The organism is Pseudoduganella sp. LjRoot289, from assembly GCF_964252925.1.
Lineage (GTDB): Bacteria > Pseudomonadota > Gammaproteobacteria > Burkholderiales > Burkholderiaceae_D > Rugamonas.
Window position 1 is genome coordinate 1 of sequence record NZ_CAXUPN020000003.1, and the last position, 55777, is coordinate 55777.

At 65.0% G+C, this 55777-nt stretch carries 54 protein-coding genes (1 of these 54 cut by a window edge); 36 read left to right on the forward strand and 18 right to left on the reverse strand.

The window, feature by feature from the left end; translation table 11 throughout:
• Window positions 1-13: 13 nt before the first annotated feature.
• The 3 genes from ACSQ8Y_RS29365 to ACSQ8Y_RS29375 form a co-directional block, all read right to left on the reverse strand.
• Window positions 14-358: a DUF1840 family protein gene (locus ACSQ8Y_RS29365; protein ID WP_436270121.1), complete on the reverse strand. Its 345-nt coding sequence runs from the start codon at window positions 356-358 to the stop codon at window positions 14-16.
• Between the two features lie 61 nt (window positions 359-419).
• Window positions 420-962, reverse strand: coding sequence for a hypothetical protein (locus ACSQ8Y_RS29370; RefSeq protein ID WP_436270122.1), 543 nt, complete (start codon window positions 960-962; stop codon window positions 420-422).
• A gap of 41 nt (window positions 963-1003) precedes the next feature.
• On the reverse strand, window positions 1004-2521 hold the full coding sequence (locus tag ACSQ8Y_RS29375; protein ID WP_436270123.1) for a YifB family Mg chelatase-like AAA ATPase: 1518 nt from the start codon (window positions 2519-2521) through the stop codon (window positions 1004-1006).
• A gap of 211 nt (window positions 2522-2732) precedes the next feature.
• Between ACSQ8Y_RS29375 and ACSQ8Y_RS29380 the strand changes: the two genes are divergently transcribed.
• Together ACSQ8Y_RS29380 and ACSQ8Y_RS29385 are read left to right on the forward strand one after the other, a co-directional pair.
• On the forward strand, window positions 2733-3599 hold the full coding sequence (locus ACSQ8Y_RS29380) for a hypothetical protein (protein WP_436270124.1): 867 nt from the start codon (window positions 2733-2735) through the stop codon (window positions 3597-3599).
• Window positions 3600-3606: 7 nt separating this feature from the next.
• Window positions 3607-5424, forward strand: a complete 1818-nt coding sequence (locus tag ACSQ8Y_RS29385) for a CHASE2 domain-containing protein (RefSeq protein ID WP_436270125.1) — start codon at window positions 3607-3609, stop codon at window positions 5422-5424.
• 3 nt (window positions 5425-5427) lie between these two features.
• On the opposite strand, the gene ACSQ8Y_RS29390 is transcribed toward ACSQ8Y_RS29385, so the two are convergent.
• Window positions 5428-5670 carry an accessory factor UbiK family protein gene (locus ACSQ8Y_RS29390; RefSeq protein ID WP_436270126.1) on the reverse strand — a complete coding sequence of 81 codons (243 nt, stop codon included), beginning with the start codon at window positions 5668-5670 and terminating at the stop codon, window positions 5428-5430.
• Between the two features lie 254 nt (window positions 5671-5924).
• Between ACSQ8Y_RS29390 and ACSQ8Y_RS29395 the strand changes: the two genes are divergently transcribed.
• From ACSQ8Y_RS29395 to ACSQ8Y_RS29455, 13 genes are all read left to right on the forward strand, one after another.
• Window positions 5925-6677: a TorF family putative porin gene (locus ACSQ8Y_RS29395; protein WP_436270127.1), complete on the forward strand. Its 753-nt coding sequence runs from the start codon at window positions 5925-5927 to the stop codon at window positions 6675-6677.
• 12 nt (window positions 6678-6689) lie between these two features.
• Entirely contained in the window at window positions 6690-7028 is a 339-nt protein-coding gene (locus ACSQ8Y_RS29400) for a P-II family nitrogen regulator (protein WP_056398174.1), read from the forward strand.
• A gap of 12 nt (window positions 7029-7040) precedes the next feature.
• The gene (locus tag ACSQ8Y_RS29405) at window positions 7041-8588 is read left to right on the forward strand and encodes an ammonium transporter (RefSeq protein ID WP_436270128.1); all 1548 of its coding nucleotides are present in this window, start codon (window positions 7041-7043) and stop codon (window positions 8586-8588) included.
• Window positions 8589-8738: 150 nt separating this feature from the next.
• Window positions 8739-10040: a glutamate--cysteine ligase gene (gene gshA, locus ACSQ8Y_RS29410; RefSeq protein ID WP_436270129.1), complete on the forward strand. Its 1302-nt coding sequence runs from the start codon at window positions 8739-8741 to the stop codon at window positions 10038-10040.
• Between the two features lie 76 nt (window positions 10041-10116).
• Window positions 10117-11070: a glutathione synthase gene (gene gshB / locus ACSQ8Y_RS29415; RefSeq protein ID WP_436270130.1), complete on the forward strand. Its 954-nt coding sequence runs from the start codon at window positions 10117-10119 to the stop codon at window positions 11068-11070.
• A 10-nt stretch (window positions 11071-11080) separates the two neighbouring features.
• Window positions 11081-11482: a PTS sugar transporter subunit IIA gene (locus ACSQ8Y_RS29420; protein WP_436270131.1), complete on the forward strand. Its 402-nt coding sequence runs from the start codon at window positions 11081-11083 to the stop codon at window positions 11480-11482.
• A gap of 47 nt (window positions 11483-11529) precedes the next feature.
• Window positions 11530-11799 carry an HPr family phosphocarrier protein gene (locus tag ACSQ8Y_RS29425; RefSeq protein ID WP_436270132.1) on the forward strand — a complete coding sequence of 90 codons (270 nt, stop codon included), beginning with the start codon at window positions 11530-11532 and terminating at the stop codon, window positions 11797-11799.
• A gap of 45 nt (window positions 11800-11844) precedes the next feature.
• Entirely contained in the window at window positions 11845-13590 is a 1746-nt protein-coding gene (gene ptsP / locus ACSQ8Y_RS29430; RefSeq protein ID WP_436270133.1) for a phosphoenolpyruvate--protein phosphotransferase, read from the forward strand.
• 110 nt (window positions 13591-13700) lie between these two features.
• Complete coding sequence (gene metX / locus ACSQ8Y_RS29435) at window positions 13701-14846, forward strand: homoserine O-succinyltransferase MetX (RefSeq protein WP_436270134.1); 1146 nt, start codon at window positions 13701-13703, stop codon at window positions 14844-14846.
• Window positions 14843-15454: a methionine biosynthesis protein MetW gene (gene metW, locus ACSQ8Y_RS29440; RefSeq protein ID WP_436270135.1), complete on the forward strand. Its 612-nt coding sequence runs from the start codon at window positions 14843-14845 to the stop codon at window positions 15452-15454. The genes metX and metW overlap by 4 nt, the downstream gene beginning before the upstream one ends.
• A 109-nt stretch (window positions 15455-15563) precedes the next feature.
• Window positions 15564-16805, forward strand: coding sequence for an AmpG family muropeptide MFS transporter (locus ACSQ8Y_RS29445; RefSeq protein ID WP_436270136.1), 1242 nt, complete (start codon window positions 15564-15566; stop codon window positions 16803-16805).
• On the forward strand, window positions 16802-17686 hold the full coding sequence (locus tag ACSQ8Y_RS29450; protein WP_436270137.1) for a M48 family metallopeptidase: 885 nt from the start codon (window positions 16802-16804) through the stop codon (window positions 17684-17686). The genes ACSQ8Y_RS29445 and ACSQ8Y_RS29450 overlap by 4 nt, the downstream gene beginning before the upstream one ends.
• A gap of 1 nt (window position 17687) precedes the next feature.
• The gene (locus tag ACSQ8Y_RS29455; RefSeq protein ID WP_436270138.1) at window positions 17688-18584 is read left to right on the forward strand and encodes a pseudouridine synthase; all 897 of its coding nucleotides are present in this window, start codon (window positions 17688-17690) and stop codon (window positions 18582-18584) included.
• 54 nt (window positions 18585-18638) lie between these two features.
• Here the strand turns inward: ACSQ8Y_RS29455 and ACSQ8Y_RS29460 are convergent, their stop codons facing one another.
• Both ACSQ8Y_RS29460 and ACSQ8Y_RS29465 read right to left on the reverse strand, forming a co-directional pair.
• Window positions 18639-21446: an Ig-like domain-containing protein gene (locus tag ACSQ8Y_RS29460; RefSeq protein WP_436270139.1), complete on the reverse strand. Its 2808-nt coding sequence runs from the start codon at window positions 21444-21446 to the stop codon at window positions 18639-18641.
• A gap of 90 nt (window positions 21447-21536) precedes the next feature.
• Window positions 21537-22307, reverse strand: coding sequence for an exodeoxyribonuclease III (locus tag ACSQ8Y_RS29465; protein ID WP_436270140.1), 771 nt, complete (start codon window positions 22305-22307; stop codon window positions 21537-21539).
• A 47-nt stretch (window positions 22308-22354) separates the two neighbouring features.
• On the opposite strand from ACSQ8Y_RS29465, the gene pyrE reads away from it, so the two are divergent.
• The 3 genes from pyrE (at window position 22355) to ACSQ8Y_RS29480 (ending at window position 24347) form a co-directional block, all read left to right on the forward strand.
• Window positions 22355-23020: an orotate phosphoribosyltransferase gene (gene pyrE, locus ACSQ8Y_RS29470; RefSeq protein WP_436270141.1), complete on the forward strand. Its 666-nt coding sequence runs from the start codon at window positions 22355-22357 to the stop codon at window positions 23018-23020.
• A gap of 98 nt (window positions 23021-23118) precedes the next feature.
• Window positions 23119-23490, forward strand: a complete 372-nt coding sequence (locus ACSQ8Y_RS29475; protein WP_436270142.1) for a hypothetical protein — start codon at window positions 23119-23121, stop codon at window positions 23488-23490.
• Window positions 23490-24347, forward strand: a complete 858-nt coding sequence (locus ACSQ8Y_RS29480) for an alpha/beta fold hydrolase (protein WP_436270143.1) — start codon at window positions 23490-23492, stop codon at window positions 24345-24347. The genes ACSQ8Y_RS29475 and ACSQ8Y_RS29480 overlap by 1 nt, the downstream gene beginning before the upstream one ends.
• Before the next feature lie 218 nt (window positions 24348-24565).
• On the opposite strand, the gene gatB is transcribed toward ACSQ8Y_RS29480, so the two are convergent.
• From gatB to gatC, 3 genes are read right to left on the reverse strand one after another with little or no spacing between them, the layout of a single operon-like run.
• Window positions 24566-26026: an Asp-tRNA(Asn)/Glu-tRNA(Gln) amidotransferase subunit GatB gene (gene gatB, locus ACSQ8Y_RS29485; RefSeq protein ID WP_436270144.1), complete on the reverse strand. Its 1461-nt coding sequence runs from the start codon at window positions 26024-26026 to the stop codon at window positions 24566-24568.
• 26 nt (window positions 26027-26052) lie between these two features.
• Window positions 26053-27534 carry an Asp-tRNA(Asn)/Glu-tRNA(Gln) amidotransferase subunit GatA gene (gene gatA, locus ACSQ8Y_RS29490; RefSeq protein ID WP_436270145.1) on the reverse strand — a complete coding sequence of 494 codons (1482 nt, stop codon included), beginning with the start codon at window positions 27532-27534 and terminating at the stop codon, window positions 26053-26055.
• 13 nt (window positions 27535-27547) lie between these two features.
• Window positions 27548-27850, reverse strand: a complete 303-nt coding sequence (gene gatC, locus ACSQ8Y_RS29495; protein ID WP_436270146.1) for an Asp-tRNA(Asn)/Glu-tRNA(Gln) amidotransferase subunit GatC — start codon at window positions 27848-27850, stop codon at window positions 27548-27550.
• 262 nt (window positions 27851-28112) lie between these two features.
• Between gatC and ACSQ8Y_RS29500 the strand changes: the two genes are divergently transcribed.
• The 6 genes from ACSQ8Y_RS29500 to ACSQ8Y_RS29525 all read left to right on the forward strand — a co-directional run bounded on the left by ACSQ8Y_RS29500 (window position 28113) and on the right by ACSQ8Y_RS29525 (window position 35503).
• Complete coding sequence (locus ACSQ8Y_RS29500; protein ID WP_436270147.1) at window positions 28113-29156, forward strand: rod shape-determining protein; 1044 nt, start codon at window positions 28113-28115, stop codon at window positions 29154-29156.
• 96 nt (window positions 29157-29252) lie between these two features.
• Window positions 29253-30296 carry a rod shape-determining protein MreC gene (gene mreC / locus ACSQ8Y_RS29505; RefSeq protein WP_436270148.1) on the forward strand — a complete coding sequence of 348 codons (1044 nt, stop codon included), beginning with the start codon at window positions 29253-29255 and terminating at the stop codon, window positions 30294-30296.
• A complete protein-coding gene (gene mreD / locus ACSQ8Y_RS29510; RefSeq protein ID WP_436270149.1) occupies window positions 30293-30805 on the forward strand; it encodes a rod shape-determining protein MreD in 513 nt (170 codons plus the stop codon). The genes mreC and mreD overlap by 4 nt, the downstream gene beginning before the upstream one ends.
• A 21-nt stretch (window positions 30806-30826) precedes the next feature.
• Window positions 30827-33037: a penicillin-binding protein 2 gene (mrdA, locus tag ACSQ8Y_RS29515; RefSeq protein ID WP_436270150.1), complete on the forward strand. Its 2211-nt coding sequence runs from the start codon at window positions 30827-30829 to the stop codon at window positions 33035-33037.
• Window positions 33038-33047: 10 nt separating this feature from the next.
• The gene (rodA, locus tag ACSQ8Y_RS29520) at window positions 33048-34163 is read left to right on the forward strand and encodes a rod shape-determining protein RodA (protein WP_436270151.1); all 1116 of its coding nucleotides are present in this window, start codon (window positions 33048-33050) and stop codon (window positions 34161-34163) included.
• Complete coding sequence (locus ACSQ8Y_RS29525; RefSeq protein ID WP_436270152.1) at window positions 34160-35503, forward strand: septal ring lytic transglycosylase RlpA family protein; 1344 nt, start codon at window positions 34160-34162, stop codon at window positions 35501-35503. The genes rodA and ACSQ8Y_RS29525 overlap by 4 nt, the downstream gene beginning before the upstream one ends.
• 80 nt (window positions 35504-35583) lie before the next feature.
• Here ACSQ8Y_RS29525 and ACSQ8Y_RS29530 read toward each other — a convergent pair whose 3' ends face one another.
• From ACSQ8Y_RS29530 to argS, 7 genes are read right to left on the reverse strand one after another with little or no spacing between them, the layout of a single operon-like run.
• Complete coding sequence (locus ACSQ8Y_RS29530) at window positions 35584-36285, reverse strand: SPOR domain-containing protein (RefSeq protein WP_436270153.1); 702 nt, start codon at window positions 36283-36285, stop codon at window positions 35584-35586.
• Window positions 36286-36297: 12 nt separating this feature from the next.
• The gene (locus tag ACSQ8Y_RS29535) at window positions 36298-37125 is read right to left on the reverse strand and encodes a type III pantothenate kinase (protein WP_436270154.1); all 828 of its coding nucleotides are present in this window, start codon (window positions 37123-37125) and stop codon (window positions 36298-36300) included.
• Window positions 37122-37937, reverse strand: coding sequence for a biotin--[acetyl-CoA-carboxylase] ligase (locus tag ACSQ8Y_RS29540; RefSeq protein ID WP_436270155.1), 816 nt, complete (start codon window positions 37935-37937; stop codon window positions 37122-37124). The genes ACSQ8Y_RS29535 and ACSQ8Y_RS29540 overlap by 4 nt, the downstream gene beginning before the upstream one ends.
• Window positions 37934-38719, reverse strand: coding sequence for an SDR family oxidoreductase (locus tag ACSQ8Y_RS29545; protein WP_436270156.1), 786 nt, complete (start codon window positions 38717-38719; stop codon window positions 37934-37936). Before ACSQ8Y_RS29545 ends, ACSQ8Y_RS29540 begins: the two co-directional genes overlap by 4 nt.
• Before the next feature lie 13 nt (window positions 38720-38732).
• The gene (locus ACSQ8Y_RS29550) at window positions 38733-39404 is read right to left on the reverse strand and encodes a thiol:disulfide interchange protein DsbA/DsbL (RefSeq protein ID WP_436270157.1); all 672 of its coding nucleotides are present in this window, start codon (window positions 39402-39404) and stop codon (window positions 38733-38735) included.
• Between the two features lie 10 nt (window positions 39405-39414).
• Window positions 39415-40128, reverse strand: a complete 714-nt coding sequence (locus tag ACSQ8Y_RS29555) for an SPOR domain-containing protein (RefSeq protein WP_436270158.1) — start codon at window positions 40126-40128, stop codon at window positions 39415-39417.
• A gap of 21 nt (window positions 40129-40149) precedes the next feature.
• Entirely contained in the window at window positions 40150-41859 is a 1710-nt protein-coding gene (gene argS, locus ACSQ8Y_RS29560; RefSeq protein ID WP_436270159.1) for an arginine--tRNA ligase, read from the reverse strand.
• 246 nt (window positions 41860-42105) lie between these two features.
• On the opposite strand from argS, the gene ACSQ8Y_RS29565 reads away from it, so the two are divergent.
• The 12 genes from ACSQ8Y_RS29565 to ACSQ8Y_RS29620 all read left to right on the forward strand — a co-directional run bounded on the left by ACSQ8Y_RS29565 (window position 42106) and on the right by ACSQ8Y_RS29620 (window position 53639).
• Window positions 42106-42333: a DUF4258 domain-containing protein gene (locus ACSQ8Y_RS29565; protein ID WP_436270160.1), complete on the forward strand. Its 228-nt coding sequence runs from the start codon at window positions 42106-42108 to the stop codon at window positions 42331-42333.
• On the forward strand, window positions 42263-42583 hold the full coding sequence (locus tag ACSQ8Y_RS29570) for a YgiT-type zinc finger protein (RefSeq protein WP_436270277.1): 321 nt from the start codon (window positions 42263-42265) through the stop codon (window positions 42581-42583). Before ACSQ8Y_RS29565 ends, ACSQ8Y_RS29570 begins: the two co-directional genes overlap by 71 nt.
• Before the next feature lie 637 nt (window positions 42584-43220).
• Complete coding sequence (gene rsmB / locus ACSQ8Y_RS29575; RefSeq protein WP_436270278.1) at window positions 43221-44546, forward strand: 16S rRNA (cytosine(967)-C(5))-methyltransferase RsmB; 1326 nt, start codon at window positions 43221-43223, stop codon at window positions 44544-44546.
• A 60-nt stretch (window positions 44547-44606) separates the two neighbouring features.
• The gene (locus ACSQ8Y_RS29580) at window positions 44607-45179 is read left to right on the forward strand and encodes a DUF4390 domain-containing protein (RefSeq protein ID WP_436270161.1); all 573 of its coding nucleotides are present in this window, start codon (window positions 44607-44609) and stop codon (window positions 45177-45179) included.
• Window positions 45180-47483, forward strand: coding sequence for a sensor histidine kinase (locus tag ACSQ8Y_RS29585; protein WP_436270162.1), 2304 nt, complete (start codon window positions 45180-45182; stop codon window positions 47481-47483).
• Window positions 47484-47566: 83 nt separating this feature from the next.
• Entirely contained in the window at window positions 47567-48286 is a 720-nt protein-coding gene (locus ACSQ8Y_RS29590; protein WP_436270163.1) for a response regulator, read from the forward strand.
• Entirely contained in the window at window positions 48283-48750 is a 468-nt protein-coding gene (locus ACSQ8Y_RS29595) for a GTPase (RefSeq protein WP_436270164.1), read from the forward strand. The genes ACSQ8Y_RS29590 and ACSQ8Y_RS29595 overlap by 4 nt, the downstream gene beginning before the upstream one ends.
• Before the next feature lie 77 nt (window positions 48751-48827).
• Entirely contained in the window at window positions 48828-49085 is a 258-nt protein-coding gene (locus tag ACSQ8Y_RS29600) for a BTH_I0359 family protein (RefSeq protein WP_436270165.1), read from the forward strand.
• 75 nt (window positions 49086-49160) lie between these two features.
• Entirely contained in the window at window positions 49161-49994 is an 834-nt protein-coding gene (locus ACSQ8Y_RS29605; RefSeq protein WP_436270166.1) for a class II glutamine amidotransferase, read from the forward strand.
• Window positions 49991-51271, forward strand: coding sequence for an EAL and HDOD domain-containing protein (locus ACSQ8Y_RS29610; protein WP_436270167.1), 1281 nt, complete (start codon window positions 49991-49993; stop codon window positions 51269-51271). Before ACSQ8Y_RS29605 ends, ACSQ8Y_RS29610 begins: the two co-directional genes overlap by 4 nt.
• Before the next feature lie 107 nt (window positions 51272-51378).
• Window positions 51379-52332 carry an ABC transporter ATP-binding protein gene (locus tag ACSQ8Y_RS29615; RefSeq protein WP_436270168.1) on the forward strand — a complete coding sequence of 318 codons (954 nt, stop codon included), beginning with the start codon at window positions 51379-51381 and terminating at the stop codon, window positions 52330-52332.
• Window positions 52333-52340: 8 nt separating this feature from the next.
• Window positions 52341-53639: an ABC transporter permease gene (locus ACSQ8Y_RS29620; protein ID WP_436270169.1), complete on the forward strand. Its 1299-nt coding sequence runs from the start codon at window positions 52341-52343 to the stop codon at window positions 53637-53639.
• 114 nt (window positions 53640-53753) lie between these two features.
• Here the strand turns inward: ACSQ8Y_RS29620 and ACSQ8Y_RS29625 are convergent, their stop codons facing one another.
• Window positions 53754-54212 carry a cache domain-containing protein gene (locus ACSQ8Y_RS29625; protein WP_436270170.1) on the reverse strand — a complete coding sequence of 153 codons (459 nt, stop codon included), beginning with the start codon at window positions 54210-54212 and terminating at the stop codon, window positions 53754-53756.
• Window positions 54213-54319: 107 nt separating this feature from the next.
• Window positions 54320-55777, reverse strand: partial view of a methionine synthase gene (gene metH, locus ACSQ8Y_RS29630; protein ID WP_436270171.1) — the 3' end only. It continues 2340 nt past the right edge of the window; 1458 of the gene's 3798 nt are visible here — the last part of the coding sequence; its start codon lies beyond the right edge, outside the window — the gene reads right to left on this strand; its stop codon occupies window positions 54320-54322.

Here is a 55777-nt window from a genome sequence, read left to right on the forward strand (position 1 = left end):
ACACCCTCCCCAGTTACACGCCCCAAACGATGTCGTGGCCTTCGTTCATCGAGGCGCGCAGCATTTCGAGCAGGGGGTAAACACGCGCCGCGAAGCCGACATGCTGTTTTTCGAGCAGGGCTGCGTGGTCTTCCAGCGCCTGCGTGGAGTGGGTCTTGTCCTGGTGGTGCTCGATGTCCTGGTCCGGGTGCAGCTTGCTCAGTTCGACCTCGTGCTCCAGCGCCGCCAGTGCGCCGGCTGCTTCCGCAGCCGTGATCACGCCGCGCGTGGGACTCTTGTTCAGCAATTCAAGGATACGTTCGGCGTGCTCCTTGTACATCATGACCGCTGGAGAGGATTTGGATTTGAAGGTAATCATGGCGCTTTCCCCACTCTTGTTGTACATGTTCAAACGATAACACGACTTCCACCCGCACACATCAGTTGAGCTTGAACGAACTCATGAAGGTATCGATTTCGTCTTTCAGCATATGCTTTTCACGGCCTATCACAACCACCTGGTAGACCCGCTTGTCCTTGGCGATGAAACGCCCCACCATGCGCGTCGGCTCACCGTTGCGCGAACCCTTGGCTTCGATCTCGATGGAATTCTGCTGCTGGCTGACGCCCCCGGACGAGGAGGCCGCGCTGGCTTGTTTTTCCGCCGTCACGGTGCCGCCGATATTGGCCACCATGGTCGTCTTCATGGCCGCGATGGCCGCCTGCGCCTTGGCCGCATCGGCCATTTCGGCCGCGCCCACGGCGAACATGGTGCCGTCGACCTCGGCCGCCGCCATCTGCATTTTCACCGTTTCGCCGCCCAGGCTGACGTTGCGCGTATGCGTAGCCGGCTTGGCCGGGAACAGCACGGCGTAGGGCGCCTCGGCGCTGCGGAAGTCGCGCCAGTCGAACTTGGGACTGCAGGCGCTGAACACGGTGGCGGCCAGCGCGGCGCCCAGGATGGTGGTGATTTTGGTATGCATGATGCGATGGTATCAGGCAGCAAGCTTGCGCGCTATCGCCGCTACAAATCGGGCAGGTCGCGGCGATACTGGATGGCCTCCGCCATGTGCTTGCGGACGATGGACCTGGCGTGGTCGAGGTCGGCCACGGTGCGCGCCACCCGCAGCACGCGGTGGTAGGCGCGGGCCGACCAGTTGAACTTGATCATGCTGTCGCGCAACAGGGCTTTGCTTTCCTTGTCCAGCTTGCAGTAGTGTTCGATTTCGCGCGTGCCCATCAATTGGTTGCTTTTGCCTTGGCGCTGTTGCTGGATGGCGGCGGCTTGCTGCACCCGCAGCGCGATGGCAGGGGAGGTTTCACCGTCGGGCGCGGCTTCCAGTTCGTCGGCCGTTAACGATGCGACCGAGATCAGCAGATCCAGCCGGTCCAGCAGCGGACCCGAAATCCGGCTCTGGTAGCGGGCGATGGTGTCTTGCGGGCAGCGGCATTTTCCGCTGGGATGGCCGTTGTAGCCGCAGGGGCAGCCGTTCATTGCGGCGATCAGCTGGAAACGCGCAGGGAAGTCCGCCCGCTGCGCCGCGCGCGAGATCGTGACCCGGCCCGATTCCATCGGCTCGCGCAGTACTTCCAGCACGCGGCGGTCGAATTCGGGCAGTTCGTCGAGGAAGAGCACGCCCCGGTGCGCCATCGAGATTTCACCGGGGTGCGGCACGCTGCCGCCGCCAACCAAGGCCACGCCTGACGAGGTGTGATGCGGCGCGCGGAACGGCCTGAGCTTCCAGTGACTCGCATTGAAGGGGCCGCTCAGCGATTGCACCGCTGCCGCCTCCAGCGCTTCTTCGTCCGTCATGGCCGGCAGCAGGCCGGGAAAGCGCAACGCCAGCATGCTTTTGCCGGTACCGGGCGGACCGACCAGCAGGACGCTGTGGCTGCCCGCCGCTGCCACCTCCAGCGCGCGTTTGACCACGGCCTGTCCCTTCACGTCCGAGAAATCGGGATAGTCCGGCGCGAGGCCCGGCGGCGCCGCGTGGTGGCGCTGCAGTTTGCTGGCATCGTCCCTGGCGGCGAAGTGTGCGCACACTTGCGTCAGCGACGTTGCGGGGTAGATGATGGCGTCCCGCACCAGCGCCGCCTCGTCGGCATTGGCCAGCGGCAGGATGAAGGCGCGCCGCGCGCTGCGGGCCGCGCGGTGCATGGCGTAGGTCATCGCCAGCGCGCCCCGTATCGGGCGCAGCTCGCCGGACAGCGACAGCTCGCCGGCGAATTCGTAGTCGCGCAGCGGCAAGGTGGGGATCTGGCCGGACGCGGCCAGGATGCCTAGCGCGATCGGCAAGTCGAAGCGGCCCGATTCCTTGGGCAGGTCGGCCGGCGCCAGGTTGACGGTGATGCGCTGCGCCGGCATTTCGTAGCCGCCGTTCTGAATCGCCGCGCGCACCCGGTCGCGCGCCTCCTTCACTTCGGTTTCAGGCAGGCCGACGATGGTGAAGGCGGGCAGGCCGTTGGCCAGGTGGACTTCCACGCTGACCTCCGGCGCATCCATCCCGGCCAGGGCGCGGCTTCTCAGTACGGCGAGGCTCATGCGAAATCCTCCTGCGAACTGTGCTCTTGGAATGCGAATTCTCCATCTTAACGCGCGGCCAAGCCGGCGTTTTGAGGCTGCGCAAGGCAATCGATGTTGTAAATGCGTCAAGGCCGGAAAGTTGATTGCACCCGGCTGCCGACCAGCATAGACTTGCTCTCAGGATGTAAGCGAATTCCTACGTTGGGCTTCTTCTCTGAGGGGTGGAATCATGTGGAACTTGTTGCGCTCGGGCCGCGCCGTGCTGGCCGCCTGCCTGATGTTGCTGGGTGGTGCCGGTCCGGCACTGGCCGCCGGACCGGACGACGTGGTCGGCATGGTGCTGGATGTGCAGGGGGCGGGCGAACTGCTGCGGGCGGGCCGGGCCAGCAAACTGCAGCTGCTCAGCTACGTGAAACCCGGCGCCCAGCTCAAGCTGGAAGCTGGCAGCAAGGCCTCCGTTTCGCACTACGGCGCCAAGCTGATCTATCAACTGGTGGGGCCGTCGCTGGCTGAAGTCGGCGGCGACTCGGTCAAGGTGCTCAGCGGCGCGCCCGCCACCACCAAGTCGCTGGCGGAAAAGGTGGTTGCGGCGGCCGTGCACCCCAATATGGGCGCGGCGGCCTTCAAAATGCGCGCGCTGGGGCAGGAAATCGCCATGCAGTCGCCCACCAACCGCAGCGTGCAACTGGGCGTACGTCCGCGCTTCCAGTGGAATGCGCCCGAGCCCGCCAGTTTCCAGCTGACACTGATTGAAGCGCCGGAGCGCGTGGTGGCCCGCGCCACTGTCGAGGGCTCGATCTGGGAACTGCCGGCCGCTACCCGGCTGGAGGCTGGCAAGGAATACCGCTGGACGGTGAGCTACACGCCGTCCGACGGCCAGTTGCGCAGCGCCGCCGCCGAATTCACCGTGGCCAGCCAGGCCGATGCGGAGGCCATCCAGGCGCTGAAGCCTGGCGCCAACGCGGCGGTGGACGAATGGGTATTGTACGCGGCCATCCTGCGCGACCGCCAGATGCTGGACGAGGCGCGCCAGGTGTGGCGCGAGATCGCCAGCCAGCGCCCGGATTTGACCACGGCCCATACGATGGCGCGCTAGCCCGGCTGTGGCCCTCCCCAAGTCCGCCAAGCTGGTCGCGGCCAGTGTCGCGGCCGCCGCGCTCGCACTGTGCGGCCTCCTTGCCCTGCTGGCGGCGCCGGCGCTGGACTTGCGCCTGCTGGACGCGCAGTTCGGTTGGAACCGCGCCTGGTTCCCGCAGCCGGTGCAAAACGACGTGGTGCTGGTGGGCATAGACGAGGCCTTCCTCGATACCGTCGAGGAGCCGCTGACCTTGAGCCACCGCTACCTGGCGGCCTTCCTGGACGCCAGCAGCGCCGCGGGCGCGCGCGTGATCGCGCTCGACCTGGTGCTGCCCGAAAAGCGCTTCGACACGCTGATCTCCGCGCATGAACCCGATTTCGATTTCCACCGCACGCTGCTGGCCGGCCTGATGCGCACCCTGCCGCGCAGCAAGCTGGTGCTGGCCAAGGTGTGGGACACCGAGCGCAGCCATTACCGCGACATCCAGCTAGACTATGCCGCCGTGCTCAACGGGCAGGAGGGCGGGGTGCAGGCGCTGGCCTCGGCACTCTTTTGCAGCGACGACGACACCCGCATCCGGCGCTACCCGGACAGCCGCTGGGATTGCCTGCCCGACCGCAGCCCCTACACCATGGCCAGCGAAATCGCGGCGGCCATGGGCGTGCGCAAGGAGTGGAGTGGACTCATCAATTATCAGATCGGCCAGCCCTACCGCTATCTGCCGCTGCAGGAGGTGCTGAGGCTGGCGCAGGACGGCAGCCCCGATGGCGGCCAAGCCAGGCTGCGCGCGCTGTTCGAAGGCAAGGCCGTGCTGCTGGGCACGGTGCAGGACGATACCGACCTGGTCAACCTGCCCGTCGCGCTGGCCGAGTGGCGACCGGGGCGCCGCCTGCCCGGCGTGCTGGCCCACGCGCAAGCCGTGCGCAGCATGCTGAACCAGGGTTTCATCCAGCCGCTGGGTGCGGCCTGGTCCTGGCTGATGGCCTTTGCCGGCGCCCTGTTCTGGTTCCATCCCGGCGTGCCGCGCAAGCTGCTGCTGGCGCTGCTGCTGACGGCGGCGCTGCTGGCGGCCAGCAATGTGCTGCTGCGGCAGGGCGTGTGGATCGCCCCCAGCGCCATGCTGGTCAGTGCCTGGCTGTCCGCGCTGTCGCGCTCGGCCTGGCAGGCGTGGCGCCACTTCAGCGAACGGCAGCGCTTGCGCCGTACTTTCTCGGGCTATGTCAGCCCGCAGGTGATGCAGCAAATCGTCGATGGCGGCGTGGACGCGCGCAAGCAGGGCGCGAAGGTGGAAGTGTGCGTCTTGTTCTCGGACATACGCAACTTCACCAGCATGAGCGAGCGCTTGCCGGCCGAGCAGGTGGTGGCGCTGTTGAACCGTTATTTTGGCCGCATCACCGCGATGGTGCATAAGCACGGCGGCACCGTGGATAAGTTCATCGGCGACGGCATGATGGCATTTTTTGGTGCACCCAACGAATTGCCGAGCCCGGAACAGGCCGCGCTGGGGGCGGCGCGCGACATGCTGTCCGAGCTGGCGCAGCTGAACGCGGAATTGCGCGCCGAGGGCAAGGCCGAACTCGCCATGGGTATAGGGCTGCACAGCGGGCCGGCCGTGATCGGTTATATCGGGTCGAGCGACCGCCACGAGTACACGGCCATCGGCGATACGGTGAATGTCGCGTCGCGCCTGGAGGGGCTATGCAAGCAGCTGGGCTATCCCATCATCTGCTCGGGCGCCGTGGCAGGCAAAGTGGACGACGCTTCCATGCTCGCGCCGCTGGGCGAGCATGGCTTGAAAGGGCATAGCGCGGTGCCGGTGTTCGGCTGGAACCCAGCCTTGTAGTGTTTACTTCGCCGAAATCTGCGCTTCCAGTTCCGCCAAGCGCGTTTCCAGCGCTTCCAGCTTGGCGCGCGTCTTGGCCAGCACCTGCGCCTGCACGTCGAACTCCTCGCGCGTGACCAGGTCCAGCTTGGCAAAGCCCTGCGTCATCATCGATTTCACGTTTTTTTCGATGTCCTTGGCGGGAGAATTTTCGATCGCCTGGTTGATCTTGCCCTGCAAGTCGTTGAAGAAGCTGTTCATGTCCATCGCCATTCCTTGGTTACTGTTGGCTTTGCACCGTTACGGTGCGGTTCGCGCGAATTAAGCATTAATATGGTGCACCGCTGTCACGCGGCGCTGCCGGCTAGCCCGCCGTCGTCTAGGGAAAGGCCGTGAACTATCCGGCAAACTTGCAAGTTGGACGCTGGCACGCATTCTGCTAATGATGTATTGAACGCTTAGGCTATGCCTGGATTTTAAACCGCAACCGCTCCAAAAGTTAAAACTAAAAGGAAATCGCCATGAAATACATGACCAAGCGCCTGACTCTTGCAGCAGCAATCACCTTCGCGATGGCTAGCCTGGGAGCCAGCCTGGCCCATGCGGAAGACGCGCCAGCGGCGAAACCGGATAACGAAGTATCGTTCAATGCGGCATTGACCACCGACTACCGCTATCGCGGCTATTCGCAGACCCGTCTGAAGCCGGCCGTGCAGGGCGGCGCCGACTACACGCACAATCCGAGCGGCTTCTATGCTGGCACCTGGCTGTCCACGATCAAATGGGTCAAAGACGCAGGCGGCGATGCCAGCGTCGAATGGGACATCTACGGCGGCAAGCGCGGCGACATCGGCGGCGGCTTCAGCTACGACGTCGGCGGCCTGTACTACTTCTACCCGTCGAACGACCTGCACCCGAGCGCCAACACCTTCGAACTGTACGGCGCGGTCGGCTACGGTCCTTTCAGCCTGAAGTACTCGCACTCGACCACCAATCTGTTCGGCTTCACCGACAGCAAGAACAGCGGCTACGTGGACGCTGCGATGAACCAGGAAATCCAGGACGGCTACATCCTGAACCTGCACCTGGGCCACCAGAAAGTGAACCACAACAGCGTGGCCAGCTACTACGACTGGAAAATCGGCGTCACCAAGGACTTCGGCGTGGCCACCGTGTCGCTGGCCGCCATCAAGGCCAATACCGACGCCTACTATTCGCGCGGCAAAAACCTGGCCAAGACGGGCGCCGTCCTGACCGTTACCAAAACCTTCTAATCGAGGCTACTCATGAAACTCATCACAGCCATTATCAAGCCCTTCAAGCTGGACGAGGTCCGCGAGGCCTTGTCGGCGATTAATGTGCAAGGCATCACCGTGACCGAGGTGAAGGGCTTCGGCCGCCAGAAGGGCCACACCGAGCTGTACCGTGGCGCCGAATACGTGGTCGACTTCCTGCCCAAGACCAAGATCGAAGCAGCGGTGGACGATGCGGTGGTCGAGCAGGCCATCGAGGCGATCGAAGGCGCGGCCCGCACCGGCAAGATCGGCGACGGCAAGATTTTCGTCTACAACCTGGAACAGGTAGTCCGCATCCGTACCGGCGAAACCGGCAACGACGCTCTCTAAGGGGATAATCCAATGAACAAAACTATAACAAAACTGCTGGCTGGGGCTGCCGTCCTGTTTGCCTTCAGCGCCGCCCTGCCGGGCCACGCGCAAGACGCCAAGCCGGCCGAACCGGCCGCCGTTGCCGCGGCCGCTGCTCCGGCACCGGCGGCAGCGGCTCCTGCCGCCGCTTCCGCTCCTGCCGCCGCGCCAGCCGCCGCCGCGCCGGCTGAAGCGCCGGCAGCGCCAGCGCCGGTTGCCAACAAGGGCGACACCGCCTGGATGATGGTCGCCACCTTGCTGGTGATCCTGATGACGATACCCGGCCTGGCTCTGTTCTACGGCGGCCTGGTACGCTCGAAAAACATGCTGTCTGTGCTGCTGCAGGTGTTCATGATCTTCGCGGTCATCATCGTGCTGTGGTGCACCTACGGCTATTCGCTGGCGTTCACCGAAGGCAGCGCCTTCTACGGCAAGTTCGACCGCCTGTTCCTGAACGGTATCTGGGACCCGGCCAAGGGCGCTTTCGCGGTCGCCGCCACTTTCAGCAAGGGCGTGGTGATTCCTGAATTCGTCTTTGTCGCCTTCCAGGGCACCTTCGCCGCCATCACTTGCGGCCTGATCGTCGGCGCTTTCGCCGAGCGCGCCAAGTTCACCGCCGTGCTGGCCTTCATGGTGCTGTGGTTCACCTTCTCCTATCTGCCTATCGCCCACATGGTCTGGTTCTGGACCGGCCCGGACGCGATCAAAGACGCCGCCACCGCCGCCACTGAAGGCGCGAAAGCCGGCTTCATCTTCCAAAAAGGCGCGCTGGACTTCGCCGGCGGCACCGTGGTGCACATCAACGCCGCCGTGGCCGGCCTGGTTGGCGCCATCATGATCGGCAAACGCGTCGGCTACGGCCGCGAATCCATGGCGCCGCACTCGCTGACCATGACCATGGTCGGCGCTTCGCTGCTGTGGGTGGGCTGGTTCGGCTTCAACGCCGGTTCGGCCCTGGAAGCGGGCGACATCGCCGCGCTGGCCTTCATCAACACCCTGTTGGCAACCGCCGCCGCCACCGTGTCGTGGGTCTTCGGCGAATGGATGGCCAAGGGCAAGCCTTCGATGCTGGGCGGCGCGTCCGGCGCGGTGGCCGGCCTGGTGGCCATCACCCCGGCGGCCGGCTTTGTCGGCCCGATGGGCGCACTGCTGATCGGCCTGCTGGCCGGCATCGTCTGCCTGTGGGGCGTGAACGGCCTGAAACGCCTGATCGGCGCCGACGACTCGCTGGACGTGTTCGGCGTGCACGGCGTGGGCGGTATCCTGGGTGCGGTGCTGACCGGCGTGTTCGCCGCTCCTTCGCTGGGTGGCCAGGGCATCTTCGACTACGTCGCCAACAAGGCTTCCGCCGATTACTCGATCAGCGGCCAGGTGATCACCCAGCTGACGGCTGTGGGCATCACCATCGCCTGGTCGGCCATCGTCTCGGTCATCGCCTACAAGCTGGTGGATATCGCCATCGGCCTGCGCGTGCCTGAGGAAGAAGAGCGCGAAGGCCTGGACATCACCAGCCACGGCGAATCGGCTTACCACTCCTGATTTTTTAAGGAAATGCTGCAAAAAGCGCCCTGCGGGGCGCTTTTTTGCGTTTTTGGCTAGTCCCCGGGCTTTAAATTGACGGTTTTGCCCCGATTTGGTGAACTTGCACGGTAAGATTAGACAGTTTCCCCAGTTGTTAAGGATGTAGCCATGGTTCCCCACCTCGTCACGGCCCTGACCGGACCGCTGCTCGACCTCGAAGAAAAAATCCTGGCCGCCACCCCGGCCATTGAGCGCTGGTTCCGCCTCGAATGGCAGGAGCATACGCCGCCGTTCTATTGCTCGGTCGACCTGCGCAACGCCGGCTACAAGCTGGCCCCGGTCGACACCAACCTGTTCCCCGGCGGTTTCAACCACCTGGCCAGCGAAATGCTGCCGCTGTCGGTACAGGCCGCCATGGCCGCGATCGACAAGTATTGCCCGGACGCGCGCAACCTGCTGCTGATCCCGGAAATACACGACCGCCATCCGACTTACCTGGACAACGTGGCGCGCCTGATGCAGATCTTCCGCCAGACCGGCCTGCACGTGCGCCTGGGCTCGCTGTCCCCCGAGATCACCCAGCCGACGCCGCTGGCGCTGCCTGACGGCAATATGCTGGTCATCGAACCGCTGGTGCGCTCGGCCAACGGGCGCCGCCTGGGTCTGAAGGATTTCGATCCCTGCACCATTTTGGTGAACAACGATTTGTCGGCCGGCATCCCGGACATCCTGCAAAACATCCACGAGCAGAGCCTGCTGCCGCCGCTGCACGCGGGCTGGGCGCTGCGCCGCAAGAGCAACCATTTCACCGCCTACGACGAGGTGGTCAAGAAGTTCGGCAAGCTGATCGGCGTCGACCCGTGGATGCTCAATCCCTTCCACGCCAAGTGCGGCGAAGTGGACTTCCACAGCGGCGAGGGGCTGGACTGCCTGGCGTCCAACGTGGACGCGGTGCTGGCCAAGATCCGCAAGAAGTACAAGGAATACGGCATCAAGGACCAGAAACCGTTCGTCATCATCAAGCCGGACGCCGGCACCTATGGCAAGGGCATCATCTCGATCCGCGACGCGGCCGAGCTGAAAGACCTGTCGGCGGCCCAGCGCGACAAGATGTCGGTGATCAAGGACGGGCGCGTGGTGTCGGCCCTGAACATCCAGGAGGGCGTGCCGACCTTCGAGAGCATCAAGGACGCGGTGGCCGAGCCGGTGGTCTACATGATAGACCGCTACGTGGTGGGCGGTTACTACCGCGTGCACGCCGAGCGCGGCGTCGACCAGAATCTGAACGCACCGGGCTCGCAGTATGTGCCGCTGGCGTTTGCGCAGCAGCACGCGGTGCCGGATTTGCGCGCCAAGCCGGGCACGGCGGCGCCGAACCGCTTCTATGTGTACGGCGTGGTGGCCAGGCTGGCGCTGCTGGCCGCATCGCTGGAGATGGAGCGCACCGATCCGAATCCCGAGGTGTATTGACGAGTTGGCCATGACGCTGCCGGTGCGACCAGCCAAACTCGGCTAAAATCAGGCATTACCTCGACTGGACGCGCCCATGAAAATTGCATTCCTCGCCGACCCGCTGGCAGGCTTTAAAACCTACAAGGATTCGACCTACGCCATGATGGTGGAGGCGGCGCGCCGCGGCCACACGGTGTACGCGTTCGAGCAGCATGACATGGCGCTGTCGGACGGCGTGGTCACGGCCCTGGCGGCCAGGATCACCCTGACCGGCGACGAGCACGACTGGTTCCGCGCCGCGCCGCGCGAGGAGGCGCGCCTGGACGCCTTCGACGCCGTGATCCAGCGCAAGGATCCGCCCTTCGACATGGAATACGTGTACGGCACTTATCTGCTGCAACTGGCCGAAAAGCAGGGCGCGCGCGTGTTCAACAAGCCGTCCGCGATCCGCGACCACAACGAAAAGCTGTCCATCGCCCAGTTCTCGCAGTTCACCGCGCCCACCCTGGTCACCTCCAGCGACGCGCGCCTGCGCGCCTTCCACAACGAGCATCAGGACATCATCCTCAAGCCGCTGGACGGCATGGGCGGCGCCGGCGTGTTCCGCATCCGGGCCGACGGCATGAACCTGGGCGCCATTATCGAAACGCTGACCGACAACGGCAAGCGCACCATCATGGCGCAGCGCTACATTCCCGAGATCGTCAAGGGCGACAAGCGCATCCTCGTCATCGACGGCAAGCCGGTGCCGTTTTCGCTGGCGCGCATCCCCCAGGCCGGCGAAGTGCGCGGCAACCTGGCCGCCGGCGGCACCGGGGTGGCCCAGCCTTTGACGGCGCGCGACCTGGAAATCGCCGAAACCCTCGGTCCGGTACTGGCGGCGCGTGGACTGTTGCTGGTAGGATTAGATGTCATTGGCGACAAGTTGACCGAAGTGAACGTCACCAGCCCGACCTGCTTCGCCGAGATCACGCAGCAGACCGGCTTCCAGGTGGCTGCCATGTTCATCGACGCGGTCGAGGCCCATAGCCAAGCGGCACAGGTATAAGAAGACGAATATGGTAGGCATACTGCTCATGACACACGCGCCGCTGGGCCAGGCCTTCATCGCCGCCTGCAACCACGTGTTTCGCGGCGCCACGGAACGGCTGGAGGCGATCGACGTGCTGGCCGACCAGGACCTGGAGGAAGTGCAGAACCTGGCCGCCGCCGCGATCAAGCGCCTGGACGAGGGCGACGGCGTGCTGGTCATTACCGACGTGAAAGGCGGTACGCCAGCCAATTGCTGCAACAAGCTGGCCGACGCGGGACGGGTCCAGGTGATAGCGGGCATCAGCCTGCCGATGCTGCTGCGCGCCATCACCTACCGCCGCGATACGCTGGACGTGGTAGTGGAAATGGCCCTGGCCGGCGCGCAGAGCGGCGCCGTGCGGGTCGACAATCGCATCAGGGTGGTTTAGTCCGCTTTTATTAACCTTGCGCAGTCCTGTTTGAGACGACTATAAAAATGATTCAGCAAGAACTCGAAATTATCAACAAACTCGGTCTGCACGCGCGCGCTTCCGCCAAATTCACCCAACTCGCAGCAAAGTTCAAAAGCGACGTCTGGCTCACCCGCAATGCCCGCCGCATCAACGCCAAATCCATCATGGGCGTGATGATGCTGGCCGCCGGCAAAGGCGCCAAGGTGACGCTGGAGGCCGACGGCGCCGACGAGGGCGATTGCATCGCCGCCCTGTCCGCCCTGGTCAATGACAAGTTCGGCGAAGGCGAGTAGATGCCGGACGACCGTAGCCCTATCCGCTTTCTGACAGGTCCGCCCATGGCATCGTTCACCCTACACGGAATTCCAGTTTCGCGCGGCATCGCCATCGGCCGCGCGCACCTGCTGGCGCCAGCGGCGCTGGACGTCAAGCATTACCTGGTGCCCGAGGAGCACCTGGAGGCGGAAGTGACGCGGCTGCGCGAGGCGCTGGCCGCCGTGCACCGCGAACTGCAAACGCTGTGGAACGAGCTGCCCAAGGACGCCCCGACCGAACTGGGCGCCTTCATCGACGTGCATGCGCTGATCCTGTCGGACCCGCTCATTTCCGAGGCGCCGCTCGACATCATCCGCAGCCGCCACTACAACGCGGAATGGGCGCTGCTGACCCAGATCGACGAGCTGTCGGCGCAGTTCGACGAAATCGAAGACTTGTACCTGCGCGAACGCAAGGCCGACATCCAGCAGGTCGCCGAACGGGTGCTCAAGGTGCTGCTCGGCAGCGAGCCGCTGCAGCCCAGGGCGGAGGCGGGCGCCGACGATTTCCAGGCCCAGATGGTGGTGGTCGCGCACGACATCTCGCCGGCCGACATGCTCAAGTTCCGCGACCGCTCCTTCATCGGTTTCGTCACCGACGTCGGCGGCCAGAACTCGCACACCGCCATCGTCGCGCGCAGCCTGGACATCCCGGCGGCGGTCGGCATGTCGCAGGCGTCCACCCTGATCGAGCAGGACGACTGGGTCATCATCGACGGCGACGCAGGCGTGGTGATCGCCAATCCGAGCGCGCTGGTGCTCGAGCAGTACCGCGAGCGCCAGATGGCGCAGACGCGCGCGCGCAAAAAGCTCAACAAGCTGAAGAAAACGGCGGCCGTCACCAGGGACGGCACCCCGATCACGCTGCTGGCCAACATCGAGTTGCCGGAGGACTGCGCCACCGCCATGGAGGCCGGCGCCAACGGCGTGGGCCTGTTCCGCTCCGAGTTCCTGTTCATGGGGCGCGACGCGCGCATCCCGAGCGAGGACGAGCAGTTCGAGCAGTACAAGAAAGCGGTGGTGGCCATGAAGGGCCGCCCGGTCACCATCCGCACGCTCGACATCGGCGCCGACAAGCCGCTGGACCAGACCGAGCACACCGCGCTCAATCCGGCGCTGGGCCTGCGCGCCATCCGCTACTGCCTGGCCGAGCCGCAGCTCTTCCTGAGCCAGCTGCGCGCCATCCTGCGCGCGTCGGCCTTCGGCAAGGTGCGCATCCTCATTCCCATGCTGGCGCACGCCTTCGAGATCGACCAGTCGCTGGCGATGATAGAGCAGGCCAAGCGCCAGTTGCGCGACGCCGGGCAGAAGTTCGACGCCAATGTCGACGTCGGCGCCATGATAGAAATCCCGGCCGCCGCGCTGGCCCTGCCCATGTTCGTCAAGCGCATGGACTTCCTGTCCATCGGCACCAATGACCTGATCCAATATACATTAGCGATCGACCGGGTTGATTATGAGGTGGCGCACCTTTACAATCCCCTGCATCCCGCAGTGCTGCAATTGATCGCCATGACCATTTCGGCCGGCCACAAGGCCGGCATCGACGTGGCCGTGTGCGGCGAGATGGCGGGCGACGTCAAGCTCACCCGCCTGCTGCTGGGCATGGGCTTGCGCGAGTTCTCCATGCATCCGGCGCAGCTGTTGTCGGTCAAGCAGGAGATCCTCAACAGCGACCTGGGGTTGATCGTGCCGCAAACCCGCAAGGTGATGCGCGCCATGGAACCGGGCGCCATCGCCGACGCCGTCGCGGCGCTCCAGGCCATGTAGGCGGCGCAAGCAACGCAAGCATTCGAGATCGCAAGCCTGCGGAACCCATCCTCGCGGTTCCGCATTGATTATTGGCCCGTGGGGCCACGCAGTATTTATTCTGACCACCCATGCCCTCCATAGGAATCGTATCGCCGAAAACCATGCATTTCGCCGAGCCGCTGCAGCTGCAAAGCGGCGCGCAGCTGCGCGACTATATGCTCATGTATGAAACCTACGGCACCCTGAACGCGGACAAATCGAACGCGGTCCTGGTGTGCCACGCTTTGAACGCCTCCCACCACGTGGCCGGCGTGTACGCCGACCAGCCCAAGAACGTGGGCTGGTGGGACAATATGGTCGGTCCCGGCAAGCCGCTCGACACCGACAAATTCTTCGTCATCGGCGTCAACAACCCGGGTTCGTGCTTCGGCTCGACCGGGCCGATGCACAACAATCCGGCCACCGGCAAGCCCTACGGCGCCGCCTTCCCGGTCGTCACCGTGGAGGACTGGGTGGCCGCGCAGGCGCGCCTGGCCGACCAGCTCGGCATTGCGCAGTTCGCCGCCATCATGGGCGGCTCGCTGGGCGGCATGCAGGCGCTGGCCTGGTCCATCATGTATCCGGACCGCCTGCGCCACTGCGTGGTGATCGCCTCCACGCCCAAGCTGTCGGCGCAGAACATCGCCTTCAACGACGTGGCGCGCACCGCCATCCTGACCGACCCGGACTACCGTGGCGGCGACTTCTACGAGCACGGCGTGGTGCCGAGGAACGGCCTGAAAGTGGCGCGCATGATAGGCCACATCACCTATCTGTCGGACGACGACATGGCCGCCAAATTCGGCCGCAAGCTGCGCGACGTGGCGGACTACAAGTTCGGCTTCGGCATCGACTTCGAGATCGAATCCTACCTGCGCTACCAGGGCGACAAGTTCTCCGAATATTTCGACGCCAACACTTATCTGCTGATCACCAAGGCGCTCGACTATTTCGACCCGGCGCGCCACCATGGCGGCGACCTGGCCAAGACGCTGGCCGGCACCAGGGCCAAGTTCTTCCTGGCTTCCTTCTCCACCGACTGGCGTTTCTCGCCGGAGCGCAGCCGTGAAATCGTGCAGGCCTTGATCAGCAACCGGCGCGAGGTCACCTACGCCGAGATCGACGCGCCGCACGGGCACGACGCCTTCCTGCTGGAAGACGAACGCTACATGAGCCTGGTGCGCGCCTATTACGAGCGCGTCTGGAACGAACTGGGCACGAAGGAACAAGCATGAATTTCACCGAATTGAGCGTCGCCCGGCCGGACCTGGCCTTTATCGCGCACTGGGTGCGGAAGGGCGCGCACGTGCTCGACGTGGGCTGCGGCGACGGCGTGATGATGGACTACCTGCAAAGCGACAAGCGCTGCAGCGGCTACGGCATCGAGATCGCCGACGACAAGGTACTCGAGAGCACCAGGCGCGGCGTGCAGGTGATCCAGCAGGACATGGAGAACGGCCTGGCGCTGTTCGGCGACAACTCCTTCGACACGGTGCTGTGCCTGAACTCGCTGCAGATGATGAAGCACGTCGAAGCGCTGCTGCGCGACATCGTGCGGGTGGGCAAAGAGGCCATCGTGTCCTTCCCCAATTTCGCCTACTGGCCGCACCGCGTCGCGTTGCTGAAAGGGCGCATGCCGGTGTCCGAATCGCTGCCTTACGACTGGTACGACACGCCCAACGTGCGCTGCGCCACCATCACCGATTTCCGCGACCTGGCGGAGGAGGTGGGACTGGACGTGATGGAGTGCGTGGCGCTGGCCGACGGCCGCATCGTCACCGTGCTGCCCAATCTGCGCGGTGAACTGGCCGTGTTCCGCCTGCGCAAGAAGGCGGGCAACTGATGCGTCGCCCTGTCATTCCCGCGAATGCGGGAATCCATGCAGCGCGTGCATGCGCGCAGCCTATGGGTTCCCGCCTGCGCGGGAACGACAGATGCTGCGGAGGCCTGCGATGAGCGCCGGCTGGAAGTCTTACTTTAATTTCCGGGTGCTGACGGTGCTGTTCATGGGCTTCAGCTCCGGCCTGCCGCTGTACACCTTGCTCTACCTGACCCAGGCCTGGCTGGCCAAGTCCGGCCTGGGGCTGAAGGAGCTGGGGCTGTTCTCGATCGTGATGTTCCCCTACACCTTCAAGTTCCTGTGGGCGCCCTTCATGGACCGCTACACCATGCCGCTGGGCCGCCGGCGCGGCTGGATGGCGCTCACGCAGGTGCTGCTGTTCCTGTGCCTGGGCGGCATGGGCATGCTGGACCCGGTGGCGCAGATTTCGCTGGTGGCGGTGTTCGTCGCCGCCGTCGCCTTCCTCTCTGCCAGCCAGGACGTGGTGATCGACGCTTACCGGCGCGAGATCCTGTCCGACCGCGAGCAGGGCCTGGGCGCCGCCGTCATCGTCAACGCCTACAAGGCCGCCGCGCTGGTGCCGAGCGCCATCGGCCTGGTGCTGGCCGACACGCTGCCGTGGCAAACCGTGTTCTGGATCGTGGCCGCCTTCATGCTGCCCGGCCTGCTTTGCACGCTGCTGGCCCAGGAGCCGCGGGTGTATGGCGAACCGCCGAAGAATCTGCAGCAGGCCATCGTGCTGCCCTTCCGCGAATTCATCCTGCGCGACGGCTGGCGCAAGGCGCTGATGATCGTCACCTTCATCCTGCTCTACAAGATCGGCGACAGCATGGCCACCGCGCTGTCGACCAAGTTCTTCCTCGACCTCGGCTTTTCCACCAAGCAGATCGGCCTGGCGGCCAATGCCACCGGCCTGTGGGCCAGCGTGGCCGGCGGCGTGGTCGGCGGCGTCTGGATGGTCAAGCTGGGCATCAACCGCGCGCTGTGGGTGTTCGGCGTGCTGCAGGCGCTCGCCATCCTGGGCTTCGCCTGGCTGGCGCGCACCGGGCCGGACACCGGCCTGCTGGCCGCCGTCTACGGCTTCGAATCGTTCGCCAGCGTGGGGCTGGGAACGGCCGCGCTGGTGGCCTTTATTTCGCGCTCCACCGACCCCAGATATACTGCGACCCAGTACGCCTTGTTCTCCAGCCTGGCCGCCGTGCCGCGCACCTTCATCAATGCGTCCGTTGGGTTTGTTGTCGCACAAACGGGCTGGTTCAATTTCTTTATAGTGTGCTTTGTACTGGCGTTTCCCGCGATGATGATGCTGCCGAAAATAGCCCCATGGAACAGTAAAGAAGATAGCAAAGAATGAAACTCCCGAATATCAACGCGGCCTTGCTGGCGCTGGCCATCAGCGCCGCCGGCCTGCCCGCCACCGCCGCCGCGCCTGCGCAGGACGGCATTCCCGTCACCAGCATGTCGAAGCTGCGCGGCCTGGCCAGCGCCGACGAGTTCGACCAGCAGTCGAAGCAGCAGTATCTCCAGTTGATGAGCGAGGCCCAGAAGAAGGGCGCGCTGCTGCCGGACGACCATCCGCAGGTGCAGCGTCTGCGCGCCATCGCGCGCCGCATCGTGCCCTTCGCCACGCGCTGGAACCCGGATGCGGCCAACTGGAAGTGGCAGGTCAACCTGCTCGACGCGCCTACCGTCAACGCCTTCTGCATGCCGGGCGGCCGGATCGCCTTCTACAGCGGCATCCTGACCAAGCTCAATCTGACCGACGACGAAGTGGCCATGGTGATGGGGCACGAGATCGCGCACGCGCTGCGCGAGCACGCACGCGCACAGGCCGGCAAGACCAGCATCACCTCGATCGGTTCGCGCATCGTCGGCGCCGGCTTGTCGGCCTATTTCGGTGTCGATCCGCGTATCGGCGAGGTGGGCAGCAGCGTGCTTACGCAGGGCCTGGCGCTGAAGTATTCGCGTGACGACGAACGCGAGGCCGACCTGGTCGGCATGGACCTGGCCGCCCGCGCCGGCTTCGATCCGCGCTCCGGCACGGTGCTGTGGCAGAAGATGGGCGCGCAGAGTTCGGGCGCGCCGCCGGTCTTCATGTCCACCCACCCGGCAGGCAAGGAGCGCATCCAGCGCATGCAGGATGCGCTGCCGCTGGTGCTGCCGGTGTACGCCAGGGCGAAAGGCCTGGAGCAGTCCCGGCTGCCGCCCTACCGCAGCACGCCGGCGCCGGGCTGACATGGTGGCGCCTCTGCCGCTGCGCGACGGTGTCGCGCCCAGCTATCTGTGGCTGCCGGAAGGGCAGTGGCCGGACATGCTGTCCTTCCTGGTGGCGCGCTACCCGGCCGTGAGCGAGGCCGCCTGGCGCGAGCGCATGGCGCGCGGCGATGTGGTGGACGGCGACGGCCGCCGCCTGCTGCCTTCCAGCCGCTACCAGCGCGGCTTGCGCATTTTCTACTACCGCGAACTGGAACAGGCTGAAACGCCTATTCCCTTCCAGGAGGAGATCCTGTTCCAGGACGAGCACCTGCTGGTGGTGGACAAGCCGCACTTCCTGCCGATGATACCCACCGGCCGCTTCCTGCACGAGACGCTGCTGGTGCGCCTGAAGAAAACCACCGGCCTGCAGGACCTCACGCCCATCCACCGGCTGGACCGCGAGACGGCCGGCGTGGTGGTGTTCTCGTCCAATATCGCCAGCCGCGGCGCCTTCCAGTCGCTGTTCCAGAAGCGCGAAGTGCAGAAGGAATACGAGGCGCTGGCGCCGCGCCTGGACGGGCGCGAGTTCCCCTTCACGTACCGCAGCCGCATGGTCGATGGCGAGAAGTTTTTCGTGATGAAGGAAGCCGAGGGTGAAGCGAATTCGGAAACGGTGATCGATGTGATCGAGCACGGTTACGCGGGCGGGGACGCCACCTTATACCGCCTGTGGCCGCACACCGGGCGCAAGCACCAGTTGCGCTTGCACCTGGCCTCGCTCGGCATCCCCATCGTCAACGACGCCTTCTATCCGGTGGCGCTGCCGTGCAAGCAGGACGACGTGTCGCAGCCATTGAAACTGCTGGCGCGCGCGATTACCTTCCCCGATCCGGTCTATGGCGGCATCCGCCATTACGAGAGCCGCCGCAGCCTTTAGTCGCTGCCCCTTCAGCCGCTGGCCCTTTAGCCGCTGACCCCTTAGCCGCAGCCGTCAGGCGACGCCCGGCATCTGGACCGTGGAGCTGCCCACCAGCAGGATCAGGTGGGCGGAGGTGTTCACATAGACCTCGTGGCCGGTCAGTAGTTCGGCCACGGCCAACAGGCTCAGCCCTTCCGCGTTCAGCAAGGTCACTTCCTGCCATGCGTTCGAGCCCGACAGGTTGATGCGGCTGCTGCTGCCGCCCTCGACCGTCAAGGTCGTGTAGCCGGAAACGATGGACGACGGCAGGTTCAGGCGTTCCAGATTGCTGAAGTCGCCGATGGTCAGCGTCGTGTCATCGGCCAGGACCAGTTCTTCGACACTTTCGAACAGGCCTGCGCTGGTGGTCAGGTTCAGCGATGCGTTGAGCGTCAGCGTGTCATAGCCGTCGCCGCCGTCGATATAGCCAGTGGCGCCGCCGGACAGCGTGACCTCGTCGTCGCCGGCGCCCGCCAGCAGTACGGTGCCGTCGCCGGCCGTGAACTGGCCGTTGCCGCTGCCGCCGAAGTAGCTCGGGCCGGTGCTGCCGGGGAAGAAGCCGTTGTCGGCGACGTTGCCGGCGCTGTCCGCCACGCGCACCGCCAGCGTGTCGCTGGCCGACGCCAGCGCAAGGCCAGAGGCGGTCCAGATGCCGTCGCCGGTGCTGGCCTGCTGCCAATCGCCGCCGTTCACCGAGTATTCAATATGGTCGTCGCTCAGCAGCGTGCCGGTGTACGTGCCGGCGATGCTGGTGTCGGTGTGGCTGAAGCCGCCGGCCGAGGCGATGGCGGCCTCGGGCGCGGTGGTGTCCAGCGTCAGCGCTGAACCGACTTGTCCGGCTTCGCTTTTCTGCTCGGCCGTGTCGTACTGCACCACCCGGATCTTGCCAGCCTCGTACACGCCGTCGCTCGGCAGGGTGAAGCTGGCGCTGTCGCCGTCGCTGTCCTGTTCCAGCGAATAGCTCTCGCCGCCGTCCACCGAATAGATCCAGTGGCTGGCGCTCAAGCCCGTCACCAGGACGGTGGCGGCATTGGTGATGCCGTCCGCCGCACCGCTGTCGGTGACCGTCACCGTGGGCGCGCCCGGCAGCGTCACGCCGTTGTCGGCAATGCGGAAATTGAGCAGCGTGGCGCTGCCGGCGTAGTCATTGCCGGCCACGTCGAAGATCGCCTGGCCGTTGTTGAGCACCCGGTAGCTGGCGCCTGCGGGCAGCGTGTCCTTCAGGTGTATGGTCAGCACGCGCGTGTCGTCGTCGTACGTCAGATAGCTGTGGCTCGGGTTTTCCGGGTCGCTCGGGATCGAAGTCTCGAAAGTCAGGTTCAACAGCTCCTGCTCCGCGCTGTCGATGATGATGCCGTTGCCGCTCGCCCAAGCGATGTCTTCGTCGAAGGTGATGGTGATGGTTTTCAGGCTGCTTTCAACCGCGCCTTCGCCGCTCGGGCTGGTGCTGGCGACGCCTGGCGCGTCGGTGTCGATGGTGACGGCCAGCGCCGTCGATGACGCCGTGCCCACGCTGCCGGCGGCGTCGGTGGCGCGCGCCACCAGATTGTGCACGCCGTCGTCCAGGCCGCTCACGGTGACGCTGACGCGGCCGCCGTAGGCGCCGAAGTCGCTGTCGGTGAGCGTGTAGCTGCCCAGCAGCGCGTTGCCGGCCTGCTCGTAGATCCCGATCCGGTCGCCCGTCACCAGGCCGGACACGCCGTCGATGTCGAGGTAGACGGTGGGCGTGGTGGTGTTGGTGAGATGGTCGTCCTGGTACTGGCCGGTGTCGTTGTCGCTGTCGCTGTCCAGGCCGACCGTCAGGCCGGCCAGCGAGACGGCGCCGCGCGTGTAAGCCTCGGTCACCGAGCCTGTGCCGTAATTGCCTGCGACGTCTTTCACGGAGGAGGCATTGATGGTCACGTCGCCGCCAGGCAGGCCCTCCGTGCCCATGGTCACGGTGGCGGTCCAGCTGAGGCCGTCGGTCGACGATTCCAGGCCGCTCAGTGTGCTGTTGTGCATGCCGAACGATTCCAGCGTCAGGCCGCTGACCTTTTCCGTGAACACCACCGTCAGCGTGGCCGATTCGCCCACGCCCAGCGCCGCCTTGCTCAGTGTCATGCTGGAGACCGACGGACCCGCGATGTCGTAGGTGTAGGCTTGGCTCTTGACTTCCGAACTGAGGCCGGTGCTGCCGGTCACGCGCGCGCGCAAGGTGCCGCTGGCGGAAATGGTGCTGTCGTAGCCCCAGCCGCTGCCGTCCACGGTGGCGTCATGCCAGGTGGCGCCGTCGATCGACACTTGCACCTTGTCGCCGCTGCCGAGCTGGCCCGTGAAGGTGCCGCTGAAGTGCTGGTTGGCGATATTGGTGATGAAAGGTGTCTCGCTGCTGTAACTGTACATGGACAGGAAATCGACCACGGCAGTGGGCGCCACCGGCGTTGCCGAAGCGCTGCTGACCGAGAAGTTCAGCTTGGTGGCGTCCAGCAGGCCAGCGTAGCTCAGGCCGCTCTCCCCCAGCAGTGCGCCGGAGCCCATCTGCACGCTGTAGCTGAGCCCGGCCTTCAGGTCGGCCGCCAGGTTGATGGTCACCTGGCCGCCGCTGATGCTCACCTGGCTGGTGTCCGACATGCTGATGGTGCGGGTGTCCGTTGCACCCACCATGCGGGTGTGCAGCAAGCCATCGCGTCCCATATAGGTCTGCATGGCGCCGTCGCTGATGGTGATATAGCCGCTCCCCGCGTGCACCGCGGCGCTGAAGTTCAGCACGATGTCCGCGCTGGCGCTGACGGCGCCCGTGTTATCGGCCGGCGTAGCGGAAGTCAGGACCGGCGCGGACGCCACGGGAATGATCTGGGACATGGGGGAGGTGAAAGGCGGAGGCAGGATCGCCACAATATAGTATCAAAAAAGTGACTGCACTGCATCTAAATTTTCACTATGGCAATATCATCAGGGATGGTAGTCGATGATCAGCGGCGCATGGTCGGAGAAGCGTTCATCCTTGTAGATCGCCACCTGGTGCGCCTTGCCGGCGATGCCCTTGGTGGCGACATGGTAATCGATGCGCCAGCCCACGTTCTTCGCGTAAGCCTGGCCCCGGTTGCTCCACCATGTGTACTGTTCTTCGCGCTTGTCCAGGCCGCGATGGACGTCGACAAAGCCCACTTCGTCGAACACGCGGGTCAGCCAGGCGCGCTCCTCGGGCAGGAAGCCGGAATTCTTCTTGTTGCCTTTCCAGTTCTTCAGGTCGATCTCGTGGTGGGCGATGTTCCAGTCGCCGCAGATCACCACCTCGCGGCCTTCCGCGTGCAATTGCTGCAGATGGGCGATGAACAGGTCCATGAAGCGGAATTTCGCTTCCTGGCGCTCCGGGCCGGAGGAGCCGGACGGGCAATATACGGAAATGACCGTCAGCGGACCGAAATCGCAGCGCACATAGCGGCCTTCCGCGTCGAACTCGGGGCTGCCGAAGCCGATCAGCACCGCATCCGGCGCGATTTTGCTGTAGATGCCGGTGCCGGAATAGCCTTTCTTCTCGGCGTAGTGGAAGTGGCCGTGGTAGCCGCCCGGGTTCAGGAATTCGGGCGTCATGTCGGTGGCGACGGCTTTTAGCTCCTGTACGCAGACGAAGTCGGCATCTTGCGCCGCCATCCAGGTGAAGAAGCCTTTGGTGGAGGCGGAGCGGATACCGTTCAGGTTTGCTGAAATGATTTTTGGCATAGGGGCACAGGGATTAAAATACAGGCACTTACTACTTACGAGGCAATATGAAAAATTTACGGCAAGAGTTTATCGCGTTTTCCGTGGCAACGGGAGTTTTGCGCTTTGGCGATTTCACCACGAAAGCGGGGCGCCAGTCGCCGTATTTCTTCAACGCCGGCCTGTTCCACGAAGGCGCGACCTTGGCCCAGCTGGCGCAGTTCTACGCGCAGACCCTGCTGGACTCCGGCGTCGAGTTCGACATGCTGTTCGGCCCGGCCTACAAAGGCATCACCCTGGCGTCCGCCACAGCGGTCGCGCTGGCCGGCAAGGGCCGCAACACCTCCTTCGCCTTCAACCGCAAGGAAGCCAAGGACCATGGCGAAGGCGGCACCATCGTCGGCGCCAAGCTGCAGGGCAAGGTCGTCATCATCGACGACGTCATCTCGGCCGGCACCTCGGTGCGCGAATCGGTGGCCATGATACGGGCCGCCGGCGCCGAACCGGCCGCCGTGCTGATCGCGCTGGACCGCATGGAGCGCGGCGCCAAGGACGGCGTCATGTCCGAACTCTCCGCAGTGCAGGAAGTCAGCCAGCTCTACGGCATTCCGGTGATCTCGATCGGCAACCTGGACGATTTGTTCGCCTATTTGTCCGGCGCGACGGCCGATCCGGCCTTGCAGCAATATAAGGATGCGGTGGCGGCCTACCGCGCCCAGTACGGTGTTGCATAAATGATACCGGTGCGGCGCCAAAGCGCGCCGCGCTTTACTCCCTGCCGCCGTATGCTAGACTGTGTTTTCTTTGCTGTAACGTTGACGCTGGAGCAAGAATGAACATTGCAACACTGAAGGTGTACGGTGACGACGAGGCGCTGGCCGACGTGCGCGACGGCCTGCCCGCCGAGCCGGACAGCGATTGGAAGAAGGGCGATGTGCGGCCGGACGGCCGGGTGCGCATCGACTCCGGCTTTTACGTCAACCTGGCCACGGACGAGAATCCCGCCGTGCTGTTGAAGCAGGTGCATGGCTTCCTGATGGAATGCCAGGCGCGCGGCATCTCGTTCGACGCGCCCAATATCGAAGCCGAACTGCGCATTTCCTACGTCTGCGACCCGGCCCCCGGCGCGCCGACGCTGGATTTCTCTTTGGCGGAATTGACGCTGCTGATAGAAATGGGCATTACCCTCAGTATTACTTCCTGATGCGATTCTCCGAAGACAGGCTGACCCGTTTTAAAGGACGGAATGGGGCAGAGCGCACCGTGCATATATGGGAACCGTCACAGCCGCGCGCTGTGATCATGGCGCTGCACGGCGCCCTGGCTCACGCCGGCGATTACGTCACCCCCGCGCTTTATTTCCGCAATCACGATATCGCGACCGCCAGCTTCGACATGTGCGGCCACGACGGCAAACGCCGCGCCGATATTCCGGACTTTGAAATCTTCCTGGATGAGGCCGAATTATTCCTGCAATGGATAAGAAAGAATTATCCCGGCCTGCCGATATTTATCATGGGCCATTCCATGGGCGGATTGATCGCCACCAAATTCGGCCTGGAGCGTTTACGGCGGAGCGAGGATGTGAAAGGTTTTGTGCTGTCTTCGCCGTATTATGTGAACGCGGTAAAGGTTCCGGTGGTGCTGCAGAAGATGTCGGGATTATTGGCCAGGCTGGTGCCGGGAATGAAAGTGCCGGTGGCGTCGTTTACCGATGTATTGACGCATGACGCGGCGATCACCGCGCGCCACCATGTCGACGAAAATGACGGCGTGCGCGCGACGGAATTAACCGTGCGCTTCGGCCATGCTTTGGGCGAGGCGCAAAAGGGCCTGGCCGAGAAAATGCCGGCCTGGCGTTTTCCGCTTTATGCGGTGGTTGCAGGCGACGACAAGCTGGCGGACGCCAAAGCCGCCGAAGCAATGCTGACGACGATAGACGGCAAACTGCTGCGTTATAGTTTCCAGCTGAAGAATTACCACGAGAATTTCAACGAGTCCAATCGCGAAGAAATCTTCGCCGATATCCTGAGCTGGATGCAGCCCCGCATCGGCGCGTAAGCGCCACAGCTCCTCAATTCCATCACTACTTTGTCATTCCCTCGCAGGCGGGAATCCATACATCGCGTCCATTGAGGCTCGGCATGGATTCCCGCTTACACGGGAATGACATGTCTGGGGCTATTTAAGCCAACAGTTGGCGTGATTGAGCCAATTATTGATGTGACAGGCGCAAAAAAAGGCGCCCGCAGGCGCCTTCCGTTTTAGACCGCCGAGTATCAGCCGGCCAGTTTTTGCTTCAGCAGTTCCGTCAGCTGGGCCGGATTGGCCTTGCCCTTGGATGCTTTCATTGCCTGCCCGATCAGCGCGTTGATTGCCGCCTCTTTACCGGCGCGATATTGCTCCACCGATTTCTCGTTGGCGGCCAATACCTCGTTCACGATCGCTTCCAGCGCGCCGGTGTCCGAAATCTGCTTCAGTCCCTTGGCATCGATAATGACATCGACCAGATTCTCGTCGTCCGAATTGGCTTCCCACATCGCACTGAAGATCTCTTTCGCTATCTTGTTGGAGATGGTGCCGTCGGCAATACGCTTCAGCATGGCAGCCAATTGCGCAGGCTTGACCGGTGCGGTGGCGATATCGGCATTCTCGCGGTTCAGCGTGGAGGAGACGTCGCCCATCAGCCAGTTGGCTGCTGCCTTGGCATTTTCCTTGCCGGCTTTATTCACCACGGACTCGAAATAAACCGCCATCGCCTTGGACGAGGTCAATACCAGCGCGTCATATTCAGACAGCGCGTACTCTTCGATAAAACGCTTGCGCATCACGCCAGGCAATTCAGGCATGGCTGCTTTGACGCGGGAAATCCATTCTTCCGAAATGGCCAGCGGCGGCAGGTCCGGATCCGGGAAGTAGCGGTAATCCTGCGCGTCTTCCTTGCTGCGCATCTGGCGGGTTTCTTTTTTATCCGGATCGTAAAGGCGGGTGGCTTGCACCACGGTGCCGCCATCTTCGATCAATTCAATCTGGCGGCGCACTTCAACGTGAACGGCTTCTTCGATAAAGCGGAAGGAGTTCAGGTTTTTAATCTCGCAGCGGGTGCCGAATTCGGTGGCGCCTTTGCGACGGACCGATACGTTAATATCGCAGCGGAAAGAACCTTCCTGCATATTGCCGTCGCAAACGCCCAGCCACATCACCAGGCCGTGCAGCGCTTTGCAATAAGCCACCGCTTCCGTCGCGCTGCGGATTTCCGGTTCGGACACGATCTCCAGCAGCGGCGTGCCGGCACGGTTCAGGTCGATGCCCGACATGCCGTGGTAGTCCTCGTGCAGTGATTTGCCGGCATCTTCTTCCAGGTGCGCACGCGTCAGGTTGACGGTCTTGGTGACGAACTTGCCGTCCTTTTCGTAGCCGAAGGTCAGCGAGCCGCCCTGGACCACCGGATCTTCGAATTGGCTGATCTGGTAGCCTTTCGGCAAGTCCGGGTAGAAGTAGTTCTTGCGCGCGAAGATGGACTGCGGGGCGATTTTGCCGTCCACGGCCAGGCCGAAGCGGATCGCGCGCTCGACGGCGGCCTTGTTCATGACGGGCAGCACGCCCGGCAGCGCCAGGTCGACCGGGCTGGCTTGCGTGTTGGCTTCGGCGCCGAATTTGATCGGCGAGCCGCTGAAGATTTTCGATTCGGTAGTGAGCTGCACGTGGTTCTCAATACCGATGACGACTTCCCATTCCATATTTCTGTTCTCGCTAGTAGGGAGGATTAAATGCCGCTCGGGGCTTGCTTGTGCCACTCGGTTGCTTGCTGGAACTGGTGTGCCACGTTCAGCAGCTTGGCTTCAGCGAAATAGTTGCCGATGATTTGCAGGCCGACCGGGCGCTTGCCGTTCTTGTCGCCCTGGCCGAAGCCGCAGGGGATGGACATGCCGGGCAGGCCGGCCAGGCTGGTCGACAGGGTGTAGATGTCGGCCAGGTAGTTGGCCACCGGGTCGGACTTGGAGCCGAGGTCCCAGGCCACGGTCGGGGCCACCGGCCCCATGATGACGTCGCACACGGCGTTCGGACCGTTCAGCACGGCTTCGAAGTCTTGCGCGATCAGGCGGCGGATGCGCTGCGCCTTCAGGTAGTAGGCGTCGTAATAGCCGTGGCACAGCACGTAGGTGCCGACCATGATGCGGCGCTGCACTTCGGGGCCGAAGCCTTCGGCGCGGGTCTTCTTGTACATGTCCTGCAGGTCTTTGTAGCCGTCGGCGCGGTGGCCGAAGCGCACGCCGTCGAAACGCGACAGGTTGGACGAGGCTTCGGCCGGGGCGATCATGTAGTAGGCCGGGATGGACAGCGCCGTGTTCGGCAGCGAGACGTCCACCAGCGTGGCCCCCAGTTCGACGTACTTCGCCAGGGCGGCGCGCACGGCGCCCTCCACGTCGGCCGCCAGGCCGGCGCCGAAGTACTCCTTCGGCACACCGATGCGCAGGCCGGCCAGCGGCTGCGCCAGGTCGCGGCTGAAGTCTTCCTGCACGCCGCCTTGCTCGGGCGTCAGGCTGGTCGAATCGCGCTCGTCGAAGCCGGCCATGGCGTTCAGCAGCAGGGCGCAGTCCTCGGCGGTCTGGGCCATCGGGCCGCCCTGGTCCAGCGAAGAGGCGAAGGCGATCATGCCGAAGCGCGACACGCGGCCGTAGGTGGGCTTGATGCCGGTGATGCCGCAGAACGCGGCCGGCTGGCGGATCGAACCGCCGGTGTCGGTGCCGGTCGCGCCCGGCGCCAGGCGCGCGGCCACGGCGGCGGCCGAACCGCCCGAGGAGCCGCCAGGCACGGCGCCGTGGTCCCAAGGGTTTTTCACCGGGCCGAAGGCCGAGTTTTCATTGGCCGAGCCCATCGCGAATTCGTCGCAGTTCAGCTTGCCCAAGGTGACCATGCCGGCCGCGTTGAACTTTTGCACCACGGTGGCGTCGAAGGGGCTGACGTAGTTGGCCAGCATTTTCGAGCCGGCGGTCGAGCGCCAGCCCTGGGTGACGAAGATGTCCTTGTGCGCGATCGGTACGCCGGTCAGGGGCGTGGCGGTGCCGGCGGCGATGCGGGCGTCCGCTTCGGCCGCCTGCGCCAGGGTCAGGGCGCGGTCCACGTGCAGGAAGGCGTTCAGCTCGCTTTTCTCTATGCGGTCCAGGAAATGCGTCGCCAGCGCGGTGGCGGAAATTTCTTTGTTCTGCAGGAGCGCGGACAGCTCTTTAATGGTTTTGGTATGCATGGGCTTTAAGAACTTAATCGATTACTTTAGGTACCAGGTACAGGCCGTCTTCGGTCTTCGGCGCCACTTTTTGGTAGTCTTCGCGGCGGTTGGGCTCGGTGGCCACGTCGTCGCGCAGGCGCAGCGCGATGTTGTTCATGTGGGCCGCCAGCGGGTGGCTCAGAGGCGCAACGCCGGTGGTCTCGACTGCCTGCATCTGCTCGGCCAGCGCGAATATGCCGTTCAGCTGTTCCAGGGCGGTACCGGCCTGGGTTTCGCTCATTTCCAGTTGCGCCAGGTTGGCGATGCGTTTTACGTCGGATAGTGTCAGGGACATGGCGAGAAGCGCGGTGGAGCGCGCGGTTGTGATATTGATAAAGAACTTGTAATTCCTGCTATTTAGCCGTGAACATCCCGCGATTGCCGCGCAATTAACGCGTTGCAGAGTCGCACTTTAGAGCGGATTAATGGTAAATAACATTCAAATTATAAGGTAGAATGGCGGGTTGATGCGTAGCTGGCGCCGAATAGGCAGCCGCCGCCTCCCGGATACTCCCTATAACTGCCCGCGCGTGCGGGCAAAGCGCCACAGGATACTCATGTTTGGTTTTTTACGCAGGTATATTTCCACCGATCTGGCCATTGACTTGGGCACGGCCAACACCCTGATTTATGTACGCGGACTCGGCATCGTGCTGGACGAGCCTTCTGTCGTCGCGATCCGCCAGGAAGGCGGCCCGAACGGCAAGAAGACGATACAGGCGGTCGGCAAGGAAGCGAAGCAGATGCTGGGCAAAGTGCCCGGCAACATCGAGGCGATCCGCCCGATGAAAGACGGCGTGATCGCCGACTTCACCGTCACCGAACAGATGCTCAAGCAGTTCATCCGCATGGTGCACGATTCCAAATTCTTCCGCCCGTCGCCGCGCATCATCATTTGCGTGCCATGCGGCTCGACCCAGGTCGAGCGCCGCGCGATCCGCGAATCGGCGCTGGGCGCCGGCGCTTCGCAGGTCTACCTGATCGAAGAGCCGATGGCGGCGGCGATCGGCGCCGGCCTGCCGGTGTCGGACGCGACCGGTTCGATGGTGGTCGACATCGGCGGCGGCACCACCGAGGTGGGCATCATCTCGCTGGGCGGCATGGTCTATAAAGGTTCGGTGCGCGTGGGCGGCGACAAGTTCGACGAAGCCATCGTCAACTACATCCGCCGCAACTACGGCATGCTGATCGGCGAACAGACCGCCGAGGCGATCAAGAAGGCCATCGGTTCGGCCTTCCCGGGCTCCGAAGTGAAAGAGATGGAAGTCAAGGGCCGCAACCTGTCCGAAGGCATCCCGCGCTCGTTCACGATCTCGTCGAACGAGATCCTGGAAGCGCTGACCGACCCGCTGAACAACATTGTTTCGGCCGTCAAGAACGCGCTGGAGCAGACCCCGCCGGAACTGGGCGCGGACATCGCGGAAAAGGGCATGATGCTGACCGGCGGCGGCGCGCTGCTGCGCGACCTGGATCGCCTGCTGATGGAGGAGACCGGCCTGCCGGTGCTGGTGGCGGAAGATCCGCTGACCTGCGTGGTGCGCGGCTCCGGCATGGCGCTGGAGCGGATGGACCAGCTGGGCTCGATCTTCTCGTACGAATGATCTGAGTAAGCGGGGCGGCCTAGAAGCCGCCCCGCTGCTTTTAGGTGATGGTCTAAGGCCGTTCGATGGCGCGCGAGCGCTGGATTATTGGAAGTCATGGAATACAGTCCTCCGCCACTCTTCAAGCAAGGCGCGCCCGCTCGCGTCAAGATGACTCTGTTCGCCTGCATTTCGATTGCCCTGCTATTGGCCGATGCGCGCATGCACGCGCTGACGACGGTGCGCCAGGTGGTCGGCACGGTGCTCTACCCGCTGCAAATGGCGGCCCTGCTGCCGCGCGACGCGGTGCAGGGCGTCGGCGATTACTTCTCCTCGTTGTCGCTGCTGGAAAAGCAGGTGCGCGACCTGCGCCAGCAGCAGATCACCACCGCCCAGGCTTTGCAGCAGGCGCAACTCTACAACGCTGAAAACGCGCAGCTGCGCAAGCTGCTGGAGGCGCGCGAGCACGTGCCGGGCAAGTCCATGCTGGCCGAGATCCTGTACGACGCGCGCGACAGCGCCAGCCGCAAGGTGGTGCTGGACCGCGGCGCCCAAAGCGGCGTGCAGCTTGGCCTGCCGGTGATCGACAACCAGGGCGTGGTGGGGCAGGTGACGCGGGTGTTCCCATTCACCTCCGAAGTCACGCTGCTGACCGACAAGGAGCAGGCGATTCCGGTGCAGCTGCTGCGCAACGGCTTGCGCAGCGTGGCGTACGGGCGCGGCCAGTCCGGCCAGCTCGACCTGCGCTTCATGGCGCCCAACGCCGACGTGCAGGTGGGCGATATCCTGATCACCTCCGGCATCGACGGCGTCTACCCGGCCGGTCTGGCCGTGGCGCGCGTGACGCAGGTGGAGAACAACGGTAACGGCGCCTTTGGCCGCGTGGCCTGCCAGCCGCTGGCCGGCATCCAGAACCACCGCCAGTTGCTGATCCTGATGTCGCCGCCGGACCTGCCGCCACGGCCGCCGGAAGAAGAGCCGCTCAAGCCGGGCAAGAAGGGCAAGGCTGCCAAGGAGGCCGCCGCCGCTGCCGCCGCCGCGCCGGCCCCTGCACCTGCGGCACCCGCACCAGCTGCCGCTGGCGCCGCCGCGCCGGTGGCCAGGCCGCCCGCTGCGGCGGCGGCCGTCCCCGCCGCCGAACCGAAGAAAGACGCGCGATGAATCGTCCACACTACATCCTGCTGCCGGTCAGCCGGCTGTTCATCACTTTCAGCCTTTTCTGCGCTTTCCTGCTTAACCTGCTGCCTTGGGGCCACTTCGTCGGCGCGCCCGATTTCGTCGCGTTGACGCTGGTGTTCTGGGGCGTGCATCAGCCGCGCAAAGTCGGCATCGGCACCGCCTTCTTCCTCGGCTTGATGATGGACGTGCACGACGCGACGCTGCTCGGCGAGAACGCGCTGGCCTACACGCTGCTGTCCTATTGCGCCATCATGATGCACCGCCGCATGCTGTGGTTCCCGATGATGACGCAGGCCATGCACGTGTTTCCGCTGCTGCTGATGGCACAGTCGGTACAGCTGACGGTGCGCTTCATCGTGTCCGGCAAATTCCCGGGTTTCTGGTACTTCATCGAGAGCGCGGTGGCGGTGGTGTTGTGGCCGGTGATCTCCATGCTGCTGCTGGCGCCGCAGCGCCGCGCGGTGGACAAAGACCATACGCGTCCGATTTAAGGGTAGGAATGCAAGCCCGCAATGACTGAACTTAAGAATACCGAACGCGAACTGCACCTGTTCCGCCTGCGCCTGTCGGTGCTGGGCCTGCTGGTGTTCGTCTGCTTTGCGCTGCTGCTGGCGCGCTTTGTCTGGCTGCAGGTGGTGCACCACGACCACTACATGACCCAGGCCGAGGAAAACCGCATCGCTTTCGTGCCGGTGGTGCCCAACCGCGGCCTGATCGTGGACCGCAACGGCGTGGTCCTGGCCAGCAATTACTCGGCCTACACGCTGGAGATCACGCCGTCCAAGCTGCGCGTGCCGCTGGAGACCGTGATCGACGACTTGGCCAAGCTGGTGTCGGTGGAGGCCAAGGACCGCAAGCGCTTCAAGCGCCTGCTGGAGGAAAGCAAGAGCTTCGAAGGCGTGCCGCTGCGCACCCGCCTGACCGACGAGGAAGTGGCGCGCTTTTCCGCGCAGCGCTTCCGCTTCCCCGGCGTGGAAATCCAGGCCCGGCTGTTCCGCCAGTACCCGCTGGGCGAGACGGCCTCGCACGTGATCGGCTTCATCGGCCGCATCAGCCAGAGCGAGGCGAAAGTGATCGAGGCCGGCGACGACTCGCGCAACTACAAGGGCACCGAACATATCGGCAAGGAAGGCCTGGAGAAGAGCTACGAGAAGCATCTGCACGGCGTCACCGGCTACGAGGAGGTGGAGGTCTCGGCCGGCGGCCGCGCGGTGCGCACGCTGTCGCGCACGCCCGCCACGCCGGGCAACAACCTGATCCTGTCGATCGACATCAAGCTGCAGCAGGTGGTGGAGGAAGCCTTCGGCGAGTGGCGCGGCGCGCTGGTGGCCATCGAACCGTCGACCGGCGACATCCTGGCCTACGTGTCGCGGCCCGGCTACGACCCCAACCTGTTCGTGGACGGCATCGACCAGCAGAGCTGGAACGAGCTCAATACCTCGCTCGACAAGCCGATGGTGAACCGTCCGCTGTCCGGCACTTATGCGCCGGGTTCCACCTTCAAGCCCTTCATGGCGCTGGCGGCGCTGGAAACCGGCAAACGCACGCCGAGCCAGGCCATCGGCGACCCGGGCTTCTTCTACCTCGGCGCGCACAAGTTCCGCGACGACGTGGTGGGCGGGCACGGCACGGTGGACCTGCGCAAATCCATCGTCGTCTCCTGCAACACCTATTACTACATCCTTGGCCGCGACATGGGTATCGACGCCATCCACGACTTCATGAAGCCGTTCGGTTTCGGCCAGCCGACCGGTATCGACCTGGAAAACGAAAAGGTCGGCGTGCTGCCGTCGCAGGAATGGAAGCGCAACCGCTTCAAGAAAAATCCGCAGGCCGGGCGCTGGGTCGGCGGCGATACCATCTCCATCGCCAACGGCTCCGGTTATAACGCCTACACGCCGCTGCAGATCGCGCAGGCAGTGTCCATCCTGGCCAACAACGGCGTGGTGATGAAGCCCCACCTGGTGAAAATCGTCGAGGACGGCGCCACCCGCGCGCGCACGCTCACGGTGCCGAAGGAAAGCTACCGCATCCCGTTGAAGCAGGCGAACGTGGACATCGTCAAGGACGCCATGGTCGGCGTGACCAGCGAGCCTGGCGGCACCGCCTACCGCGCCTTCACCAACGCTGCCTACACGGTGGGCGGCAAGACCGGTACCGCGCAGGTGGTGGCGATCAAGGCCAATGAAAAGTACAACGCCAACACCATGGCCGAACGGCTGCGCGACAACGCCCTGTTCACAGCTTTCGCACCGGCTGACAAGCCGCGCATCGCCATCGCCATGGTGGTGGAGAACGCCGGCTTCGGCGGTGCGGTGGCCGCGCCCATCGCGCGCAAGGTGCTGGACTACTACCTGCTGGGCAAGCTGCCGGCCAAGGACACCACCAAGGTGCCCAAGGAAGACGCCGAGGCTTTCGAACCCGTGCTCGACCCGGTGGACGAGGAAGCGGCTGCCATCATCAGCGAGCAGCGCCGCGTGGCCGAAGGCGGCGCTGCCGCTCCTGCCGCCGGTGCCGGACAAGCCGCCACGGCAGCCAAGCCCGGCACGGTGCAGAAGCCGCAGCCGCCGCAGAATCCGCCGCTGATACAAACGCCGCCGCCGCAACCGCCGGCTGCCCCGCGCAGGCACGCCGCCGTGGTGCCGCCGGCCGTGCCGCCGCACGCGCAACCGCCTGCGGCGCTGCCGCCAGTGCCGCCTGCGCAGCCGCGCAAGAAAGAATAAGGAAAGCCGTATGCGCATCAACGAAAGGCGCTCGCTGTGGCGGCGCATGAAACCCTATCTGACCGTGTTCGACATTCCGCTGACGCTGGTCATCGTGCTGTTGCTGTCCACCAGCCTGGTCACGCTGGTGTCGGCCAGCATCGGCATACCGGGCAAGATCGAAGACCAGGTGCGCAATATCTGCATGTCCTTCCTGGTGATGTGGATGGTGGCCAACGTGTCGCCGCAACTGATGATGCGGGTGGCGCTGCCTGCCTACGTGGTGACGGTGGCGCTGCTGGTGGCGGTGGCGGTGGCCGGCACGATCAAGCTTGGTGCGCGGCGCTGGCTGCACATCGGCGTGATCGACATCCAGCCTTCCGAACTCGCCAAGATCGCCGTGCCCTTGATGCTGGCCTGGTTCTTCCAGCAGCGCCAGGGCACATTGCGCTGGCATTCCTATGCCATCGCGGCGGTGCTGCTGGTGGTGCCGGTGTTCCTGATCGCGCGCCAGCCCGACCTGGGCACGGCGCTGCTGGTGGTGATGGCGGGCTTCTGCGTGATCTTCCTGGCCGGCCTGTCGTGGAAAGCGATCCTGGCGCTGGGCGTGGCGGCCGGCGCCAGCCTGCCGGTGGCCTGGTCCATGATGCACGACTACCAGCGCGAACGCATCATGACCTTGATCGACCCCACCACCGACCCGCTGGGCAAGGGCTTCCACATCATCCAGTCCACCATCGCCGTCGGCTCCGGCGGCATGATGGGCAAGGGCTGGAAAGAGGGCACCCAGGCCCACCTGGAATTCATCCCCGAGCGCACCACCGACTTCATTTTCGCCGTCTACTCCGAGGAGTTCGGACTGGTCGGCAACCTGTTCCTGATGCTGCTGTATCTGCTGCTGATCGGGCGCGGCCTGATGATCGCGGCAAACGCGCCCAACTTCTTCACGCGCCTGCTGGCGGGCGCCGTGACGATGATTTTCTTCACCTACGCCTTCGTCAACATGGGCATGGTCAGCGGCATCCTGCCGGTGGTCGGCGTGCCGCTGCCGTTCATGAGCTACGGCGGCACCGCACTGCTGACGCTGGGCTTGGCATCGGGCATCCTGATGAGCATACAGCGCCACCGAAAGCTGGTGCAGACATGATGCGCGGCCCGAACCACAGCACGGTTTCCGGTTTCGGCCGCGCGGCCCGCCAGCGTGTGTTATCGAGCCCCCTGCCGGCGGCATGCCTGGCGGCGCTGCTGGCGCTGGCCGGCTGCGGCAGTGCACCGCAGCAGCCGTCCCCGGCTGCCGAGCATCCCGCCCCGGCGGGCAAGCCGGCCGCCAGGCAGAAGCCCGAGCCCGGCGTGCCGGTGCTGCCGCCGGCCAATTCCGGCCGTGGCGGCTATTACCAGGACGATGGCCCGGGTGAAAATCCGCCGCCCAACCTGCTGCAAACGCCGGACGCCGAAGTGCGCAACGAGCCGCCCAACCCGCGCTCGAACAAGCCTTACGTCGTCTTCGGCAAGACCTACACCCCGATCACGGATGCGAACCAGCCCTTCGTCCAGCGTGGCCTGGGCACCTGGTACGGCAAGAAATTCCATGGCCAGCGCACCTCGTCCGGCGAGCTTTACGACATGTACAAGATGACGGCGGCCCATCCTACGCTGCCGATCCCGTCGTATGCCAAGGTCACCAACCTGGACAACGGCAAGCAGGTGGTGGTGCGCATCAACGACCGTGGGCCTTTCCATTCCACGCGCGTGATCGACGTTTCCTACACGGCCGCGCTGAAGCTGGACTTGCTGAGCAAAGGCAGCCACCAACTGGAAGTCGAGCGGATTTTGCCGGCGGACGCGGAGCGCTATAACGCCGCGCGCGGGCAGCAAGCGTCCGCGCCGGTGCGGCAGACGCTGGCGCCGGTCCAGCCGGCCGTACGCGCGGCGCTGGGGCCTGCGACCCGCCGCGCGCCCGACGAGATGGCCGCAATGTTATATCCCGCGCCGCCGTCCGGTTCCGGCGCCGCCGCTGTCAGTTCCGCCAGCGCCGCCGCCGCGCCCCCGGCGGCGATGCTGGACGCGATGGCGCCGCCTGGCCCAGCCGCCGCGCAGTCCGGCCCCGCCGCCGTACAGCTTGCCATGCAGCCGGCCGCGCAGCCGGCGCTGTACCCCGCCGCCATGCAAGCCATGCCGCGCGCCGCGCCCTTGATCCTGACGCCGCAAACCGCCGCGGTGGCAGCGCCGGCGGCCATGGCCGTGCCGGCATCAGCGACGAAGAGTGGTTACTATCTGCAATTGGGCGCGTATGGCCGCGCCGAGAATGCGGAGGCCGTGCGCGCCAGGCTGGCGATGGACGGCGCACTGAGCGGCCTTGAAATTGTCCCTGCCGGCGATGTGCACCGCCTGTACGCCGGCCCCTACGCCACCCGGCAAGACGCCGCGCAAGCCATCCCCGGCCTGCCGCAGTCCATGGGTCTGAAGCCGCTGATCATCCAGCGTTGATCGCCTGCGCCGATAGCGCCCGGGGAGCATGCCTTGCCGTTCGAACGCGATCGCAGTGAATATGCTGGCCTTGTCTGCTGTTACTTGCAGCTGCGGCTTTCCTGGTTCGGGAAGGCTTTGAGCTTGTCGTCCAGTTGCGCCTTGATGGCGCCGCTGATGTCGCGGAACTGGAAGGCCAGCAGCTTGCTGGCGCTCATGCGCGGCGCGACGCGGGCGCTATGCACACCCTGTTTCTGCAATTGTGCCAGCAGGGTTTGCGCCGCCGCTTCCGTCTTGAACACCCCCAGCGAAATGGCCCAGCGCATGGCGGGGGTGTCGGACATGATGAAGTAGTCCGAAATGCCCAGCGCGCGCAGTTCGGCCGCTTTCTTGTCGGCGCCTTCCTTGCTTCCCTGCGGGGGGATATGCACGAGGTAGCTGGAAATTTCGGTGCCCGGCAGATTGCGGCGGGCTTGGCGGTCGCCCAGTCCGAGCGGCGCCACGGCCGCCTCGAAGCGGCGTGCGTCGGCCAGTGCGAAGTTGCCCACTTCGTAGCAGGCGACGGTTTCAGCCTTCTTTTCTGGCGCCGGCGCGGCCGTGCTTTCGGCCACGGCCGGCTTGAGCGCGGCGACTGCCGCTTCCGCCTTGGCGGCCGGGATCAGCACCAGCTTGTCGCTGTTCTGCTGGTTCTTCAGGCGTGCCGGTTCGCGCTCGTTGCCGCTGAAATGGCCGAGGTAGCCTTGCCCGTAGGCGTAAAGGGCGCCGTTCACTGCGAATAGCAACCAGAAGATGAGTTTCAGCACGGCGTTTCCAAATCAAGGGCTGCCGGCGGCAGCATGTAAACCGATCAGCACGATATTGTCCACCAGGCGATGCGGGATGCCGGTCGGCAGGGCTTGGGCGATATAGCCCGCCGCGCCGCCGGAAACCAGGCATTCCTGCGCCCGGTGCAGCGCGCAAGCGTGTTCGATGGCGCCCGCTTGCGCGGCCAGCAGGCCGCTCAGGATGGCGTCGTCCGTGTTGTCGGCGAATCCTGACGGCAGCTTACCGCCTTGCGCAACCTGCGGCAACTGCGCCGTGTTGCGCGCCAGCGAAGTGGCCATCAGGCCAAGGCCCGGCAGTATCATCCCGCCCAGGAAGACGCCGTCGGCAGTCACCGCGTCGATGGTAGTGGCGGTGCCGCAGTTGGCCACGATGATGGCCTTGCCAGGCGCCAGCGCATGCGCGCCGATGGCGGCGGCAAAGCGGTCGCAGCCCAGCTGCGCGGGATTGCGGTAGCCGTTTTTGACGCCGGCGCGTTCGGCCACGGAGGCGAACCATTCGATGCCGTCCGCCGCGACCAGCAGCGCACCCGGCGGACGCGCGGAAGCGAGCGCTGCGGCGCCTGCGTCTCCGCCGGCCGTCAGCATGTGCGTCAGCCGGTCGCGCAGTGCTGTACCGGCCACGTTGGCGGCCAGGACGCGGCTAACCGGGCTGCGGCCTTGGGCCACGCGCGCGGCGTGCGCGGCGTGCCAGGCGGCGGGCAGTTGGGCAGCGTCGGCGTGCATCACGGCGCCGTAGTCCAGCCAGTCGCCGGGCGCGGCGTCCGGTTCGGCCAGCGCCCATTTGATGCGGGTATTGCCCGCGTCGATCAGCAGCATCATGGCGCCAGCCTCAGCGAGACGTCGCCGGACAGCACGGCCACGCGGCCTTGCGCGGTGTCGAGCAGCAGACGGCCCGCGCCGTCCACGCCGGCGGTGCGGCCTTCGTGCAGCGGCTCGCCGTGATCGAGGATGCGCACGGTCTGGCCGTGCCACGCCTGCAGGCGGTTCCAGCGTTCCGTGAAGGCGGCGAAGCCGGTGTCGTCGAACTCGGCCAGCACGGCGGCCAAACGGTTCAGCAGCGCGGCCATCAGTTCGTTGCGGTCCATCTGCGCCAGCCAAGGCGCGGAGGCGACCTCGCGGCCGATGTCCGCTTCCAGCTGGTCCGGCATCAGCAGGTTGATGCCCGCGCCGATCACGGCCCAGATGGCGCCGTCCTGCGCAGCCTGCGTTTCAACCAGGATGCCGGCCAGCTTGGCGCCATCCTTGAGCAAATCGTTCGGCCACTTCAGCTGCACCGGCACGCCCAGCGCCACGATGGCCTCGGCCAGCGCCACGCCCACCGCCAGCGGCAGCCCGGCCAGGTGTTGCAGCGGGCCCTTGAAGCGCCACGCCAGAGAAAACGTCATGGTGGCGCCGGGCGCGGACAGCCACGCGCGGCCGGCGCGGCCACGGCCGGCGGTCTGGCGTTCGGCGATCAGCAGCACCGGGCCGCGCATGGCGCCGCCGTCACCGCCGCCAGCGCCGCCACCATTTACGCGTTGGAGCAGGTCCACATTGGTGGAGCCGGTTTCAGCCACCACTTCGATGGCCACATGGGATGCGCATTCGGCGCAATGGCGCGCAATCGCGCCGGGGGACATGCGCTGGTTCATTGCGGGTCTGCCTTGGCAACTTTGCGCGCCTTGTGCGGCGCGTTGATGAAGGCGAAGTCGTAGACGGCGTTCGGCAGCAGGCGCAGCACCTTGGCCACCACGCCCATCTGCCACGGGATGACGGCGTAGCTGCTGCCGCGCTCGATGGTGCGCATGGCGGCGGCCGCGAACCTGTCGGGCGCCATCAGGAAGGGCATGGGATAAGCGTTGTGGCGCGTCATCGGCGTGTCGATATAGCCGGGTGAAATGGTCACGACATCGATGCCGTGGGGCCTCATTTCCAGCCGCAGCGATTCGCAATAGCTGATCACCGCCGCCTTCGACGCGCTGTAGGCGGCCGCGCCGGGCAGGCCGCGTATGCCCGCCACGCTGCCGATGCCGACCAGGCGCGCGGGCGTGCGTTGCATCTTCATGGCGGCGATGAAGGGCGCGAAGGTGGCCACGGTGGCGTTCAGGTTGGTGGCGATGATGGCCTCGAACACCGGCAAATCCTCCGCGTGTTCGGTCAGCGTGCCGTGCGAGATGCCGGCGTTGGCGATGACGATGTCGGCGCCGCCGGTGTACTCGATGAAGTCCATGGCCGCCGCGCGGATGGCGGCGTGGTCGCGCACGTCGACCGCGTAGGCGCGGTGCTTGTCAGGGAAGGGCAGGGTGGCGATCAGCGCCTGCAGATTGTCGCCGCGCCGGGCCAGCAGGCCCAGGGTGGCACCGTGCTGTGCGTAGCGCAGCGCCAGGGCCGCGCCTATGCCGCTGGACGCGCCTGTGATGAATACGCGTTTCAACGGCAGCCCATGCTTATTTCTTTTCCGCTTTCGCCTTGGCGACGAGGAAGTCCATCACTTGCAGCGCGGCCGCCTGCAGTTCCGCTTCGGACGGGTTGCCCTGCATGCCTGCGCTGGCCAGGTGCGGCGACGCCTGGAAGCGGCCATCGATGACGATGGTCGGCCAGGATTCGATCTTGTAGCTGTCCATCATGCCGTCGGCACGCTTGACCTTGGCCTGCACGCCGAAGGAGCGGTAGGTGTCGATGAACTTTTGGCGGTCGATGCCTTGCGCGGCAACCCAGTCGAACACCTGTTCGTCGCGGTTGAGGCGGTTGCGTTCGACGTGCATCGCGTGGAACACCTTCTTGTGGTACTGGTTCAGCAGGCCCATGGCTTCCAGCGTGAAGAAGAGGCGCTGCTGCGGCAGCACGCTTTCGTCGCGCGGCACATGGACGCGCTTGAAGACGATGTTGTCGCCCTGTTTCTTGACCCAGGCTTCAAGCTGCGCTTCCAGCGCGTTGCAGTGCGGGCAGTAATAGGCGAAAAATTCGATGACTTCGATTTTCTTGCCGGTGTCGGTCGGCTGCGGCGAGGCCAGCGTCTGGTACTCCACGCCGCTGACCGGCGCGGCCGGGGACGCGGTGGCCGCGAAGGCCACGCTGCACAGCGCCAACGCGCCCAGGATCTGCTTCAGGATACGCATGCTTGCTTCCTCATTTCTGGTTGCGCACTACCGCCACGTCAATGCCGTTTTCGGACAGTTTGCTGCGCACCTTGTTCATCGTCTCCACCTGGTTGTACGGCCCCACGCGCACGCGGTGCAGCACGCCGGTATCGGTGGTGCGGTCGGTCACGGTCGCTTCGAAGCCCAGCAGGGCCAGTTTGGCGCGTGTGTTTTCGGCGTCCGCCACTTCGCGGAAAGCGCCCGCCTGCAGATAATATACAAACTTGTCGTCGCCTGCCGCGGCTGCTGCCGGAGCCGGAGCCGCCGCCGCGGCAGCAGGCCCCGTCGGAGTGGGCACCACGTTGGTCGCGCCGGGTTTGGTCTTGCTGGCCGCCTCGATCTTGTCCACCACCTGCTGCAACTCGTCCACCGGCTTGGCGGCCGGCGTGGCCGGCGCCGGACGCGCGGTGACCGGCGTTGCGGGCGTGGCCGCGTTCTGGTCGCGCGAGAAGTCCCGAGCCGCTTCACGCGCAGCTTCCTTGCTTCCGTACATGGGCTTGTTCGGATCGGAGATCTGTCCCGCCGTCGGTTCCGCCGCCTTGCCCACTTTGCCGGACTTGTCGGTGAAAGGCGTCGAGCCCTTGCTGATCACCAGCGCCACGATGACAGCGATAACCAGGCCGATGACCAGGCCGATGATGATGCCGAGCAGCGTGTTGCCTTGCTGCGTATGCAAAGAAGTAGGGCGGGAGCGGAAACTCATTGTGCGGGATGTCCTTCGCAATTACATTTTGTTCGGAGCGGAGACGCCGATCAGCGTCAGGCCGTTGCGCAGCACCTGGCGGGTCGCCACCATCAGCGCCAGGCGCGCCAGCTTGGTCGCCTCGTCGTCGACCAGCACGCGTTCGGCGAAGTAGAAGCTGTGCAGCGAAGCGGCCAGCTCGCGCAGGTAGAACGCCACCTGGTGCGGGCCCAGCTCGGCTTGCGCGCGGGCCAGCGCCTCGGGATAGGCGGCCAGCGCGGCCAGCAGCGTCGCTTCCGACGGCGCGGTCAGCGGCGACAGGTCGACGCTGGCCAGCGTGGCCTCGTCGCCGTTCCACTGCTCGAGCATGCGGCAGATGCGCGCATGGGCGTACTGCACGTAATACACCGGATTTTCGTCCGACGTCTTCAGCGCGACGTCGACGTCGAACACGAACTCGGTGTCGGCCTTGCGCGAGATGAGGAAGAAGCGTACCGCGTCGCGGCCCTTGGTGATGTCGCCGCCGCCCGACCATTCGATCAGGTCGCGCACGGTCACATAGGAACCGGCGCGCTTGGAGATCTTCACCTCGGCGCCGTCCTTCATGACGGTGACCATCTTGTGCAGCACGTAGTCCGGGTAGCCCTGCGGGATGCCCAGGCCGACAGCCTGCAGGCCGGCGCGCACGCGGGCGATGGTGCCGTGGTGGTCGGAACCCTGGATGTTGATGGCCTGGTCGTAACCGCGCTGGAACTTGACGATGTGGTAAGCCACGTCCGGCACGAAGTAGGTGTAGGTGCCGTCGGACTTGCGCATCACGCGGTCCTTGTCGTCGCCGTAGTCGGTGGTCTTGAGCCACAGCGCGCCTTCCTGCTCGTAGGTCACGCCGGCCTTGACCAGCGCTTCCACGGCGGCGTTCACCTTGCCGTCCTTGTACAGCGACGATTCCAGGTAGTAGTTGTCGAACTTCACGCCGAAGGCCTGCAGGTCGATGTCCTGCTCGTTGCGCAGATAGGTCACAGCGAAGGCGCGGATCGATTCGACGTCGTCCACGTCGCCGGAGGCGGTGGCCGGGGCGCCGTCGGAGGCGGACACGGTTTTTTGGGCCAGGAAGTCGTCGGCGATGTCCTGGATGTAGTCGCCGTTGTAGGCCGATTCAGGCCATGCGGCGTCGCCCGGCTTGAAGCCGCGCGCGCGCGCCTGGACCGAGGTCGCCAGGGTCTGGATCTGGACGCCTGCGTCGTTGTAATAGAACTCGCGGGTGACTTTATAGCCCTGGGAGCCGAACAGCGACGACAGCGCGTCGCCCAGCGCCGCCTGGCGGCCGTGGCCCACGTGCAGCGGGCCGGTCGGGTTGGCGGACACGAATTCGATGATCACTTGCTTGCCGGTGCCCGCGTCGCTGTTGCCGAACTGCGCGCCCTGCGCCAGCACGGCCTTGACCACGGCCTGCTTGGCCGCGTCGGTCACGCGCAGGTTGATGAAGCCGGGGCCGGCGATTTCGGCGGCGGCGACGATGTGCTTGCCTGCCGGGTTCTCCAGCAGCGCGGCGACCAGCTTGGTGGCCAGTTCGCGGGGATTCATCTTCAGCTGCTTGGCCAGCTGCATGGCGATATTGCAGGCGACGTCGCCGTGCGACGCGTCGCGCGGGCGCTCCAGCACGACGTTGGCGCTGACGCCGGAGCCGTCGAGGATGGGCGCCAGGGCGGCGTTGAACAGGGCGGTGATCTCTTGTTTCTGTTGGGCGAGCATGTGCGTAGGTGGCGGCGGGGCCGCGCTAAGTAATCTTCTGAAAGCGAAACGGCCGGCGGCTTCAGCCCCGGCCAAACAGCGGTAATTATACTGGTTTGCAAGAGGGAATAAACGTTTGCCCAGGGGGCAGCCGTGACGGACTTTGATCTGGCTTTAGATGTACACTGGATCTCTCACTAAAATGGATCGATGGCACAGCCAACGATCAGCCGGATACGCGACTGCATACGCTCAGGGAGCTATGTCTTGACCGCTCACGCCGAGCAAGGAGTGGAAGATGACGACCTTACGATCCCCGACCTTGAAAACGTGCTCCTCACAGGACGACTTGTCGAGCGACAGCGAGACCGGCGGACGCGAGAGTGCAAGTATGTCGTTCAAGGAAGCACGCTCGACGGGGGCGATGCCGAGGTCGTCGTCAAGTTCGAATCCTGCACCGGCAGACTCTACGTCATCACCGCCTACCTCGATTGACGCCATTTGCGCTTCGTGCGGCAAGCCGGGTGTGCAAATACAGCGCGTCACCCGCAGTTATGGCCGGGGCGATGAGCTGATGGTCATTGAAGATATTCCTATGTGCCGGTGCCCACATTGCCATGAACGCTACTTTACGGCGCAGATCTTGCATGAAATCGAACGCATCAAGTCGCATCGGCAGACATTGGCCGAAGCCCGGATGGTACCGGTTGCGAATTTTCCTGTTGAATTTCCACTAATAGATTAGCCGGCCGGGACCTGATGCTCAGCATGGGTCCCCGCGTCCGCGAGGACGACAGGGTAATGGGGCGCGCGATTGGCCTGAGTTGTCCACAACCCGGTTACAATCTCACCTTTATAGAATTCCCGCGAATATTGCGGCCCGGCGGGCCGCTCCCGTCCCTCCGTGGGCGGGCGCGAGCCATTACGGAAATAACAAGATGACCAAAGAGCGCCCAGTCCTGAAACTGAAAACCCCTGCCGCACCGGCCAAGACCGCTGCCGGCAAGGCTCCGTACAAGGGCGCTCCAGGCAAGGCTGCTGCCGGCAAACCGGCGTACGCCAAGCCGGGTGCGCCATCCGGCGCCAAGACGTGGCCGGCCAAGCCGGCTGGCGCCGGCGGCCAATCCGGCGCGGCTGGCGCTGGCAGCAGTGCAGGCGCGGCCGGCGCGCGCGGACCGGCACGCCCGGCCGGCACGCAGCCCCGTCCTCAGTTCAACCCGCAAGCGCGTCCCGCATATGACCGCGCGGTATCGGACGAACCCGCCGAAACCGCCGCCTCGGTCTGGGCCAAGGCCGCGCCCAAGCAGCGCAAGACGGCGCCGGCGCCCAAATTCGCGGCGCCGCGCCCGAAGCCGGAATTCCGCGAGAGCCACCACCGCGACCTGAAACCGGTGCTGCAAACCGGCTTCCAGACCGACCTGCGCCCCGATTCGCTGTCCTTTTCCCTGCTGGGCGCGGCCCTGGCCGTGGCGCAGGTGCGCACCGGCATGGCGCTGCCGCAGGCCCTGGCCGGCGTGTTCGCCAGCACCAGCGCGCTGCCGCAGGCGCGCGGCGCGATGCAGGACATCGCCTACCGCGCCATGCGCAGCCTGGGCCAGAGCGACGCCCTGATCGCCCTGATGGCGCCGAAAGCCCCCGAGCCGCTGGTGTCGGCCCTGCTGGCCTGCGCGCTGCCGCTGATGCAGCCGGACGCCGACGGCAGCTCCGCCTATGAACAGTTCACCGTGGTCGACCAGGCCGTGACGGCCACTTATGCCCACCCGGACTCCGAACGCGCCAAGCCCATGGTCAACGCCGTGCTGCGCCGTTTCCAGCGCGAGAACAAGGAATTGCTGGCGGCGGCCGCGCTGCAGCCGGTGGCCAAATGGAATTATCCACAGTGGTGGATCGACGCCGTGCGCGCCGCCTATCCTGACCAGTGGCAAGCGGTGCTGATCACCGGTAACCAGCCGCCGCCGCTGACCTTGCGCGTCAACCTGCGCCGCACCTCGGTTGCCGAGTATCTGACCACGCTGGAAGCGGCCGGCATCGCCGCCGCCCGGATCGGCCCGCAGGCGGTGCGCCTGGCCAAGCCGGTCGGCGTGCACCTGATCCCCGGTTTCGACGACGGCCTGGTGTCGGTGCAGGACGCGGCGGCCCAGCTGGCTGCGCAGCTGCTCGATGTCCAGGACGGCATGAAGGTGCTGGACGCCTGCGCCGCGCCCGGCGGCAAGACCTGCAACATCCTGGAGCTGGCCGCCGCCGACGTGACCGCGCTGGACGCGGACGCCAAGCGCCTGCAGCGCGTGCAGGAGAACCTGGACCGCCTGGGCCTGCAAGCCGCGCTGAAGGCGGCCGACGCGCAGCAGACCGACTGGTGGGACGGCGAGGCCTACGACCGCATCCTGGCCGACGTGCCGTGCACCGCGTCCGGCATCGTGCGCCGCCACCCCGACATCCGCTGGCTGCGCCGCAAGGGCGACGCGCTCCAACTTGCAACACTTTCGGCCAAAATTCTCGACAACCTTTGGCAGATGCTTGCCCCGAATGGTAAATTGCTGTTCGTGACATGTTCGTTGTGGCCGCAGGAATCCGAGGCGCAGGCGGCCGCTTTCGCGGTGCGCCACGGCGCTACCCGTCTTCAAGCGCCCGGCCAGTTGCTGCCCACCGGCGGCGCCGAACAGGATCACGATGGTTTGTTCTACGCACTGTTCCAGAAAAATGCGTAAACGATGCGTGAACATTTTGCCGCTCAATTTCCAACGGATTTATTAGGTACCGGCCCACTCGTGACGCGACGTTTTTTTCGACTCCTAGCCTGGCAGTTGCTGCTGCTGTTCGCGTGCGCGCTGCCGCCCGCGCGCGCGGCGGACGATACGGTCGAAATCACCCGCGCCACCATCGAGGCGGCCGAAGAGGGCTACCGCCTGTCGGCCGCCTATTCGTTCGAACTGAACCACGGCCTGGAGGATGCGCTGCAGTTCGGCGTCACGCTCTATTTCACCACCGAAGTCGAATTCACCCGCCCGCGCTGGTACTGGATGGACGAGAAGGCCGTCAAGGTCAAGCGCACCTTCAGCATCGCCTACAACGTGCTCACGCGCCAGTACCACGTCGGCCCGGTCGGCAGCGTGCGCCAGAGTTTCTCGACGCTGGAGGACGCGCTGTTCCTGCTGCGCCGGCCCAGCCGCTGGGTGGTGGCGCCGCGCGGCGCGCTCAAGGTCGGCGAGGTCTACAACGTGACGCTGCGCATGGGCATGGACCGCGACTACCTGCCCAAGCCGATCCAGGTCAACGCCTTCAACAACAGCGAATGGCGCCTGGCGTCGAACAAGAAAACCTTCCTGTACAGGGCTGAATAAGTGACCCCGGCCTTGCGGTATCTGTTCGTCGTCGCGGGCGCCGCGGTCAGCATCCTGCTGTTCCTGCTGGCCTCGGCGTCGGACAACTCCGGCCTGTTCGACCGCTATTACGGCTGGCTGCTGGGCCTGAACGCGGCGGTCGCCGTGGCGCTGCTGATCCTCGTCGGCGTGTCCCTGTTCCGCCTGTATTCGCGCTACCGCGCCGGCAAGTTCGGCTCCAAGCTGATGACGCGCCTGGTGCTGCTGTTCGCCGCCATCGGCGTGCTGCCCGGCCTGGTGATCTTCCTGGTGTCGGTGCAGTTCGTCTCCCATTCCATCGATTCCTGGTTCAATGTGCGCATCGAAGAGGCGCTCGATGCCGGCCTGAACCTGGGCCGCGACGCGCTCGACAAGGCGGTGGCCGACCTCAACGCGCAGGCGCGCAAAACCTCCACCTTGCTGGCCGAGGAGCAGTTCTACGCCGCCCCGGCCATCCTGTCGCGCTACGTCAAGACCCATCCCGGCACGCAAAGCGCCATCATCGTCGACGCCGAAGGCGGACTGATCGTCTCGGCCACCGGGCCGCAGCGCATCAACCTGTCGGCCGACCTGCCCAACCCGCCCATGCTGGCGGTGGCCAAGGCCGAGGATTCCTACGCCCAGGCCGAGGGCGGCAGCGAACTGCGCGACGACCGCGTGGGCGCGCCGCCGCCGCCGCCGCCGGACGCGGCCAATGTGCTGCGCGTGCGCGTGCTGATGGCCATCCCGGACCCGGTGCAGCCCAACGGCACGCATCTGGCGCCGCGCTTCCTGCAGATCATCCAGGCCGTGCCGCCGCAGCTGGCGGCCAACGGCGAAATGCTGCGCACCGCCTACAGCGAATACAAGGAGCGCTTCGTGGCCCGCATCGGCCTGCGCAAGATGTACATCGAAACGCTGACGCTGACCCTGCTGCTGGCCGTGTTCGGCGCCATCGCGGCCGCCTTCCTGATCGCCAACGACCTGGCCCAGCCGCTGCTGCTGCTGGCCGAGGGCACGCGCGCGGTGGCCGGCGGCGACCTGTCGCCGCGCCCCATCGTCGCCAGTTCGGACGAGCTGGGCACCTTGACGCAATCGTTCAACACCATGACGCGCCAGCTGTCGGACGCGCGCATCGCGGTCGACAAGAACCGCGCCGCGCTGCAGAACGCCAAGGCCCACCTGGAATCGGTGCTGGCCAATATGTCGGCCGGCGTGATGGTGCTGGACGGCGAGTTCCGCCTGGTCAGCTGCAACGATTCGGTCGAGCGCATCCTGCAGCGCGCGGGCGCGGCGCTGATCGGCCAGCAACTGACGGAAATCGAAGGCTTGCAGGAATTCGCCAACGCCATCGTGGCCGCGTTCTCGGCGCAAAGCGCGCACTCGGCGGCCGGGCGCAACGCGCAGCGCCTGCACTGGCAGCGCCAGATCGAGATTCCGCGCCCGGCCTACAGCACCAGCCCGGAGGAGCACGACCTGACCCTGCTGACGCGCGGCTCGCGCCTGCCGGTCGAGAGCGGCAGCGGCTATATCGTGGTGTTCGATGACATCACCGACGTGATCTCGGCCCAGCGCTCGATCGCCTGGGGCGAGGTGGCGCGCCGCCTGGCGCACGAAATCAAGAACCCGCTGACGCCGATCCAGCTGTCGGCCGAGCGCCTGCAGATGAAGCTGGAGAACAAGCTCGAGGTCCAGGCCGACGTCGACCTGCTGAACAAGGCCACCACCACCATCGTCAACCAGGTCTCGGCCATGAAGCGCATGGTGGACGACTTCCGCGACTACGCGAAGACGCCGCCGGCCGTGCTCGAGCCGCTGGACGTGAACGCGCTGGTGGAGGAGATCCTGAACCTCTACCTGAGCGGCGAGGGCAGCGACATCATCCACCTGGCGCTGGCGCCGCAGCTGCCGCTGGTGATGGGCGACGCCACCCAGCTGCGCCAGGTGATCCACAATTTATTGCAGAACGCACAAGATGCGCTGCTCGACCAGCCGCCGGCCGGCGCCGAGCCGCGCATCGATGTGGTCACCGAGGCCATCCATTATCAGAGCGCGGACGGCGGCACCCGCGTCGCCGTGCGGCTGGCGATATCGGACAACGGCCCCGGCTTCGCGCCCAAAATCCTGGCGCGCGCCTTTGAACCGTACGTGACGTCGAAGGCGCGCGGCACCGGTTTGGGGCTGGCGATGGTGAAAAAGATTATCGACGAACATGGGGGCAGGATAGACATCCAGAACCATGTCGATAGAAGTGGCGCTTCGGTACTGATTTTACTGTTAAAGTTGGCACCGGTGCAGTTGGCATAATGTTGAAAGACCAATAAAATCATTGCTAGCCATGCAGGCATACAATGCCGCATGTCCGGCGAAGTGAAAAAAGGCAGGGATAGATGGCAAACATTCTGGTAGTGGATGACGAAATGGGTATCCGCGAGTTGCTCTCGGAGATATTGAGCGACGAGGGACACGCAATACAGCTTGCCGAAAACGCGCAGCAGGCGCGCGAGGCGCGTGCGCAGGGCGCGCCGGATCTGGTCCTGCTCGACATTTGGATGCCGGACACGGACGGCGTCACGTTGCTGAAGGAATGGCAGCGCGACGGCTTGCTGACCATGCCCGTGATCATGATGTCCGGTCACGCCACCATCGACACGGCGGTGGAGGCCACGCGCATCGGCGCCTTGAATTTCCTGGAAAAGCCGATCGCCATGCAAAAGCTGCTCAAAGCGGTGCAAGCAGGCCTGACGCGCGCCCAGGAAACGGTGCGCTCGCCTTCGCTGGCGCCGCGGCCGGCGGTGGCGCCGCCGCCCGAGGACGGCGCGATCGCGGCCGGGGCGCCGTTCAGTTCGGCCATGCCGCAGGTGCACGCGGCCATCCGGGGCGGCGGCGCCACGGCGGGCGAGGGCCATATGTTCAACCTGTCGTTCGATCTGCCGCTGCGCGAGGCGCGCGACGCGTTCGAGCGCATGTACTTTGAACACCACCTGGGCCGCGAAGGCGGCAGCATGACGCGGGTGGCGGAAAAGACGGGCCTGGAACGCACCCACTTGTACCGCAAGCTCAAGCAGCTGGGCGTGGAGCCTGGCAAGCTGGCCAAGAAGAACCAATGACGGCAGCCGCCGGCGGAAGCGCTGCGGGAGCAAGCGCCGGCGCTGCCGCTGGCGGCGCCTCCTCCAGGGCGGTGCCGCCAACGCTGACCACGCTGGTCACGGGCCCGCGCGCAGCCGTGCGCGAGTCCGCCATTGCCGCTGCGATCGAGGCTGCGGGCGCTGCCGCCGCGCAGCCGCACGTCCCCACCGCCGTCATTCTCGAAGGCCTGGCCGACGCCAATTCCCCCCTCGTTTCCGCGCCCGAACAAGGGCTGCAGGTGCTCCGTATCGCTCCCGGCTGCCTTTGTTGCGCTGGCAATCTCGTTTTGCGAGTAACATTGAACCGTCTGCTGCGCCGTCCGCCTGCGCAGTTGTACATCAGCCTGGCAAATGCGGAGCATGTGGACCAGTTGCGCACCATGCTGCTGGAGGCTCCGTATGGCGAATTGCTGGCACTGGCTCCGGATATGCAAGTTACGACTTGAAAACCGGTTCCAGGGCCCCACTTCAATATGGACCGGCGGAACAATCCTGCTTCCGCCCCTAGCGTGAAGGAAGCAAAATGAACCTGATCTACAACAGCGAGCAATACAGCGTGGTTGAATTCGGCGCGGACCGCGACCTCGAAGCGCTGCGCTTTGGCGGCTATGAGATCGTGGACAAGGGCTGCAAGCGTGAAATCTTCATCGCGGGGGTGCTGGCGCAAAGCTTCCGGCGCGACGTCAACCAGCTGATCGCCAGCGAGCCGACCATGGAGGAAATCGACGAATTCCTGGGCAGCTACGAATCGGTGATGAGCCAACCCGTCCTTCTGCATTGATAGCGCATTGATATTCACAACGGCCGAGGCGTGGTAAGGTGAGGTCTTGTCGCAACAACCTCACCATGCCATCCCATGTGCCAACTTTTAGGCATGAACTGCAATGTCCCGACCGACATCGTGTTCAGCTTCACCGGCTTCGCCATGCGCGGCGGCGCCACCGACACCCACCATGACGGCTGGGGCATCGCCTTCTTCGAGGGCGCCGGCGTGCGCCTGTTCGTCGACCACCAGGCCGCCGTGGCCTCGCCGATCGCCGAACTGATCAAGCGCTACCCGATCAAATCGCGCAACGTCATCGCCCACATCCGCAAGGCCACGCAGGGCCAGGTGGCGCTGGAGAACTGCCATCCCTTCGTGCGCGAACTGTGGGGCCGCTACTGGGTGTTCGCCCACAACGGCGACCTGAAGGAATTCGAGCCCGTGCTGGACGGCGCCTACCGCCCGGTCGGCACCACGGACAGCGAACGCGCTTTCTGCCTGATCCTGCAAAGCCTGCGCGCGCGTTTCGGGGACCGCCACCCCGAGCGGGCCGAGCTGAACGCCGCGCTGGAGGAACTGGTGCGGCAAATCGCCGCCCACGGCACCTTCAACATGATGCTCTCCAGCGGCAGCGAGCTGTACGCCCACTGTTCCACCAGCTTGTACTACCTGGTGCGGCAGTACCCCTTCGTCACCGCCGAGCTGTCCGACGAGGACGTCAGCGTCGACTTCTCGGAAGTCACCACGCCCGACGACAGGGTCGCCATCATCGTCACCCAGCCGCTCACGACCAACGAACAATGGACCGCTTTTGAACCCGGCGAGTTGAAATTGTTCCTGGAAGGCATGCCTGTTGCCAAATTGTCCGAGACAATACCGGCGAATGATGCCAAAATATCAGTAAAAAACGGGATGAAACTGCCATGATCGACCTTTCCATGAACGATATGACCTCCAAGAGCTTGCGCGTGCGCGAGTTTTACCTTGGGCGTCAGCCGATACTGGATCGCAACCAGGCGCTGTTCGGCTATGAGTTGCTGTTTCGCAACGCTCCTGTCGGTCCAGCCAATATCACCACCGACCTGGGGGCGACCGCCTCCGTGATCGCCCACGCCTCGCAGCTGGGCATGGAAAAAGTGATCGGCGATGCGCTCGGTTTCGTCAACGTCGATGCCGACGTCATCATGAGCGACATCTTCGGTTTCCTGCCGCGCGAGAAAGTGGTGCTGGAAATCGTCGAAACCATGGAAGTGACGCCGCCGGTGCTGTCGCGCATGGCCGACCTGGTCAGCCACGGCTTCAGCTTCGCGCTGGACGACGTCACCGTCGAAACCGGCCACGTGCAGAGCCTGCTGCCCATGATCGAATACGTCAAGATGAGCATGCGCAGCACGCCGCTGCCGGCCTTGATGAAGCTGGCGCCGCGCTTCAAGCAGGACGGCAAGCTGCTGGTGGCCGAGAAGGTCGAGACCCGCGACGAATTCAAGAACTGCCTGGACCTGGGCTTCGACTACTTCCAGGGCTATTACTTCGCCAAGCCCGTCATCATGAGCGGCAAGAAACTGTCGCCGTCGCAGCTGGCGGTGATGGAACTGATGACCCTGGTGACCTCGGACGCCGACAACCTCGAAATCGAGCGCGCCATCAAGCGCGACGTGTCGCTGGCGCTGAACCTGCTGCGCCTGGTGAATACGCCGGCCGTGGGCGCACGCCAGCGCATCGACTCGCTGAGCCAGGCCGTCACCATCCTGGGCCGCCGCCAGTTGCAGCGCTGGCTGCAGATCATGCTGTACGCCGAACCGAGCAAGCGCGGCCACAGCATGACGCCGCTGCTGATGCTGGCCACCACCCGCGGCCGCCTGCTCGAACTGCTGGCGCACAAGCTGCGCCCCAGCCAGCGCCACGCCGCCGACATCGCCTTCACGGTCGGCATCATGTCGCTGATGGACACGCTGTTCGGCATCCCGATGTCCGAAATCCTGGGCCAGATCCCGGTGATCGACGAAGTGGCGGACGCGCTGATGTTCCGCGGCGGTTTCTTCGGCGACCTGCTCAAGCTGGCCGAATGCATCGAGCAGATCGAAGACAAGGAAGGCGAAATCGTGCCGACCCTGCGCGACCTCGCCATGTCCACCGACGAACTGGTGGAGCTGGAAATGGCCGCGTTCGAGTGGAGCGACAACGTGGTGCGCTACGCCCTGTAGCCTTGGGCAGTGTCAGCCTGTCAAGTTGACAGCTGTGGCATCTTTTACTTGCCAAACGGACATGAGTGGCGATAAGCTTGCGATCTTATTAACGATCGCGGTGCGCCATGGCTTCCGTCCTGCTCAGCGTAAACAAACTCGGTAAATCCTACGGCGGCCGCCTCGCGGTCGACGGCGTCTCCTTCCAGGTCAGGCACGGCCAGACCGTCGGCCTGATCGGTCCGAACGGCGCTGGCAAATCCAGTACCGTCAGCATGATCTGCGGCTTGCTGCGCAGCGACAGCGGCAGCGTCGAGCTGGACGGCGTGGCCATGGCCCAGGGCAGCACGGGCGCCAAGCTCAAGATCGGGCTGGTGCCGCAAGACCTGGCGCTGTACGAGGACTTGCCGGCGCTGGAGAACCTGAAGCTGTTCGGCGCGCTGTACGGCCTCAAGGGGGCGCTGCTGAAGGAGCGCTGCGCGCAGGCGCTGGACATGGTGCGCCTGGCCGACCGCGCGGCCGACAAGCCCGCCGCCTTCTCGGGCGGCATGAAGCGCCGCCTCAACATCGCCGCAGCGCTGCTGCACCAACCCAAGCTGCTGATCCTGGACGAGCCCACCGTCGGCGTCGACCCGCAAAGCCGCAACGCCATCTTCGACACGCTGGAAGCCCTCAAGGCGAAAGGCATGGCGCTGATCTACACCAGCCACTACATGGAGGAAGTGGAGCGGCTGGCCGACCACATCGTCGTCATCGACCACGGCAAGGTACTGGCCGACGAGAGCCCGGCCGAGCTGTACCGCCGCCTGCCGGCGCAGGCGGCGCTGCGCGCCGAGCTGGCGCAGCCGCCGTCGCCCGGGCGCCTGGCCGACCTGGCGGCGGGGCTGCAAGGACTGGCCGGCGTCAGTTCCGTCAAGGCGGATGGCGCCGTGCTGGAGATCGGCCTGGGCGCGACCGCGCAAGCGGCGTCCGTGCTGGCCTGGCTGGACGCGCAAGGCTGCGCGCTGCAGCATTTCGCCACCGCCAGGACCAATCTCGAGGATATCTTCCTCACGCTCACCGGGCGCAGCCTGCGAGACTGAAAGGGAATATGATGACCGCATTTTTCGCACTGGTCCGCAAAGACCTGATCCTTTACCTCGGCGACAAGCGCGCTCTGCTGATCAACCTGATGCTGCCCATCGTGCTGGCCGCCTTCTTCGGCTCGTTGTTCGGCGGCAGCGGCGGCGAAGCGAGCACCGGCAAGATCGACGTCGGCCTGGTGCAGCTGGACACGAGCGCGGTCGGCGGTAAGGTTGCCGACGGGCTGAAGGCGGATCCCGCGCTGCGCATCAAGGAACTGGCGCTGGCCGACGCGCAGGCCCAGGTACGCGCCGGCAAGCTCACGGTGGCCGTCGTGATCCCGCCAGGCTTCGGCGACGCGGCCGGCAAGGCCCTCTTCGGTGCCGGCTCCAAGCCGGAGATCCCGGTGTTCTACGATCCCTCGCAAGCGACCACGCTGGCCATGGTCAAAGGCATGCTGACGCAGCAGGTGATGCAAATCGTCAGCGCCGAGATGTTCGGCGGCGACAGCGGCAGCAAGTTCATGGACGTCAGCCTGAAAGAGCTCGAGCAGAGCGCCGCTGCCGGCAGGGACAATCCCGCGCTGCGCGACATGCTGGGCAGCGTGCGCAGGTATCAACAGGTCGAACAAGGCAAGCCCGTCAAGGATGGCGCTGCAGGCGGAGCGGCCAAGGCCGGCCTCAGCATGCCCTTTGCCACCAAGGACGAAGCGCTCAGCTCCGGCCCCAGGTACAACGGCTACGCGCACTCGTTCGCGGGCATGAGCGTGCAATTCATCCTGTTCATGGGTGTGGACATGGGCATAGGGATATTGCTGGCGCGCCGCATGGGCATCTGGAACCGGCTGCTGGCCGCGCCGGTGTCGCTGACGTCGGTGTTGCTGGCGCGCGCGGTCTCGGCCGCGCTGATCGCCAGCGGCCTGCTGGCGGCCATTTTCCTGTGCGCCATGCTGATCTTCAAAGTCGACATCAGCAACCCGCTGGGCTTTGCCGGCGTCGGCGTCTGTTTCGCGCTGATGACGGCCGGTTTCGGCCTGCTGATTGCCGCTTTCGGCAAGACGCCCGAAGCGGCGCGCGGCATCGCCGTGTTCGCCACGCTGATCATGGTGATGCTGGGCGGCGCCTGGGTGCCGTCCTTCGTATTCCCTGCGTGGATGCAGACGCTGACCATCGCCATCCCCACGCGCTGGGCGGTCGACGGCTTCGACGCCATGACCTGGCGCGGCCTCGGCCTGGACGCCGCCCTCGCGCCGATGGCCGTGCAATTGGCGTTCGCCGCCGTCTTCGCCGGCCTCGCGATCTGGAAATTCCGCCGCGACCAGCAATAGCGGAGAAAAGGGGCCAGAGAATAGGGGCCAGGGTCAAATCGTAAAAGGGGTCAGGGTTATTTAATAAATAACCCTGACCCCTTTTACGTTTTTTGAAGGTGTTCGCCGCGGCGCTTATTTGTAGACGCCGCAGACGACGATCACGTCCTCGACTTTCTCGAGGTAGGAGGACTTGCTGTCGACCGTCTTGTTGATCGGGTTCGGCCATTTGTAGTCGACCCAGCCCTTGCCCTTGCTTGCGGCCAGCTCCAGCATGCTCTTGACCATGGGCTTGCCTTCCGCGTCCTTCAGGTCCATCACGTTCTTGCCGACGATTTTCTGGTTGGCGCCGTTGGCCCATTCCATGCCGCCGGTGTCGATGACGAAGATGTAGAGGTCGCGGTCCTTGAACTGGCCGTTGGGATTGTTGAATTCGGCGTAGGCTTTTTCCTTGCCGTTGGCCTTCAGGAAGGCCACCGCTTTTTGCACCAGCGCGGTCGCCTCGGCTGGTGTGCCGCGCTCGGCGGCGCGCGCCGCCGGGGCAAAGTTCAAACACATCAGGAACATCAGTGCGGCGTTCAGCAAAGCTTTCATCCGGCTCTCCTTAAGTGATGCTTCGGAGAGCCTACTTTAGGCTTGGCCATGCCTGCTGTAAAGAAATTGCACCGGGGGTGTGGCGTTTTTGGCGCCACCCCTTGGCCTTACAGGTTGGGCGCCAGGTAGCGTTCCAGCTCGGCCTTGTCGATCTTGCGGCGCGCGGCCATGTCGTCGAACTGGTCGTTGCCTATTTTGCCGACGGTGAAATATTTCGACTGGGGATGGGCGAAGTAGAAGCCCGACACGGCGGCGCCGGGGAACATGGCGAACGACTCGGTCAGCTCCATGCCGATCTCTTCGGCCTGCAGCACCTTGAACATGTCCGCCTTCACCGTGTGCTCCGGGCAGGCCGGGTAGCCTGGCGCGGGACGGATGCCGGCGTACTCCTCGGCGATCATCGCCTCGTTGCTCAGCGTCTCGGCGGCGGCGTAGCCCCACAGGTCTTTGCGCACGCGCTCGTGCATGTATTCGGCGAAGGCTTCGGCCAGGCGGTCGGCCAGCGCCTTGAGCATGATGGACGAGTAGTCGTCGTGCGCGTCTTCGAAGCGCTGCTCGTATTTCTCGATGCCCAGGCCCGAGGTCACGGCGAACATGCCGATGTAGTCCTTGATGCCCGAGGGTTTGCCATCAATGAGTTTGGGCGCGATGAAGTCGGCCAGGCACTGGTTGGGGCGCTGCACGCCGTCGATGATGGGCTTCACGCCCTGCTGGCGCAAGCCGTAGTAGGTGAAGGCCACGGTGTCGCGCTCGTCGTCGGTGTAGATTTCGATGTCGTCGTCGTTCACGCTGTTGGCGGGCAGCAGGGAGACCACGCCGTTGGCGGTGAGCCAGCGGCCGTCGATCAGTTTCTTCAGCAGCGCCTGGCCTTCCTCGAACACCTTGCTGGCCGCTTCGCCCACCACGTCATCCTTCAGGATGGCGGGGAAGGGGCCGGCCAGGTCCCAGGTCTGGAAGAACGGACCCCAGTCGATGTATTGCGCCAGCGTGGCCAGGTCGACGTTCTTGAACACGCGGCGGCCGATGAACTTGGGCTTCACCGGAGAGAACTCGAGCTTCATCTTGTTGGCGCGCGCGGCGGCCAGCGAGACGATGGGCAGGGCCTTCTTGTTGGCGTGCTGCTCGCGGATGCGCACGTAGTCCTGCTCGATCTCGGCGATGTACTGGTCGCGGCTCTCCGGCGTCAGCAGCGACTGCGCCACCGACACGGAACGCGAGGCGTCCGGCACGTAGACCACCGGGCCTTCATAGTTGTGCGAAATCTTCACGGCCGTGTGGGCGCGGCTGGTGGTGGCGCCGCCGATCAGCAGCGGGATCTTCAGCATGCGGAAGTGCTCGTCGCGCTGCATTTCCTTGGCCACGTGGGCCATCTCTTCGAGCGACGGCGTGATCAGGCCGGACAGGCCGATGATGTCGGCGTTCTCCAGCTTGGCGCGCGCCAGGATCTCGGAGCACGGCACCATCACGCCCATGTTCACCACTTCGAAGTTGTTGCACTGCAGGACCACGGAGACGATGTTCTTGCCGATGTCGTGCACGTCGCCCTTGACGGTGGCGATGACGAT

What these genes read in the sequence shown, in the direction of transcription:
- ACSQ8Y_RS29390 (WP_436270126.1), bottom strand. Translation starts at nt 5,670, where the DNA reads ATGGACATGAACAGCTTCTTCAACGACTTGCAGGGCAAGATCAACCAG.
- gatA (WP_436270145.1), bottom strand. Translation starts at nt 27,534, where the DNA reads ATGCATACCAAAACCATTAAAGAGCTGTCCGCGCTCCTGCAGAACAAA.
- ptsP (WP_436270133.1), top strand. Translation starts at nt 11,845, where the DNA reads ATGGCATCGTTCACCCTACACGGAATTCCAGTTTCGCGCGGCATCGCC.
- ACSQ8Y_RS29540 (WP_436270155.1), bottom strand. Translation starts at nt 37,937, where the DNA reads ATGAACCAGCGCATGTCCCCCGGCGCGATTGCGCGCCATTGCGCCGAA.
- ACSQ8Y_RS29550 (WP_436270157.1), bottom strand. Translation starts at nt 39,404, where the DNA reads ATGCGTATCCTGAAGCAGATCCTGGGCGCGTTGGCGCTGTGCAGCGTG.
- ACSQ8Y_RS29460 (WP_436270139.1), bottom strand. Translation starts at nt 21,446, where the DNA reads ATGTCCCAGATCATTCCCGTGGCGTCCGCGCCGGTCCTGACTTCCGCT.
- mreD (WP_436270149.1), top strand. Translation starts at nt 30,293, where the DNA reads ATGAATCGTCCACACTACATCCTGCTGCCGGTCAGCCGGCTGTTCATC.
- ACSQ8Y_RS29620 (WP_436270169.1), top strand. Translation starts at nt 52,341, where the DNA reads ATGATGACCGCATTTTTCGCACTGGTCCGCAAAGACCTGATCCTTTAC.
- ACSQ8Y_RS29625 (WP_436270170.1), bottom strand. Translation starts at nt 54,212, where the DNA reads ATGAAAGCTTTGCTGAACGCCGCACTGATGTTCCTGATGTGTTTGAAC.
- ACSQ8Y_RS29375 (WP_436270123.1), bottom strand. Translation starts at nt 2,521, where the DNA reads ATGAGCCTCGCCGTACTGAGAAGCCGCGCCCTGGCCGGGATGGATGCG.
- ACSQ8Y_RS29590 (WP_436270163.1), top strand. Translation starts at nt 47,567, where the DNA reads ATGGCAAACATTCTGGTAGTGGATGACGAAATGGGTATCCGCGAGTTG.
- mrdA (WP_436270150.1), top strand. Translation starts at nt 30,827, where the DNA reads ATGACTGAACTTAAGAATACCGAACGCGAACTGCACCTGTTCCGCCTG.
- ACSQ8Y_RS29595 (WP_436270164.1), top strand. Translation starts at nt 48,283, where the DNA reads ATGACGGCAGCCGCCGGCGGAAGCGCTGCGGGAGCAAGCGCCGGCGCT.
- ACSQ8Y_RS29500 (WP_436270147.1), top strand. Translation starts at nt 28,113, where the DNA reads ATGTTTGGTTTTTTACGCAGGTATATTTCCACCGATCTGGCCATTGAC.
- ACSQ8Y_RS29535 (WP_436270154.1), bottom strand. Translation starts at nt 37,125, where the DNA reads ATGATGCTGCTGATCGACGCGGGCAATACCCGCATCAAATGGGCGCTG.
- ACSQ8Y_RS29475 (WP_436270142.1), top strand. Translation starts at nt 23,119, where the DNA reads ATGAACATTGCAACACTGAAGGTGTACGGTGACGACGAGGCGCTGGCC.
- ACSQ8Y_RS29365 (WP_436270121.1), bottom strand. Translation starts at nt 358, where the DNA reads ATGATTACCTTCAAATCCAAATCCTCTCCAGCGGTCATGATGTACAAG.
- gatB (WP_436270144.1), bottom strand. Translation starts at nt 26,026, where the DNA reads ATGGAATGGGAAGTCGTCATCGGTATTGAGAACCACGTGCAGCTCACT.
- ACSQ8Y_RS29400 (WP_056398174.1), top strand. Translation starts at nt 6,690, where the DNA reads ATGAAACTCATCACAGCCATTATCAAGCCCTTCAAGCTGGACGAGGTC.
- argS (WP_436270159.1), bottom strand. Translation starts at nt 41,859, where the DNA reads ATGCTCGCCCAACAGAAACAAGAGATCACCGCCCTGTTCAACGCCGCC.
- ACSQ8Y_RS29425 (WP_436270132.1), top strand. Translation starts at nt 11,530, where the DNA reads ATGATTCAGCAAGAACTCGAAATTATCAACAAACTCGGTCTGCACGCG.
- ACSQ8Y_RS29445 (WP_436270136.1), top strand. Translation starts at nt 15,564, where the DNA reads ATGAGCGCCGGCTGGAAGTCTTACTTTAATTTCCGGGTGCTGACGGTG.
- ACSQ8Y_RS29610 (WP_436270167.1), top strand. Translation starts at nt 49,991, where the DNA reads ATGATCGACCTTTCCATGAACGATATGACCTCCAAGAGCTTGCGCGTG.
- ACSQ8Y_RS29405 (WP_436270128.1), top strand. Translation starts at nt 7,041, where the DNA reads ATGAACAAAACTATAACAAAACTGCTGGCTGGGGCTGCCGTCCTGTTT.
- gshB (WP_436270130.1), top strand. Translation starts at nt 10,117, where the DNA reads ATGAAAATTGCATTCCTCGCCGACCCGCTGGCAGGCTTTAAAACCTAC.
- metX (WP_436270134.1), top strand. Translation starts at nt 13,701, where the DNA reads ATGCCCTCCATAGGAATCGTATCGCCGAAAACCATGCATTTCGCCGAG.
- rodA (WP_436270151.1), top strand. Translation starts at nt 33,048, where the DNA reads ATGCGCATCAACGAAAGGCGCTCGCTGTGGCGGCGCATGAAACCCTAT.
- gshA (WP_436270129.1), top strand. Translation starts at nt 8,739, where the DNA reads ATGGTTCCCCACCTCGTCACGGCCCTGACCGGACCGCTGCTCGACCTC.
- ACSQ8Y_RS29615 (WP_436270168.1), top strand. Translation starts at nt 51,379, where the DNA reads ATGGCTTCCGTCCTGCTCAGCGTAAACAAACTCGGTAAATCCTACGGC.
- ACSQ8Y_RS29555 (WP_436270158.1), bottom strand. Translation starts at nt 40,128, where the DNA reads ATGAGTTTCCGCTCCCGCCCTACTTCTTTGCATACGCAGCAAGGCAAC.
- ACSQ8Y_RS29600 (WP_436270165.1), top strand. Translation starts at nt 48,828, where the DNA reads ATGAACCTGATCTACAACAGCGAGCAATACAGCGTGGTTGAATTCGGC.
- metW (WP_436270135.1), top strand. Translation starts at nt 14,843, where the DNA reads ATGAATTTCACCGAATTGAGCGTCGCCCGGCCGGACCTGGCCTTTATC.
- ACSQ8Y_RS29570 (WP_436270277.1), top strand. Translation starts at nt 42,263, where the DNA reads ATGCCGAGGTCGTCGTCAAGTTCGAATCCTGCACCGGCAGACTCTACG.
- ACSQ8Y_RS29525 (WP_436270152.1), top strand. Translation starts at nt 34,160, where the DNA reads ATGATGCGCGGCCCGAACCACAGCACGGTTTCCGGTTTCGGCCGCGCG.
- ACSQ8Y_RS29395 (WP_436270127.1), top strand. Translation starts at nt 5,925, where the DNA reads ATGAAATACATGACCAAGCGCCTGACTCTTGCAGCAGCAATCACCTTC.
- pyrE (WP_436270141.1), top strand. Translation starts at nt 22,355, where the DNA reads ATGAAAAATTTACGGCAAGAGTTTATCGCGTTTTCCGTGGCAACGGGA.
- ACSQ8Y_RS29380 (WP_436270124.1), top strand. Translation starts at nt 2,733, where the DNA reads ATGTGGAACTTGTTGCGCTCGGGCCGCGCCGTGCTGGCCGCCTGCCTG.
- ACSQ8Y_RS29480 (WP_436270143.1), top strand. Translation starts at nt 23,490, where the DNA reads ATGCGATTCTCCGAAGACAGGCTGACCCGTTTTAAAGGACGGAATGGG.
- ACSQ8Y_RS29450 (WP_436270137.1), top strand. Translation starts at nt 16,802, where the DNA reads ATGAAACTCCCGAATATCAACGCGGCCTTGCTGGCGCTGGCCATCAGC.
- ACSQ8Y_RS29465 (WP_436270140.1), bottom strand. Translation starts at nt 22,307, where the DNA reads ATGCCAAAAATCATTTCAGCAAACCTGAACGGTATCCGCTCCGCCTCC.
- ACSQ8Y_RS29370 (WP_436270122.1), bottom strand. Translation starts at nt 962, where the DNA reads ATGCATACCAAAATCACCACCATCCTGGGCGCCGCGCTGGCCGCCACC.
- ACSQ8Y_RS29455 (WP_436270138.1), top strand. Translation starts at nt 17,688, where the DNA reads ATGGTGGCGCCTCTGCCGCTGCGCGACGGTGTCGCGCCCAGCTATCTG.
- ACSQ8Y_RS29420 (WP_436270131.1), top strand. Translation starts at nt 11,081, where the DNA reads ATGGTAGGCATACTGCTCATGACACACGCGCCGCTGGGCCAGGCCTTC.
- gatC (WP_436270146.1), bottom strand. Translation starts at nt 27,850, where the DNA reads ATGTCCCTGACACTATCCGACGTAAAACGCATCGCCAACCTGGCGCAA.
- ACSQ8Y_RS29605 (WP_436270166.1), top strand. Translation starts at nt 49,161, where the DNA reads ATGTGCCAACTTTTAGGCATGAACTGCAATGTCCCGACCGACATCGTG.
- mreC (WP_436270148.1), top strand. Translation starts at nt 29,253, where the DNA reads ATGGAATACAGTCCTCCGCCACTCTTCAAGCAAGGCGCGCCCGCTCGC.